General features: G+C 58.0%; 53 protein-coding genes (2 of these 53 cut by a window edge). 33 read left to right on the top strand and 20 right to left on the bottom strand.

Features of this window, described 5'->3' with window-relative positions; translation table 11 throughout:
* Both FVV99_RS14500 and FVV99_RS14495 read right to left on the bottom strand, forming a co-directional pair.
* Positions 1-1,226, bottom strand: partial view of a nucleotide disphospho-sugar-binding domain-containing protein gene (locus FVV99_RS14500; protein ID WP_148254792.1) — the 5' portion only. 61 nt of this gene lie to the left of the window's left edge; only the first 1,226 of its 1,287 coding nucleotides appear in the window; it begins with the start codon at positions 1,224-1,226; the stop codon falls past the left edge of the window.
* Complete coding sequence (locus FVV99_RS14495; protein ID WP_148254791.1) at positions 1,223-2,155, bottom strand: GntR family transcriptional regulator; 933 nt, start codon at positions 2,153-2,155, stop codon at positions 1,223-1,225. The genes FVV99_RS14500 and FVV99_RS14495 overlap by 4 nt, the downstream gene beginning before the upstream one ends.
* Positions 2,156-2,348: 193 nt before the next feature.
* On the opposite strand from FVV99_RS14495, the gene FVV99_RS14490 reads away from it, so the two are divergent.
* From FVV99_RS14490 to FVV99_RS14445, 10 genes are all read left to right on the top strand, one after another.
* A complete protein-coding gene (locus FVV99_RS14490) occupies positions 2,349-3,398 on the top strand; it encodes a polyamine ABC transporter substrate-binding protein (RefSeq protein WP_148254790.1) in 1,050 nt (349 codons plus the stop codon).
* A 102-nt stretch (positions 3,399-3,500) separates the two neighbouring features.
* A complete protein-coding gene (locus FVV99_RS14485) occupies positions 3,501-4,364 on the top strand; it encodes an ABC transporter permease (RefSeq protein WP_201745110.1) in 864 nt (287 codons plus the stop codon).
* The gene (locus FVV99_RS14480) at positions 4,357-5,148 is read left to right on the top strand and encodes an ABC transporter permease (protein ID WP_148254789.1); all 792 of its coding nucleotides are present in this window, start codon (positions 4,357-4,359) and stop codon (positions 5,146-5,148) included. The genes FVV99_RS14485 and FVV99_RS14480 overlap by 8 nt, the downstream gene beginning before the upstream one ends.
* The gene (locus FVV99_RS14475) at positions 5,145-6,209 is read left to right on the top strand and encodes an ABC transporter ATP-binding protein (protein WP_148254788.1); all 1,065 of its coding nucleotides are present in this window, start codon (positions 5,145-5,147) and stop codon (positions 6,207-6,209) included. Before FVV99_RS14480 ends, FVV99_RS14475 begins: the two co-directional genes overlap by 4 nt.
* Positions 6,210-6,310: 101 nt before the next feature.
* Positions 6,311-7,597 carry a nucleotide disphospho-sugar-binding domain-containing protein gene (locus tag FVV99_RS14470; protein ID WP_148254787.1) on the top strand — a complete coding sequence of 429 codons (1,287 nt, stop codon included), beginning with the start codon at positions 6,311-6,313 and terminating at the stop codon, positions 7,595-7,597.
* An 87-nt stretch (positions 7,598-7,684) separates the two neighbouring features.
* A complete protein-coding gene (locus FVV99_RS14465; RefSeq protein ID WP_148254786.1) occupies positions 7,685-8,029 on the top strand; it encodes a cupin domain-containing protein in 345 nt (114 codons plus the stop codon).
* Positions 7,984-9,081, top strand: a complete 1,098-nt coding sequence (locus FVV99_RS14460; protein WP_201745109.1) for an aminoglycoside phosphotransferase family protein — start codon at positions 7,984-7,986, stop codon at positions 9,079-9,081. The genes FVV99_RS14465 and FVV99_RS14460 overlap by 46 nt, the downstream gene beginning before the upstream one ends.
* Positions 9,074-10,579, top strand: a complete 1,506-nt coding sequence (locus tag FVV99_RS14455; RefSeq protein ID WP_148254784.1) for an aldehyde dehydrogenase family protein — start codon at positions 9,074-9,076, stop codon at positions 10,577-10,579. The genes FVV99_RS14460 and FVV99_RS14455 overlap by 8 nt, the downstream gene beginning before the upstream one ends.
* A 27-nt stretch (positions 10,580-10,606) precedes the next feature.
* On the top strand, positions 10,607-12,085 hold the full coding sequence (locus FVV99_RS14450; protein ID WP_148254783.1) for an aldehyde dehydrogenase family protein: 1,479 nt from the start codon (positions 10,607-10,609) through the stop codon (positions 12,083-12,085).
* Positions 12,086-12,128: 43 nt separating this feature from the next.
* On the top strand, positions 12,129-13,517 hold the full coding sequence (locus FVV99_RS14445; RefSeq protein ID WP_148254782.1) for an NAD(P)/FAD-dependent oxidoreductase: 1,389 nt from the start codon (positions 12,129-12,131) through the stop codon (positions 13,515-13,517).
* Positions 13,518-13,536: 19 nt separating this feature from the next.
* On the opposite strand, the gene FVV99_RS14440 is transcribed toward FVV99_RS14445, so the two are convergent.
* Positions 13,537-13,854, bottom strand: a complete 318-nt coding sequence (locus tag FVV99_RS14440; protein ID WP_092567464.1) for an antibiotic biosynthesis monooxygenase — start codon at positions 13,852-13,854, stop codon at positions 13,537-13,539.
* Between the two features lie 23 nt (positions 13,855-13,877).
* Positions 13,878-14,774: a helix-turn-helix domain-containing protein gene (locus FVV99_RS14435; RefSeq protein WP_148254781.1), complete on the bottom strand. Its 897-nt coding sequence runs from the start codon at positions 14,772-14,774 to the stop codon at positions 13,878-13,880.
* 129 nt (positions 14,775-14,903) lie between these two features.
* Here FVV99_RS14435 and FVV99_RS14430 point away from each other — a divergent pair, with 129 nt between their 5' ends.
* Positions 14,904-15,533 (top strand): glutathione S-transferase family protein, encoded by a 630-nt coding sequence (locus FVV99_RS14430; RefSeq protein ID WP_148254780.1) that lies wholly within the window; start codon positions 14,904-14,906, stop codon positions 15,531-15,533.
* Between the two features lie 513 nt (positions 15,534-16,046).
* On the opposite strand, the gene FVV99_RS14425 is transcribed toward FVV99_RS14430, so the two are convergent.
* Positions 16,047-16,934 (bottom strand): LysR substrate-binding domain-containing protein, encoded by an 888-nt coding sequence (locus FVV99_RS14425; RefSeq protein WP_161599007.1) that lies wholly within the window; start codon positions 16,932-16,934, stop codon positions 16,047-16,049.
* A 104-nt stretch (positions 16,935-17,038) separates the two neighbouring features.
* Here FVV99_RS14425 and FVV99_RS14420 point away from each other — a divergent pair, with 104 nt between their 5' ends.
* A complete protein-coding gene (locus FVV99_RS14420) occupies positions 17,039-18,286 on the top strand; it encodes an MFS transporter (RefSeq protein WP_161599006.1) in 1,248 nt (415 codons plus the stop codon).
* A gap of 238 nt (positions 18,287-18,524) precedes the next feature.
* Here the strand turns inward: FVV99_RS14420 and FVV99_RS14415 are convergent, their stop codons facing one another.
* A complete protein-coding gene (locus FVV99_RS14415; protein ID WP_148254777.1) occupies positions 18,525-19,328 on the bottom strand; it encodes an inositol monophosphatase family protein in 804 nt (267 codons plus the stop codon).
* A gap of 747 nt (positions 19,329-20,075) precedes the next feature.
* The gene (locus FVV99_RS14405) at positions 20,076-20,678 is read right to left on the bottom strand and encodes a helix-turn-helix domain-containing protein (RefSeq protein ID WP_148254776.1); all 603 of its coding nucleotides are present in this window, start codon (positions 20,676-20,678) and stop codon (positions 20,076-20,078) included.
* A 301-nt stretch (positions 20,679-20,979) separates the two neighbouring features.
* Here FVV99_RS14405 and FVV99_RS14400 point away from each other — a divergent pair, with 301 nt between their 5' ends.
* The 3 genes from FVV99_RS14400 to FVV99_RS14390 all read left to right on the top strand — a co-directional run bounded on the left by FVV99_RS14400 (position 20,980) and on the right by FVV99_RS14390 (position 23,109).
* Entirely contained in the window at positions 20,980-21,600 is a 621-nt protein-coding gene (locus tag FVV99_RS14400; protein WP_148254775.1) for a LysE family translocator, read from the top strand.
* Positions 21,601-21,669: 69 nt separating this feature from the next.
* Positions 21,670-22,563: a dihydrodipicolinate synthase family protein gene (locus tag FVV99_RS14395; protein ID WP_148254774.1), complete on the top strand. Its 894-nt coding sequence runs from the start codon at positions 21,670-21,672 to the stop codon at positions 22,561-22,563.
* 18 nt (positions 22,564-22,581) lie between these two features.
* A complete protein-coding gene (locus FVV99_RS14390; RefSeq protein ID WP_148254773.1) occupies positions 22,582-23,109 on the top strand; it encodes a YgjV family protein in 528 nt (175 codons plus the stop codon).
* Positions 23,110-23,506: 397 nt separating this feature from the next.
* Here FVV99_RS14390 and FVV99_RS18830 read toward each other — a convergent pair whose 3' ends face one another.
* Complete coding sequence (locus tag FVV99_RS18830; RefSeq protein WP_236645419.1) at positions 23,507-23,713, bottom strand: Rossmann-fold NAD(P)-binding domain-containing protein; 207 nt, start codon at positions 23,711-23,713, stop codon at positions 23,507-23,509.
* 144 nt (positions 23,714-23,857) lie between these two features.
* On the opposite strand from FVV99_RS18830, the gene FVV99_RS14380 reads away from it, so the two are divergent.
* The 7 genes from FVV99_RS14380 (at position 23,858) to FVV99_RS14350 (ending at position 30,759) form a co-directional block, all read left to right on the top strand.
* Positions 23,858-24,778 (top strand): LysR family transcriptional regulator, encoded by a 921-nt coding sequence (locus tag FVV99_RS14380; protein WP_148254772.1) that lies wholly within the window; start codon positions 23,858-23,860, stop codon positions 24,776-24,778.
* A gap of 649 nt (positions 24,779-25,427) precedes the next feature.
* A complete protein-coding gene (locus FVV99_RS14375; protein WP_148254771.1) occupies positions 25,428-26,165 on the top strand; it encodes an HpcH/HpaI aldolase family protein in 738 nt (245 codons plus the stop codon).
* A 3-nt stretch (positions 26,166-26,168) separates the two neighbouring features.
* Entirely contained in the window at positions 26,169-26,966 is a 798-nt protein-coding gene (locus FVV99_RS14370; protein WP_148254770.1) for a carbon-nitrogen hydrolase family protein, read from the top strand.
* Between the two features lie 43 nt (positions 26,967-27,009).
* Positions 27,010-28,074 carry a TRAP transporter substrate-binding protein DctP gene (gene dctP / locus FVV99_RS14365; RefSeq protein ID WP_201745108.1) on the top strand — a complete coding sequence of 355 codons (1,065 nt, stop codon included), beginning with the start codon at positions 27,010-27,012 and terminating at the stop codon, positions 28,072-28,074.
* Between the two features lie 4 nt (positions 28,075-28,078).
* Positions 28,079-28,591: a TRAP transporter small permease subunit gene (locus tag FVV99_RS19080; protein ID WP_148254769.1), complete on the top strand. Its 513-nt coding sequence runs from the start codon at positions 28,079-28,081 to the stop codon at positions 28,589-28,591.
* A gap of 78 nt (positions 28,592-28,669) precedes the next feature.
* Entirely contained in the window at positions 28,670-30,016 is a 1,347-nt protein-coding gene (locus FVV99_RS14355; protein WP_148254768.1) for a TRAP transporter large permease, read from the top strand.
* An 80-nt stretch (positions 30,017-30,096) separates the two neighbouring features.
* Positions 30,097-30,759 carry a GntR family transcriptional regulator gene (locus FVV99_RS14350; protein WP_148254767.1) on the top strand — a complete coding sequence of 221 codons (663 nt, stop codon included), beginning with the start codon at positions 30,097-30,099 and terminating at the stop codon, positions 30,757-30,759.
* Positions 30,760-31,006: 247 nt separating this feature from the next.
* Here the strand turns inward: FVV99_RS14350 and FVV99_RS14345 are convergent, their stop codons facing one another.
* Genes FVV99_RS14345 through FVV99_RS14335 form a run of 3 tightly spaced genes read right to left on the bottom strand, consistent with a single transcriptional unit; the run spans position 31,007 to position 32,778 of the window.
* Positions 31,007-31,288 (bottom strand): DUF503 domain-containing protein, encoded by a 282-nt coding sequence (locus tag FVV99_RS14345; protein WP_148254766.1) that lies wholly within the window; start codon positions 31,286-31,288, stop codon positions 31,007-31,009.
* Positions 31,289-31,301: 13 nt separating this feature from the next.
* Complete coding sequence (locus FVV99_RS14340; RefSeq protein WP_148254765.1) at positions 31,302-32,030, bottom strand: aspartate racemase/maleate isomerase family protein; 729 nt, start codon at positions 32,028-32,030, stop codon at positions 31,302-31,304.
* A 1-nt stretch (position 32,031) separates the two neighbouring features.
* Positions 32,032-32,778 (bottom strand): SDR family oxidoreductase, encoded by a 747-nt coding sequence (locus tag FVV99_RS14335; protein ID WP_148254764.1) that lies wholly within the window; start codon positions 32,776-32,778, stop codon positions 32,032-32,034.
* Between the two features lie 123 nt (positions 32,779-32,901).
* On the opposite strand from FVV99_RS14335, the gene FVV99_RS14330 reads away from it, so the two are divergent.
* Positions 32,902-33,807: a cation diffusion facilitator family transporter gene (locus FVV99_RS14330; RefSeq protein ID WP_148254763.1), complete on the top strand. Its 906-nt coding sequence runs from the start codon at positions 32,902-32,904 to the stop codon at positions 33,805-33,807.
* A gap of 12 nt (positions 33,808-33,819) precedes the next feature.
* Here the strand turns inward: FVV99_RS14330 and FVV99_RS14325 are convergent, their stop codons facing one another.
* From FVV99_RS14325 to FVV99_RS14310, 4 genes are read right to left on the bottom strand one after another with little or no spacing between them, the layout of a single operon-like run.
* Positions 33,820-34,413 carry a nucleotidyltransferase family protein gene (locus FVV99_RS14325; RefSeq protein ID WP_201745106.1) on the bottom strand — a complete coding sequence of 198 codons (594 nt, stop codon included), beginning with the start codon at positions 34,411-34,413 and terminating at the stop codon, positions 33,820-33,822.
* Entirely contained in the window at positions 34,403-35,380 is a 978-nt protein-coding gene (locus tag FVV99_RS14320; RefSeq protein ID WP_148254762.1) for an XdhC family protein, read from the bottom strand. Before FVV99_RS14320 ends, FVV99_RS14325 begins: the two co-directional genes overlap by 11 nt.
* A 2-nt stretch (positions 35,381-35,382) precedes the next feature.
* Entirely contained in the window at positions 35,383-37,725 is a 2,343-nt protein-coding gene (locus tag FVV99_RS14315; RefSeq protein ID WP_148254761.1) for a xanthine dehydrogenase family protein molybdopterin-binding subunit, read from the bottom strand.
* Positions 37,722-38,189: a (2Fe-2S)-binding protein gene (locus FVV99_RS14310; protein WP_148254760.1), complete on the bottom strand. Its 468-nt coding sequence runs from the start codon at positions 38,187-38,189 to the stop codon at positions 37,722-37,724. The genes FVV99_RS14315 and FVV99_RS14310 overlap by 4 nt, the downstream gene beginning before the upstream one ends.
* A 191-nt stretch (positions 38,190-38,380) precedes the next feature.
* Between FVV99_RS14310 and FVV99_RS14305 the strand changes: the two genes are divergently transcribed.
* Positions 38,381-39,154, top strand: a complete 774-nt coding sequence (locus FVV99_RS14305) for an HpcH/HpaI aldolase family protein (protein ID WP_148254759.1) — start codon at positions 38,381-38,383, stop codon at positions 39,152-39,154.
* 12 nt (positions 39,155-39,166) lie between these two features.
* Here the strand turns inward: FVV99_RS14305 and FVV99_RS14300 are convergent, their stop codons facing one another.
* Complete coding sequence (locus FVV99_RS14300) at positions 39,167-40,723, bottom strand: alkaline phosphatase D family protein (RefSeq protein WP_148254758.1); 1,557 nt, start codon at positions 40,721-40,723, stop codon at positions 39,167-39,169.
* A 211-nt stretch (positions 40,724-40,934) separates the two neighbouring features.
* On the opposite strand from FVV99_RS14300, the gene FVV99_RS14295 reads away from it, so the two are divergent.
* The 3 genes from FVV99_RS14295 (at position 40,935) to FVV99_RS14285 (ending at position 43,251) form a co-directional block, all read left to right on the top strand.
* Complete coding sequence (locus tag FVV99_RS14295; RefSeq protein WP_148254757.1) at positions 40,935-41,726, top strand: GGDEF domain-containing protein; 792 nt, start codon at positions 40,935-40,937, stop codon at positions 41,724-41,726.
* Positions 41,727-41,851: 125 nt separating this feature from the next.
* On the top strand, positions 41,852-42,502 hold the full coding sequence (locus tag FVV99_RS14290) for a hypothetical protein (RefSeq protein WP_148254756.1): 651 nt from the start codon (positions 41,852-41,854) through the stop codon (positions 42,500-42,502).
* The gene (locus FVV99_RS14285) at positions 42,499-43,251 is read left to right on the top strand and encodes a DUF3307 domain-containing protein (protein ID WP_148254755.1); all 753 of its coding nucleotides are present in this window, start codon (positions 42,499-42,501) and stop codon (positions 43,249-43,251) included. The genes FVV99_RS14290 and FVV99_RS14285 overlap by 4 nt, the downstream gene beginning before the upstream one ends.
* Positions 43,252-43,256: 5 nt before the next feature.
* Here FVV99_RS14285 and FVV99_RS14280 read toward each other — a convergent pair whose 3' ends face one another.
* Positions 43,257-44,273 carry a 1-aminocyclopropane-1-carboxylate deaminase gene (locus tag FVV99_RS14280; protein WP_148254754.1) on the bottom strand — a complete coding sequence of 339 codons (1,017 nt, stop codon included), beginning with the start codon at positions 44,271-44,273 and terminating at the stop codon, positions 43,257-43,259.
* A 169-nt stretch (positions 44,274-44,442) separates the two neighbouring features.
* Here FVV99_RS14280 and FVV99_RS14275 point away from each other — a divergent pair, with 169 nt between their 5' ends.
* The 4 genes from FVV99_RS14275 to FVV99_RS14260 all read left to right on the top strand — a co-directional run bounded on the left by FVV99_RS14275 (position 44,443) and on the right by FVV99_RS14260 (position 49,650).
* Positions 44,443-44,919: an Lrp/AsnC family transcriptional regulator gene (locus tag FVV99_RS14275; RefSeq protein ID WP_148254753.1), complete on the top strand. Its 477-nt coding sequence runs from the start codon at positions 44,443-44,445 to the stop codon at positions 44,917-44,919.
* A gap of 101 nt (positions 44,920-45,020) precedes the next feature.
* Complete coding sequence (locus FVV99_RS14270) at positions 45,021-45,623, top strand: GNAT family N-acetyltransferase (RefSeq protein WP_148254752.1); 603 nt, start codon at positions 45,021-45,023, stop codon at positions 45,621-45,623.
* A 132-nt stretch (positions 45,624-45,755) separates the two neighbouring features.
* Positions 45,756-47,477 (top strand): proline--tRNA ligase, encoded by a 1,722-nt coding sequence (locus tag FVV99_RS14265; RefSeq protein ID WP_148254751.1) that lies wholly within the window; start codon positions 45,756-45,758, stop codon positions 47,475-47,477.
* Between the two features lie 157 nt (positions 47,478-47,634).
* Entirely contained in the window at positions 47,635-49,650 is a 2,016-nt protein-coding gene (locus tag FVV99_RS14260; RefSeq protein ID WP_161599005.1) for a putative bifunctional diguanylate cyclase/phosphodiesterase, read from the top strand.
* A gap of 175 nt (positions 49,651-49,825) precedes the next feature.
* Here FVV99_RS14260 and rfaH read toward each other — a convergent pair whose 3' ends face one another.
* The gene (rfaH, locus tag FVV99_RS14255; protein WP_148254749.1) at positions 49,826-50,359 is read right to left on the bottom strand and encodes a transcription/translation regulatory transformer protein RfaH; all 534 of its coding nucleotides are present in this window, start codon (positions 50,357-50,359) and stop codon (positions 49,826-49,828) included.
* Positions 50,360-50,512: 153 nt separating this feature from the next.
* Here rfaH and FVV99_RS14250 point away from each other — a divergent pair, with 153 nt between their 5' ends.
* The gene (locus FVV99_RS14250; protein WP_148254748.1) at positions 50,513-51,883 is read left to right on the top strand and encodes an AmpG family muropeptide MFS transporter; all 1,371 of its coding nucleotides are present in this window, start codon (positions 50,513-50,515) and stop codon (positions 51,881-51,883) included.
* A 1-nt stretch (position 51,884) separates the two neighbouring features.
* Here the strand turns inward: FVV99_RS14250 and FVV99_RS14245 are convergent, their stop codons facing one another.
* Positions 51,885-53,708 (bottom strand): tetratricopeptide repeat protein, encoded by a 1,824-nt coding sequence (locus FVV99_RS14245; RefSeq protein ID WP_148254822.1) that lies wholly within the window; start codon positions 53,706-53,708, stop codon positions 51,885-51,887.
* 69 nt (positions 53,709-53,777) lie between these two features.
* Complete coding sequence (locus FVV99_RS14240; RefSeq protein WP_148254747.1) at positions 53,778-55,028, bottom strand: ABC1 kinase family protein; 1,251 nt, start codon at positions 55,026-55,028, stop codon at positions 53,778-53,780.
* Positions 55,029-55,146: 118 nt separating this feature from the next.
* Between FVV99_RS14240 and FVV99_RS14235 the strand changes: the two genes are divergently transcribed.
* A protein-coding gene (locus FVV99_RS14235; RefSeq protein ID WP_148254746.1) for a DNA topoisomerase III crosses the window boundary here: on the top strand, positions 55,147-57,052 show its 5' portion. The gene runs 26 nt beyond the window's last position; 1,906 of the gene's 1,932 nt are visible here — the first part of the coding sequence; it begins with the start codon at positions 55,147-55,149; its stop codon lies off the right edge, out of view.

Raw genomic sequence — 57,052 nt, 5'->3', positions numbered from 1 at the left:
GCCTGCATCTCGCGCGAGATTCGTTGGAGCCTGGCGGCCATCGGCGTATCGTTCAGCAGCGCCAGGATGGCCTCGCGGAGGGTGTCAGGCGACCAGGTCGTCCGGTCGAGGCGACGCCCCGTGCCTGTCGCCTGGGCCCGTTGCGCATTATCGTGTCCATCCCAGCAGTAGGGTATGACCAGCGAGGGTACGCCGTGGAACAGGGCCTCGCAGAAGCTGTTGTTGCCCCCGTGGTGGATGAAGAGCGCACTCTGTTCCACGACGGAAGGTTGCGGAAACCAACTGCCGAGATACACATTGTCCGGCACATGCTGATACGCCTCGAGGAACCCGCCGACGTTGACCATGAAGCGTGCCGGCAACGTTGCAAACGTGTCGATCATCTTGCCGATCAGGTCGGTGTCGATCGCTCCCAGACTACCGAAACTCATGTAGATCAGCGGCCCGTCGTCGGCCGGCAGTTGTGGCGGATCAAAGCGTGACTCCTCCCTGACACAACCTTCCAGAAAGACGAAACGCTCCCGCGGCAGGGGGCGCGCTCGTGAATAACGCACGGCACTTGGGGCCAGCAGCAAGTTCAGCCGGTCCGAATTCTCCAGGAAGTTGCCGGGAGCCAGCGGCCGCAAACCCCGGGACTTCCGAAACGCGTTATAGCGACGATGCGCCGATTCCGTCGCATTCAAATAGGTTTGCTCGAAACGCGTCACCGCAGCGTCATCTTCCGGCGCCAACCCGGATAGATAAGGAGGTACATTGGGGTCCGGGATCTCGGTTTCGGCGCATGACACGATGCGTATCCAGGGATAGCCGGAACGGACGATGGCGGGGAACATGATGACATTGTCGAGCAGTATGGCATCGGGACGAATCTGGTCCAGCAGGCTTTCGACCCCGGCTTCGGCATCAATCGCCGTATCCACTATCGCTTCCCAGGTAGGCGCGACGTAGGTCGGCAACTGCTCTTCGGCGTCGAGGTTGAAATGCGGAAGGTGCGTATTGATGAAGGCCTGCCAATAGTCTTCGTTCTTCTGCGCCTGCACCTGGGAGGGAGCAGGCAGGTGGTACTCCTTGAATCCATATTCGGCAAACATACCGGTAAAACCGGGGTGACACAGGAATACCGGTATGGCGCCCATATGGCGCAACTGCTGTGCGATACCGACACAGTTCAACGCAGCACCAAAGCTTGCCTCGGGAAACAGCGCGATCACTCGTGGATGACTCATTGACGCGCTCCTCGCATCAGTGGCGGTATGCCGCGGTTGGCCGCTTCCGGGCGCCGGATTCGCGAGCGGCGAAGGTGAAGCACCATTTGGTCTGCCGCAAGCTCGAATTGGTGCCGCTCGAGGCTGTCGAGAATTTCAAGATGTTCATCCAGCGATTGCCGCAACCGGAAATCGGGAATGGAAATATCCTTCTGGGTCGCACGACGTAACCGATGGTGAGCCAGGAGCGCACCACGGGCGAAACGATTGCCTGAACACTCGGCAATGAAACTGTGGAATTCGGTATCGAGCCGCAAGAAGCCGGTACTGGTAATGTGCCCCTCTTGCGTATCAAGCAGCTCCTGCATCCGCATCTTGAGCAACCCCGCTTTCTTGATATCCATGACGAATCCCGGTGCGAGGATGGCCTGGGGCTCGATCGTGAGGCGGAACGCCAGACTTTCATCGACGGCTTTTGGCGTATCGAACATCGGCTGGAATGCCCATGACCGGCCCGGCAATTGAGTGACCACACCATCACGAGACAGTATTTTTAACGCATTTAATACTGAGTTTCTCGTCACATTATAGCGCCGTACCAATGCGCTGATGGACTGAATATCACCGATACGACGATCGGCTCGATCGGACAGGATTCTCTGGGCCAGAGAATCCTCCATATCCTCGAGCCGATGAGCCGCCTCGGTCAGCCCGTCGGCCTGACCGATCTCCAGGAAGTACCCCTCCTCCTCTTTCCAGGCGAGAATTTCCTTCTCTTCCAATATCTTGAATGCTGCACGAATGGGCGTCCGGGAAACTCCACAGGCTTCGGAAAAGACCTGTTCGGGGAGGTGATCGCCCGGATTCATCCCCCGCTCCAACACGACACCGATCACCTGCTGCGCCAGGGCAATATGATTCTGTCGACTGTTCCGGCGACTGTCAGCCATGCAAGCACTCCCATGAAAAGGCTGAAGATCGCACGACAGCCGGTAGTGAAAAAGAACAGCGAATACACATTGACGTATCTTTGTTTTGATTAATACTAGCATACAGGGTGGACGACAGGTATTGACCACCGACTCACTTCCGGCACGAATGCATGGCCGGAGAGCGACACAAGAACAACATTGAGGAATCGACATGCAGCGTTTTCGATCCAGCGTTGGACTGCTACTGGGTACCGGCCTTGCTTGCAGTGCCGGCATGGCCGCCGCCGACGAGCTCGTCATCTCCAACTGGGATGGCTACATGGCACCCGAGGCCCTCGATAGCTTCACGGAAGCCACCGGCAACGACGCCGAACTCGTCTTGCACGGTACCAATGAAGAGATCATGGGCAAGCTCATCGCCTCCGATGGCAGAGGCTATGATGTCGTCTTCGTGTCATCGCCTTTCGCGGAAGTCCTGCAAAACATGGGGTTGGCAGAGCAGCTGGATCACGAACGGCTCCCGAATCTCGCCAACCTGTACCCTGAAGCCACCGAACTGGCACATGATCCCGGAAATCAATACTCGGTTCCCTATACCTGGGGCACCACCGGCTTATGCTACCGATCCGATCTGGTCGAAGGGCAGCCCGACTCCTGGCAAGACCTGCTGAACCCCAGTGACGAACTGCAGGGTAAAACCACGATGCTGGCTACCGACCGCTGGCTCCTCGGAGCGGGGTTTCTCGCCAAGGGGTACTCCGTCAACGAAACCGATCCCGATAAACTCGCCGAAGTTCGCGATCTTTTGATAGAGGCGAAGGAAAGCCTGCTGGCCTACGACGATACGACGTTTTACGCCAAGCTGGTGTCCGGTGAAGCCGAACTGGTCCATGCCTGGGATGGTTGGTGCAACTACGGCATTGCCGAAAACGCTGACATCGAATACGTGGTCCCCCAGGAAGGCTCCGACCTGTGGGTGGATACGATGGTGATTCTCAAGGGGTCGGAGAACAAGGAAGCGGCCTACGAGTTCGTCAATTACGTGCTCGACGCCGACAATCACCGTTGGGCAAGCGAGAACATCCTCTACAAGGTTCCCAACCAAGCGGCGATGGAAGCACTCGATCCCGCGCTGATCGAGCAGTTCCCCAATCTAGGCATGACACCGAACGAGATGATGGCGTACGAGCAGCTACGCAACGTCGGTGATGCTCAGCGTGCCTACTCGCGTGTGGTCTCCGAGATCAAAGCGGCCGACTAAATCCTCTGCAAGCCCGGAACGTGACGTTCCGGGCGCCATGACGGCCGTCAGCAATACGCCATGAGCTCCCGCACTCCCGGGAGGATAGCAATCGAGTGCCCAATGACTGACCGCAAGCCCGTTTACCTGATGACACCCGCGCTGGCATGGCTGACAGCGTTCATGGTGGTGCCCTGCCTGCTGATCCTGGCGCTGGCCTTCTTTCGGCGAGGCATCTACGGGGGCATCGTTTATGAATTCACCCTGAGCAATATCGCGCTGGTATTCGACCCTCTCTATGCCAGGATCTTCCTCAAGTCGGCCGGCATCGCCGGGCTCGCTGCAACCATCGCCGTCGTCATCGGCTATGCCGCCGCCTACGCCATCGCCTCCATGCCCAGAAAGCGCCAGCCGATTCTGCTCTTCTTCGCGGTATTGCCCTTCTGGTCGAACTATCTCGTGCGTACCTATGCCTGGATCGTGCTGCTGAATCGTGAGGGGCTGATTGTCTCCCTGGCTCGGGCCGTCGGTTTCGAAGGTGAACTGCCACAGATGCTTTATACGGAAACCGCCGTGGTCATTGGCCTGGTCTACAATTATCTGCCCTTCGTCATCCTTGCCTGCTACGCACCGCTCTCCCGGCTCAATCCGGAAATCCACGAAGCATCGCGCGATCTTGGCGCCTCCGAATGGACGACATTCCGTCGAGTCACGCTCCCCATGACCGTACCCGGCATCGCCACCGGTTTTGTCTTCGTGTTCGTGCTGTCGATCGGCAACTTCGTGACGCCGGCCCTTTTGGGGGGCGGTCAATTCCAGATGATCGGCAATCTGATTTATGACCAGTTCCTGACCGCCAACGACTGGCCATTCGGTGCCGCGCTGTCGATGTTCCTGATTGCCATCATGATGGGGCTGTTGACGCTACAAACCTTTGCGAGCGAAAAGGCATCGGGTCAGCAACGAGCGGAGGTCTGCGATGACTAACCGCGGCAGTCTACGGCTCATGTTGCTGATCCTCTCGGCGACGTTCGCCTTTCTCTACATTCCCATATCAGTGCTTTTTGCCCTGTCTTTCAATGCGAGCGGCCTGCCGACTGCCTGGACCGGGTTTTCGACTCACTGGTACGCAGAGCTGATGGCCAATAGCGACATCATCGGCGCGGCGTTGAATACGTTGATCGTGGCGGTCGTCTCGACCCTTTCCGCCACATTGCTGGGTACCCTGCTGGCCATTGGCGTGGAAATACGCCGCCGCAAGGGGCGTTTGCTCGAGACAGTGATCTTTGCCCCGATGATCATTCCCGACATCGTGCTTGCCATCGCCTTGCTCAGTTTCTTTTCCATGCTCGATTTCCGCATGGGTCTGCATACGATCATCATCAGCCACACGGTCTTCAATCTCGCCTTTGTCTGTGCGGTCGTGCGGGCCCGGCTGAAGAGTTTCGACTGGTCGATTGTCGAAGCCTCTACCGATCTTGGTGCGACGACCCCCGTCACCTTGCGTCGCGTCATCCTCCCCGTGCTGACACCCGCGGTGGTCGCTGGCGCGCTGCTTGCTTTCACCCTGTCCATCGACGAATTCATCATCGCCTATTTCACGGCGGGCTCCGGGCGCGACTCCATCACGCTGCCCATGCAGATCTTCTCGATGATCCGTTTTGGCGTGACGCCAGAAATCAACGCGCTGGCAGTGCTGGTGATGACACTTTCCGTCGTCGCCCTGGCCATATCGCAGCGCCTTAACCGTGGAAGGCTTCCGGGACAATGACTAGCACTCTCCTGTCGCTTGCGAACATAGAGAAACGCTTTGGCGAGCTTCGCGCCGTCAATGGGGTCTCCCTCGATATCCGCGAGAACGAGTTTTTCGCCCTGCTCGGCGCGTCCGGCAGCGGCAAGACGACCCTGCTGCGCATGCTCGCCGGTTTCGACATGCCGTCGTCGGGGCACATCCTGCTCGACGGGCACGATATCTCTCAGGTGCCACCCAATCATCGCCCGGTCAACCTGATGTTCCAATCCTACGCGCTGTTCCCGCATATGACCGTGGCGCAGAACATCGCCTATGGACTGGAGATGGAAAAGCTGCCCCGCACCGAGATCAACGAGCGCGTCGACGAGATGCTCAGCACCATCCAACTGACCCACCTCGCCGAGCGTAAACCCGAGCAACTGTCCGGCGGACAGCGACAGCGCGTTGCGCTGGGCCGAGCGCTCGTCAAACGGCCTCGCCTGCTGTTATTGGATGAGCCGCTCGGCGCGCTGGACAAGAAGTTGCGGGGGGAAATGCAGCTGGAGCTCAAACATATCCAGAACAAGTTCGGCATTACTTTCATCGTGGTCACGCATGACCAGGAAGAGGCGCTCGTGATGGCCGACCGCATCGCGATCTTGAAAGACGGGGAACTACTGCAATGCGGTTCTCCGCACGAGATCTACGAGTATCCCGTCAATCGCTTTGCGGCCGATTTCATCGGGGTCATGAACTTCCTGCCCGCGCGTGTCGATGCGGGCGCGCTCTGCACCGCCAATGGCAGCCGGATATCCGCCTCGCTGCCGGCCGATCTCAAACCCGGGGATAACGCCCTGGCGGCCGTGCGCCCCGAGCGACTGCGCCTGGGGGCAGCGGATGCCGACAATTGCCTGAATGGGCGGATAAGTGCCATGGCCTATCACGGTCTCGACCTGCATCTGCATCTCGAGACCCCCGTTTCGCCGCACCCACTGATGGTGCGGCTGACCGCCGATGTGGCGGAAGGGCATCCGTTTGCCGTTGGCGAGGAGGTCTCCGTCGGCTGGTCGGCCCGCGACACCCGCGTCTTCACTGCCTAGGCGCGGCAACTCCACCGTACTCCGTACACAACAAGATACTCCGTACACAACAAGAGAAGGGCAGCGTGACATGCGCAAGCCCCAACGACAGAGGAAACGACATGACAACGAAAACTTTCGCTTTCTTCCCCGAAGCCGCTTACGGCCCGGCACTCAACTCGGTCGGCATCGCCCAGGCCGTGGAACGGCTGGGGCACAAAGCCGTCTTTCTCTCCGACCCCGGCTTCATCGAAGTGTACGAGAACTACGGCTTCGAATCGCATCCCGTCAACCTCTCGGAGCCAATGCCTCCGGAGCAGATGGCCAAATTCTGGGATGACTTCATCAATGGACATATCCCGAATTTCCGTAAGTCGCCCATCGACCAGCTCGACAACTATGTCAAGGAGTGCTGGGAAGCCATCGTCGACAGTGCCAAATGGGCGGAAGAGGATCTCCCCTCGATTCTCGCCAGGATCAAGCCGGATGTGATATCGGTCGACAACGTCATTCTCTTCCCGGCCATCAAACAGTATGGCGTTCCCTGGGTCCGCATCATTTCCTGTTCGGAAAACGAAATCGAGGACGAGGCGATCCCGCCCCATCTGTCGGGGATGAGCGAGCATGACACGGCGGGGCACCAGGCCTTCCGTGCCAGGTTCAACGACGTGATCAAGCCGATTCACGATGATTTCAACGACTTCCTCGCGACGACCGGCGAAGCGCCCTACCCGCTCGGCCAGTTCTTTGAGCCCTCCCCCTATCTCAACCTGCTGCTCTATCCCGCACCGGTCACCTATCAGCGTGCCCAACCGCTCGACCCAGTGCGCTTCCAGTATCTCGAAGGCTGTGTGCGCCAGGATGAGCCTTACACGATTCCCGAATTCAAGCAGAACAACGACGGCCCCCTGCTCTACGTCTCCTTCGGTTCACTCGGCTCGGGAGACACCGACCTGCTCAAGCGCTTGATCGCATTGATCGGCAAGACCCGTTATCGCGCGCTGGTGAACGTCGGCGACTACAAGGACGACTATTCCGACATCCCCGACAACGTGATCATCGATAGCTGGTTCCCCCAGCCTTCCGTCATACCGCAAGTCGACGCGGTGATTCATCACGGCGGCAATAACTCGTTCACGGAGTGCCTCTATTTCGGCAAGCCCGCCATCATCATGTCGTATGTCTGGGATGGTCACGACAACGCCATGCGTGTCCAGGAAACCGGACACGGCTTCCGTTCACCGCGCTATGACTGGACCGACGAGGCGATGATCGAAATGATCGAGGCCTGCCTCAGTGACACCGCCATGGCGGCACGGCTCAAGGCAACCTCGGAGCACATGCAATCGCAAAACGGCCAGGCAAAGGCGGCTCGCCTGCTGATCGAACTGGCGGAGTCACACCTGTGACTGACGTTAACGTCACGGCGCCCCATCGCCATGGGGCCATGCATTTCGATCGCCACGTCTACATGCTCAACTGAAACGGAGACTCCCATGCCGACACCCGTCATGCACGAACCGCTCGCGATCACCGATACGGTGGACTGGGGCACGATTCCAACGATGATCGAGGGAGAGTCACGCACGTCCGGGGTGCTGCTGCATAAAGGCCCGGACGGCCAATCCGAATGCGGGCTGTGGATCTGCACACCCGGCCAGTGGGAGTGCCATGTCACGCGTGACGAATTCTGCCACTTCCTCCAGGGGCGCTGCACCTATGTCCATGAGAGCGGTGAAGTGATCGAGATCACGCCGGATACCGCCGCGTTTTTCCCGCAGGACTGGAAAGGGACATGCACGGTTCACGAGACAGTCAAAAAGGTCTACATGATCCGATGAATGCGACGAGTCACGGTATGGCCGCGTTGGCGCCGACCGCTACCAGGTTTCTGGCGCGGCACGGCCATGCACACGCACGCCTCGAGCCCCTGGCCAGCGATGCCTCACCGCGACGCTATTTCCGCTTGCCGGAGGCGGGGCTCTTGCTGATGGAGGACCGCGATGACCCCATCGGTTTCGCGGCTTACCTGAGGCTGTCGCATCATCTCAACGCGCTGGGGCTATCCGCCCCGGTCGTCCACGGCGCCGACCCCGACCATGGGCTCGCGCTGGTGGAGGACTTCGGCCATCGCACGTACACGACCTGCCTGAGCACGGGCGAAGATGAGCGCACGCTGTATGCCCTCGCCGTCGATGCGCTCTTGCACCTGCACCGTCATACGGGCGCAACGCAGGTATCCCAGCCCGTCTATGACATGACGACACTGCTCGATGAACTCGACATCTTTTCTGATTGGTATGCCCCTGCGATCGCTCCGGACATGGATCACCCGACGTTCGCTCGACAGTTCCGCACGCTATGGGCGCAAGCGCTGGCGCCCATGGCACGCCAGGTCGAAACGCTCGTGTTGCGCGATTTTCACGTCGACAATCTGATGCTGCTGCCGCAGCGCAAGGGCGTGGCCCGTTGTGGGCTACTGGATTTCCAGGACGCCGTTCTGGGTCCCTGCGAATACGATCTGGTCTCCTTGCTCCAGGATGCCCGGCGGGATCTGGCTCCGGGGCTGGAGGAACGCATGCTGGCGCGCTACATCAACGGCGCTCCCGCACGGCTGGGCGATGCGACGGCGATACGTCACCGTTATGCACTGCTGGGGGCACAGCGCCACGCCCGTATCGCCGGTGTCTTCCTGCGCCTGAATCGACTCCATGGCAAGTCGCGCTATCTCACGTACCTGCCCCGCGTTCTCGGGCAGTTGGAAAGCAGCCTGGCGGGGGCCGGCCTTACCGATATCACGAATTTCCTGAACACCCACTTGCCCGGCTGGCAGGCCAAAGGCACCGCCCTGGGCGACGGGTCTCACGACACTCAAGGAGCGCCCCATGACTGACACGGCAACCCCTCGGTACTACCTCGTGCCGAACTACCACATCAGCGAGAGTCCGACTCGGCCGGTGATCGATCCTGCCACCCTCGAAGAGGTCGGGGTGCGGGCCGAAGTGAGCGCCGAAGAACTCGACAGAGTCCTCACGCGCGTCAACACCGCTCAGGCAGCCTGGAAACGTCTGGATGCCAAGACCCGCGCCCAGCACCTGCACCAACTCGCCAACCGGATCGAAGCCACCGATGTCAGCCGGTGCGCCGTCCTGATGAGCCGCGAAATGGGCAAACCCTACCCCGAGGCCATCGGCGAGGTGGCCAACTGCGCCCCGGTCTTTCGCTACTATGCGGAAATGGCGCGTGACGAGGCGGGCAAGGTTGCGGGCACGACGCAGACCGGCTCGCTCCAGTATGCCCGCTATGAGCCCTATGGCGTCTCAGCTCATATCATGCCCTTCAATTTCCCCATCCTGTTGATGTGCTGGACGGTCGCTGCCTCGCTGGCTGCCGGCAACGGTTGCGTCATCAAACCCGCCGCCGCCACCACGCTCTCGACGCTGGAATTCATGCAGGTATTCGATGAATTGCCCGATGGGCTCGTGGCCTGCGTGCCCGGCGATGCGACGACAGGCGAAGCCTTGGTCGAGAGCGAACGGACGCATGCCATCGCCTTTACCGGTTCGGTCGCCGCCGCTCAAAACGTCGCTGCCGCCGCCGCCCGACGCATGAAGCCGGCAGTGATCGAGGCGGGCGGCTCCGACCCGATGATCATCACCGCCCACGCGCCTCTGGAGGTCGCGGCTGCCGGAGCGGTCACCGGTGCCTTCCACATGTCGGGACAGGTCTGCACGTCCACCGAGCGTCTCTACGTCGTCGACAGTATCCATGACGATTTCATCAACGCCTTCGTCGCCGAGACACAGCGTCTGCGCATCGGCAACGGGCTGGAGAAGTCCGAGATCGGCCCGCTGGCCAACCAGGCCGCACGGGAGAAAGTCCAGCGCCTCGTGAACGACGCCGTCGCCAAGGGCGCCAAGGTCGCTTGTGGCGGCCGCGTCCCTCCCGGGCTCGACACGGGGTGGTTCTATGAACCGACCATTCTTACCGACTGTACGCCGGCAATGGATATCCTCAATGAAGAGCTCTTCGGCCCGGTCGTGGCCGTCGTGCGCGTGGCCGATTTCGATGCCGCCCTGCAGGCCGCCAATGACAGCCGCTTCGGTCTGGGCGCTTCCATCTTCACCACCGACCTGGCGGAGGCACACAAGGCATCGGAACGGCTCGAGGCCGGCATGGTCTGGATCAACAATCCGATGATCGACAATGACGCCCTGCCCTTCGGTGGCTGGAAAGCGTCCGGCCTGGGCCGGGAGCTCGGCCGTCAGGGCCTGGATGCCTTCCGCCGTACCAAGATGGTCGTTCTCGATCACCAGCCGGTCCGACACGACTGGTGGTATCCCTATCCCGACGACTGGTTTTACCACGAAGGCGGACGCAAGCATGTCTGAACCGACCCCTACAGGAGACCATGCGCGATGACGACACAACTCTACATCGATGGGGCCTTTGTGGCGCCCGTTTCGGGCAGAAGCTTCCCAGCGGTGGATCCGGCGACCGAGACAGCCTTCGCCACCGTCGCCGCCGGTGACGCCGTGGATGCAGATCTCGCCGTACGTGCCGCTCGCCGTGCCTTTGATGACGGCCGTTGGTCCGAGTTGCCTGTCGCCGAACGAACGGCAACGCTACGACGCATCGCGGCAGGCATTCGCGCCCATCTGGAAGCGCTCGCCGCGCTGGAAACACGCGACAACGGCAAGCCACTGCCAGAAGCACAATGGGATATCGAGGATGCGGCCTTTTGCTTCAACTATTATGCCGACCTGGCCGATGCAGCCGAGGCGCGAGGTGACACGGCAGTCGACGTGGGCGATCAGCGTTTCGACAGCCGTATCCGCCGCGAACCCGTGGGGGTCGTGACGGCGATCACACCGTGGAACTTCCCGTTGCTCATGGCGGTATGGAAAGTGGCTCCGGCGCTGGCGGCAGGCTGTACGGTGGTCCTAAAACCCTCTGAGCTGTGCTCCATGTCCTGCGTGGAACTGGCGAAGATCATCGATGCCGCCGGCGTTCCCGCCGGCGTGTTCAACCTGATCACGGGCACCGGCCCAGAGGCGGGAGCGCCCCTGACAGCACATGCACTGGTGGACAAGGTCGCCTTTACCGGATCGGTTCCCACTGGCCGCAAGGTGATGCAGGCGGCGTCTGCGGGAATCCGCACCGTTTCGCTGGAACTGGGAGGCAAGTCACCCTTTGTCGTCTTTGCCGATTGCGATATCGACAAGGCTGTCGAGTGGATTCTGTTCGGTATCTTCTGGAACAAGGGGGAGGTCTGCTCGGCCACGTCGCGTGTGCTGATCGAACGTCGGCTCTACCCGCGCCTGCTGGAGCGACTGAAGGAAGCGGCCGAGAACATCGTCATCGGCCCCGGGACGAAAACCGGAGTCAAACTCGGCCCGATCGTGTCCCAAAGCCAATACGACAAGATCATGGGCTTTCTCGAGCGTGCTCGCGACAGCGGTGCACGGCGACTGACCGGTGGCGGCCGGCCTGCCGGCATGCAGACAGGCTATTACATCGCCCCCACCATCTATATGGACGTGCCATTGGATGCCGAGATCTGGCGTGAAGAAGTCTTCGGTCCAGTGGTCTGCATCAATCCATTCGATACGGAAACCGAGGCCATCGCTATGGCCAACGACGGCCCCTATGGCCTGGCAGGAGCCGTCATGTCCGATGATCTCGAGCGCTGCGACCGGGTCGCGGCCAAGCTGCGTGCCGGCATCATTTGGGTCAACTGCTCACAGCCCACCTTCGTGCAAGCACCCTGGGGCGGCTACAAGAGCTCCGGCATCGGCCGTGAGTTGGGCGAAGCCGGCTTCGAAGCCTATCGCGAACTCAAACAGATCACGCGATTCGACCACCATGAGACCTGGGGGTGGTATCTCGACGAATAAGATGCGCCGAACCTGGCTTCCGCCCACAATCAGGAGGTTCAACATGCCGACCAGCTCTCGCTTCGATACCGCCGTCCAGGCGCCATTCTGGGCGGAAACGGTACCGCCACAGCCGGCCTGCCCGGCACTCAGCGCCGAGACCTCCTGTGACCTCGCAGTGATCGGCGGCGGGTTCACTGGGCTATGGTGCGCACTCAAGGCGCGTGAACGTCATCCCGATGCACGCATCGTCGTACTGGAAGCCTCCCATTGCGGCAACGCCGCCAGCGGTCGCAATGGGGGATTCTGTGCGCCGAGCATTTCACACGGGGTGTCCAACGCGCTGGCACGCTGGCCCAAGCAGGCGGCAACGCTGGTACGCCTGGGACTGGACAATCTCGACGGGCTGCAGGAAGACCTGGCGCATTATGGCATCGATGCGGAATTCGAGCGCCAGGGGAAACTCAATGTCGCTGCCACACCGTGGCAGGCCGAAGGGCTCGAATCGATGCAGGTCGCTTATGCGAGGTTCGGGATCGAGACGACCCTGCTGGAAGGTGACGCCCTACGTGAACGTTTCGCCAGTCCGAAATACGCCACGGGACTTTTCGAACCGAATTACGCGCTGGTCAATCCTGGCAAGCTGGTGGCGGGGTTGCGTCAGGCATGCCTGGCGCAAGGCATCGACATTCACGAGCATACGCCCGTTACCGCGCTGGACCGCACTCCCCAAGGGGTGCGTCTTACCACCCCACAAGCGGAACTTGGCGCATCACGCGTAGCGATGGCCACCAATGCCGCCGTTCCACTTTTGAAGCGCCTGAAGATGGCGGTGATCCCGATTTTCGATTACACGCTGGTCACCGAGCCTCTGAGTGACGCCCAACTATCTGCCATCGGCTGGCAAGACCGACACGGCATCTCCGATACCGGCAATCAATTCCACTATTTCCGCAAAACCGCCGACAACCGCATCTTGTGGGGAGGTTTCGACGCCATCTACCACTACGGCAGCCGCCAGGACGAGGCGCTATTGCACCGCCCGGAAAGTTACGCCCGCCTGGAGGCCAACTTTAGCGACGCCTTCCCCAGCTTGGCGGATGTCGACTTTAGCCATGCGTGGGGCGGGATCATCGACACCTCGGCGCGCACGACCTTCTTCGCAGGCACCGCGCTCAAGGGGCGGCTGGCCTACGCGATGGGATTCACCGGCCAGGGGGTGTCGGCCAGCCGCTTCGCTGCACTCGCCATGCTCGACATGCTCGATGGCCAGCAAACCGAACGCACGCGCCTTGGCATGCTGCGCCGCTTTCCGGTGCCTTTTCCCCCCGAGCCGATACGTAGCGGCGCCGTGCGCCTCGCGCAACGTCATCTGGCGCTGGAGGACCGCACCGGGCATCGTTCGCTTTTCCTGAAAACGCTGGATCGGTTCGGCATCGGTTTCGATTCATGACGCGTGAACACGGTTCCAGCTATCCACGATCCTCGACGACCTCATAATGTCTGGACTGCGTATCGTGATGAGCCAAGACGCGTTGAGCCTCCTCCGGTACGTAGGCTATCCAGTAGTCCTCCCCGGCAAACCGTTTAACAGCCTCCAGGGAATCGAATTCCATCAAGGTGACGAATTCGGTCTCTCGCGCCTCACTGTCCATCCTCAGCAAACGAATGCGGCGAAAGCCTTCAACATTTTTCGCTTCGATGCGCGGGAATACGGTATTTTTCAGGAGTTGTTCATAGGTATCGGCATCCTGCTGGTGAGTCCAGCCGCGCCACAGTCTCAGGATCATGACTCTCTCCGTTCCAATGCGCTCTATCTGACGGAGTCATCGTAATCAGGACGCAGGTAGACCGTATTGTAAAAATGCGCAGGCCGATTGAAGTGGCAACCGAGTGCACTCGCCCTGCGTAATGCCTGGAGAGCGGTGGGTGTCACGCCCACGAGTCGCCGAGACGCATGGATGAAATGGGATTGATCGTAGTACGTGTCCTGATAGCTGGCGCTATCCGCTAACGCAGACTGAAAACGGACGATCGACGAAAAGCCTTTCGGCGTCAGTCCGACACCCGCGCGGAACCGTTGCTGAAATTGGCGGAGCCCCAGTCCCAGGCGCTCGGACAAATGGCCAATACGAAGCGTGCCCTCGGCTTCCACAATGTGGTGGATCGCACTTCTGGCCACCGGGTCCAGGCGTGCGTTATAGGTCCGGAGCAAGGTCAGGAGGAAGCCCTCGACGAGTGCGATTCGCGCACTATCGAAGTCAGCCTGTAGCAGCGCATCGCCCAGACGGTCGACAAGATCCTTATCCACCAGGGTCGCCAGATCAACGTTCAGATCCTCCAGCTCGTGCAGCGGTTGCGGGAGAAAGGCAGCGGCCGCCCAGGGCTTGAAGCGAACGATGAGCAATCCCGTCGTGCCGGTTGCCCGGTATTCCTTGAATCGGGTTTTCTGGCCATTGAACGTACTGCGCGGCATCGCTCCCATGCCCAGCTCCCACATTGGATCCCCAAACTGGAACGTCATCTCGGCGACACCCGTAGGCACGACACGCGTGGGGGTGTTGTCTGCATGAGACGCGACAACCCCGGCCTGTTGAATCCAAATCCCGGCAATGTAATCAGCCAGCGGAGGCTGAGGGACGACGGTGAGGTAGCTGGTATTCATCACGGTGTCTGACGTCGACATGGAAAGAAGCGGCATGCCACGCATGAACGGTCGATCCTTACGCTACAGCATGAACGGATCATATGCGGTATCTTGGCATCTAGCCTATGCTGCACGACTGGCCCAAGCAACGGCGCTATATGAATGGAGCTTGACCACCCACAGGAGATACCGATGATCGATTTCTGGACCTGGAGCACGCCCAACGGCCGCAAGGTGTCGATTCTGCTGGAAGAGCTGGAACTGCCCTACCGCACCCAGGCCGTGGATATCACCCAGGGTGAGCAGCACGACCCCTCGTTCCTGGCCGTGGGCCCCAACAACAAGATTCCGGCGATCCGCGATAACGAGACCGGAATGACGCTGATGGAGTCCGGCGCGATCATGATCTACCTCGCCGAGAAGACCGGCCGTTTCCTGCCTGAGGACAGCGAGGGGCGTCATCGCGTGTTCGAATGGCTGATGTGGCAGATGGGGGGCTTCGGACCGATGCTGGGCCAGGCGCACCATTTCCTGCGCTTCAATGCCGGCAAGGCGCCCTACGCCGAGGAGCGCTTTCACCAGGAAGCCCAGCGCCTCTACCGGGTGCTCGATACCCGCCTCGCCGACCGGGACTTCGTTGTCGATGATTACAGCATCGCCGACATGGCCATCTGGCCCTGGGCATCACGCTTCGAGTGGCAGCGCATCGACCTCAACGACTATCCGAACGTGAAACGCTGGTACAAGACGATCGCCGAACGCCCAGCCGTACAGCGCGGTTATCACAGCCCGAAAAAGGTCAATGACATCCCGCTGCCCTAGGCATTGTCTGAACCAGACTGGGGGATTGGGTCACAGCAGTATCACGGCATCTGACCTGCCGCGGCTGGTATCTCAAGAGCCCGCATGCAGGGCTATCGTTCGTCATTCCTGATATCAACCTCGGTGATCCATTCATCGACACTGATCGAATCGCCTCGATAGGTACCGATGCCCTCCGACCGATAACGATAGCGAAAATAGTGCTTAACTACAGGAACCCCACAGAGGATGTATCAGGTGATTACTGCCCCTCTACAAGAACATAAACTTCTAGTTAACCTGGTGTTTCATTGCTATATGGTTAAAAAGGCAACTCTCTGAAAAATAAAGCGATCAAATACACTCCGACATCCGTTTATTCATTTTATTTCCATTCGGTAAGTGGAAATTTTGGTTGATGGGTACATTCCTCCAACCAACTCTGATGCCACTCACCGTTGGTTGATAGAGCGACGCCGTAGCTTTTCTCAGAACATGGGATCAGAGGGCTCGTCTTGAAACTGAGGGTCACGCTCAAAGGGGTTCTACAAACTGTCGGCCTATCCAGTCAGTTACATGCTGGCGGACCTCCGGGTGTACGGATTGATCGTTGGAGACGACCTCGTAGATAGCACCAGTAGAATAATGTGTCCCAAACGGCGCAATTAAACGTCCCGATGCTAGGAGGCCATTAGTCAGTGGCGTCCGTCCCATGGCCACAGCATAGCCCTGCGCTGCGGCTTCCAGGGTTAGGGTGGAGTCGGCCAGTCGCTGGGTTCGCCGGGACAGTATAACCGGCTCGCGCAAAGAGCGTTGCCAGATGTCCCACTCCTCGTAATGAGCGTCGTTAATTAGACGTCGCACTTCCGCCAAGGTCTCCGGACGCTTTTGCAGCCGCGTGGCCAATGAGGGTGAACAAACGGGGAAGGCATACTCCGGTAACGTCAGCATGGCCCGCGAATCAGATTGGCCATCAGCACGGTAACGAATTGACAAATCGATTCCATCGCGGCTCAGGTCTAACGTCCTATTGGTAGTGACCAGACGAAGCGAGATGTCTGGCAGAGCTTCCTCGAAATCTGTAATGGCTGGCACAAGCCACAGCGTGGCCAGCGTTGGTGGTAACGTCAGCACAACGTGGCGTGGTTCCGGTGCAATAAATAACTCCGCCGTTGCTTGGCCGATATGCTGAAATGGCTCGCGAAGCCGGCTCACATAACGCAGTGCTAGTGGGGTCAGCTCGATACCACGCCCCTTACGTTCCAGCAGAGTCTGGCCCAAACGCCGCTCGAGGTCCTTGAGCTGATGGCTGACAGCGGATTCTGAGCGCCCAATGTGGCTTGCAGCGGCTCGGATACTGCCATATTCCCCCACGGTGACCAGGACGTGCAGGGCGTGATAGGGAGGAACACTTCGCTTCATTGTGATACATGAGTAATTTGCAAGTTTTATCGGCATATTATGCGATCGTCGCCTCTAGGGATAGCCCTTACTCTGCCAGCAAAATCCATTGGCGACGAGGTTCTGTGAAAACTTGCAATAACTTCATCTCAAATAGGGCCCGTATTCTATTGGTCTTCACCCCCTTCATGCTGGCCTACTTGATCTCAGAGCTCTATCGCAACATCAATGGCGTGATTGCCCCGGCACTACGCCACAGCCTCGATATAGGCCCCGAGCAACTGGGGCTACTATCAAGTGTCTTTCTGCTGGCTCTGGCACTAGTGCAGATCCCTGTGGGCCTGCTACTGGACCGCTTCGGATCTCGTCGAGTCGTTCCATCCTTCATGGTCGTGGCGGCATTGGGTGCTTGGCTATTCACCTTTCCGAGCTATGGGGCCGCTTTGACTGGTCGGTTGCTGCTTGGACTGGGGTTAGGGGCCTGCTGGGCGGGAGCCTACCGGGCTAATGTGCTTTGGTGGCCCGCCGAGCGACTGGCGCTGGCCAACGGCGCACTATTAGGCCTATCGGGGCTAGGGGCGTTGCTAGCGACTCTGCCCACCGAGATGTTGCTGCAGTCTCTCAGATGGCAGACTCTGTTTCACGGACTTGCAGGTATTACGCTGATATTGGCGCTCCTTATTTGGCTTTTGGTACCGACGCATCCCGCCGAACGCGAGAACAGTGGCTCTGCACTTGGAGGGCTGCTGTCCGTGATCCGCCACCCTCTGTTTATGCGCATTTGGCCGATGACGCTGATGTGCGAAGGTAGCTGGTTGGCTTGGCAAGGGCTTTGGGCAGGCGGCTGGATGCGTGAGGTCGTCGGGCTGCACGAACGTATTACTGCTTTTTATCTCCTGGGATTGGCAGTGGCTATTGTGGTGGGGCAACTGATAATCAGTGCGCTTACCGATTGGCTGATGCAGCGTGGCGTACCGCTAATCCGGGTAATGAGAATCATGCTGGTTGGCTTTGTTACAGTTCAGGGAGTAATCGTCTGGCTACCGCTTCCCGGAACTAGCCTGCTGTGGATCGTTTTCGGTCTGCTCACCGTCGGCCCGATTCTAGCCTACGCTTGGCTGGCCACTGAACTACCGTCACATCTATCCGGGCGGATGATCAGCCTGCTTAATATGGCTGCAACCCTGGGTGGCTTTATACTCCAGTATGCTGTGGGCTGGATGATTGAGTTGTGGCCACAGACGTACGGCCACTACCCGGACGCCGCTTGGCGCTGGACCCTTTCGCTAATGATTATGCTACAGGTCTTTGCTATGGCGCGTCTATTATACCTGCCATATGAGTCTTCGTGCACTGAAGCTTCACGAAGTTAGTGTGGGAGTACAAAAAAAACAATAGGTGATTGATATGGAGAAAGGCTACCTATCAAGAGAGATCCACTGTTGAAAGGAGGAGACCATGGAAGTTAACGAAGATGCAGGACCGCTCATCGGACACCCAGATGGCGCTGTTCAGAAAGATCGAGAAAGTAGGCGCCACAAGTCGGGGAGATTATCGGCTGGCACCATCCGCTGGAAGGCGGATATCAACCAAATGTTCCGTATACCCTTTCTATTTATCGGAATGTAGACACTGCAGTAATTCATCATGCCGCTGCGGATGAGCTACTAACAAACTCGACCAATGAGCGGGAGCAGGATCACCAGTCAAGTCCGTTACTGTGCAACCCGCTTCTCGGGCGATGACTATCGCTGCAGCGATGTCCCAGTAATCAAGCCGCGCGCCTTCCGACCAGAAGGCGTCATAGCGCCCGAGGCTAGTATAGGCAATCTCCAGTGCTGCGGAGCCCGGACTACGAATACCGGCAACCTGTGGCATCATAACGGAAAGCTGGTTGAGCGAGATTTCGCAATTGCCCTTTTCATGATAAGGCAGACAGGTGCTTACCAGCATTTCGTGGAAAGGACGGGCACTCGGCATGTTGAGGGGGGTATCATTGAGATATGCTCCAACGCCCTTCCCTGCCCAAAGCATTTCGTCAAGAAGAGGATGATAGACCGAGCCGAGCAGAAGTTCATCGTGCCTGGTGACAGCGATCGACACCGAAAAGTGAGGCACGCCATGGAGAAAATTATTGGTACCATCAAGCGGGTCTATGATCACGGTGTAGTCGTTATCGGTTCCTGTCGTGACCCCACCCTCCTCGCCAATGAATCCAATTCCTGGAAATGAATCATTTACACACCTGATGATTGCGTTTTCTGCATCTTTATCATAAATAGTAACGAAATCCGATGCACCCTTGGATTCAAAATTGGCCAACCCATCCGACCGATAGCCTTCTTTCAACAGCTCCCCCGCCTCTTTAGCGGCAGCCTTAATTGTTTCCAAAAGTTCTCTCTCAGTCTCAATCATTATATATTTCCTCAATGAAGAATCCTGAACCAATTAGCTGATATCAAGCTTCGACAGCTTCTTTTTACAACTCCATATCTACGATATTTTAAATTAAATAAATCTCTTTCTCACCCTCTGTGACACCATGTCCAACAGCGTCACAGCAACGATGATAACCAGGATGATTATAGCGGTCTCGGTATACTGGAAACCACGCATAGTTTCCCATAACGCTGCATCAATGCCACCACCGCCCACCATACCGAGCCAGGTTGCGCTCATCCTTTCAGACAGCCTAGTATATTTCCATAACTTTGGCTGAAAGTAATGACGATCACTTGGCAATGTGATTAAAATATGGTGACAACAACATGTCACAACCTCCTCACTTTTACTTAAACCTTCCCGTATTCAACGGCAATTTATTGAATATTCACAACATATAGAATGATTCAAAAAATCAGAAGTCGCCTTACCTTTAAGATGGCCTGCCCCCTAAAAGCGATCTTCTTTGCATCCCATTATCACGAAACGACTGACGAACAACGTGTGTCACCACAATATAAAAACCATATATACTCATCCCACCAAGAGAAAAGGAAGCCCTTGAAAACAAAGACTTCCCCAGGAACGGTTGAGTAAAAAGATGAAAATCTAGATGTCTAGCAATGTATAAACCGGCTATGTCTGATGACCGGATATATGATTACCCGGACAAAAAATCATAGCGTAATATGATAGTTAATGGGTCATATGAATAGTCAACTATTGGTGAAGCTCGACAACGGTCATCGTAAATACAAGCTTGGATTCGCCATCATTAGCGTATAGATGAGGTACGTCCGTCCTTGCTACGGCTGAAGAGCCCGCAGAAACGACCAGCTCGGTTTCACCGACGGCTATCCTCAACTCCCCTTGCTCTACATGAAACAGCTCATGCGTGCCATTTGGATGGCTCAGTGCCTTGAATACCTCCCCTGGCTGCATCTCCCAGCGCCACATCTCAATCATGTCGGGGCCGCTCGTACCCGCAAGCAGTCGGGCGGTCCCTCCCTTGGGGCCGGTCCATAGCGTCGGGATGTCCTTTTGCTCGATCAAGTGCACTGCCGGAGGACTGGCGACATTCACGATATCCGCTACCGATACGCCGAGCGCTGCCGCCACCTTACACAGGATGGCGATACTCGGATTGGCGAGTCCCTTCTCCATCTCGACCAGCATCCCCTTGCTGATACCCGCACGCCGGGACAGCTCGTCGAGGGAAAACTTCTGTTCCTTTCTATGCGCTTTGAGCTTGATGGCGACGGCCTGGCTGACGGACTGTGCATCGGCACCAGGATCGGTCGATATATTGACTTTTTTGGTCATTGGTCACTATCATGGAATGAATTGGTCATTAGAGGATTCTCCGGTGCATCCGTCTCGCCGTCAATCGATCCGGGGATAGCCTGTATCGCACCTGCCGGTCGCTGGGCAGGGAAGATTCGACTGAGATCCGATGCATCCCATATGTGATTCATTCTGGAGAGTCTGCCCGTCATGCCGCTGGAAGTGCCGCTTGAGTCCGGTGGCCGACTCGTTCAAGGACTGCACCGTATGATGCCGGAGGCAGTCATCGACTACCTGGCTGTTCAGTGTAGCCCCCGGCAACACACCCTAGGAGGATGTCATGCTTCCCACGATCAGCTTTCTGCTGGCAGCCACGCTGCTGGCCGTCATTCCCGGCCCCGGTGTCGCTTATGTGGTAGCACGCACCATCGCCGGAGGCAGAGCGGAAGGCATCACGTCGACACTAGGCTTGACTTTGGGCGGTGTGGTACATGTCCTGGCCGCGGCCCTCGGCCTGTCATTGCTGATTGCCCAGTCAGCGATGGCGTTCGCTGTCGTAAAGTACCTGGGGGCGGCTTATCTGGTCTTCCTCGGTATCAAGTTGATCTTTTCCAGGCCGGCGGCCTCAGAGTCACCTACCGTCAAGCGCTCCGGCCCTGCAAAGGCCCTTAGAGATGGGATCATTGTCGAGACGCTGAACGTGAAGACCGCCATGTTCTTTCTGGCTTTTATTCCCCAGTTCGTATCGGCACAGCAAGCCATGGCCCCTCAATTTATCTTGCTCGGGAGCATCTGCGTCCTGTTGAACAGTACGGTGGATCTGATTGCCGTCTTCGCCGCGAGCCGAATCGTCGGGTCGGGGGTCGCCAAGGCTGCTAGAGAGCGCCTGCTGTCCCGGTTGTCAGGAGCCACCCTGATGACCTTGGGACTACTAATGGCGGTTGCCAACCGCGAGGCCTGATCGGGATGCTTACGAGTCTTTCATCCTGGGCCATCGTCTTATGATCCATTCACTGAGGAGAGCCGAACCATGTTTTCCGGTCTGAGTGCCTTTCCCTTGACCCCCATGCAGCATGGCGTAGTCGACGAGGTGGCCTTTATACGACTGATCGAGCGCTTGGCCGATGCTGGCGTCGACTCCATCGGTACACTGGGGTCGACAGGGAATTACGCCTATCTCACTCGAGAGGAGCGGGCACGCATCGCGCAGCTTGCGGTGAAACATGCCGGCGATATCCCAGTGATCATTGGCATCAGTGCCTTGAGTACTCGAGAAGTATTGGCCCTGGCCGAAGATGCGCAGGAGGCGGGAGCGAGCGCTGTGCTGCTGGCCCCCATGTCGTATCAGCCACTATCCGAGGAAGAAGTCTTCGGCCTGTATGAAACCGTGGCACACAACCTGTCAGTGCCGCTATGCGTCTACGACAACCCTCGCACCACCCATTTCGAATTTAGTGACGAATTGCACGGACATATTGCTCAACTGCCCAACGTCGGCTCCATCAAGATGACTGGCGTTCCGGCAGCGCCTGATGCCGCCAGTGTGCGTATCGAGCGCCTGCGAACGCTCATCCCGTCTCATATCACGATCGGGATCAGCGGTGATCCCTTGGCAGCCATAGGCATGAATGCCGGATGTGAGGCCTGGTACTCAGTGATTGGCGGCCTGTTTCCACAAACAGCACTGGCCATCACCCGTGCTTCCCAGGCCGGCGATACCCAGAAAGCCCTGCGCCTTTCCGAAAGATTGAACCCGCTATGGGCACTGTTCAGCCAACATGGTGGCAGTCTACGTGTGATCGCCACAGCGGCTGAGCTTCAGGGTTTGGCCGCGTCGCCCTGCTTGCCGCTGCCACTCCAAGGATTGGATAAGAAAGGTCGACAGAACCTTGCCAGGGTATTGGATGAGTTATCGCTGACCTGATGAGGAGTATGCAGCTCTATGTTCGAAAGCTATAGCACTCTGGCCGGTCAATTTTTTGGCCTGGTGTCGCTGGTACTCTGTGTCTGGGCCTTTTCCAGCAAGCAGGACGATCGGCTTTTGATGCTGCTGCTCTCCGCGAACGTGGCCTTCGCTCTACAGTTCATGGTTTTTGAGAGCTGGACTGCCGCCGCGTTGACGCTGCTGGTGATTGTTCGCATTGCACTCGCACGACGCTATCCGGGCAGCAAAGCGGCAATGGCCATTATGTTGACTGCAAGTGGTGTGGCTTCTGTGCTTACCTGGCAGGGTTGGGCAGACCTGCCCGCCATCGTGGCGATGATACTGGGTACGGTGGGCATGTTCATGCTGCGAGGTATCCCCATGCGTGTCTTTCTGGGGCTGGCAGCACTGGCATGGACACTCAGTCATCTCCTGGTTGGATCCGTGGGCGGAACGCTCGCCGAAGCCCTCGTGCTCTTCACCAATGCAATTACCATTTATCGTCTCTACCGAGCTAAACAGCGCTATCCGGAAGTCATCGATTAGCACCTTTCGCGTGAATTGGGAGCGCGTGCCCTGAACAATCACCTCACCGAGTCGCTTCCGTCGATAACCTCATGGTGTCCGGTGACATAGTTTGAGGCATCATATCGCCCCCTTTTTTTCGCTGTAGCCACACCGATCAAGCTGGTATAGCCGACAGAACGGGAGTTGGCAGCGATCATGATGATCGACCCACGTCTTTGTTTGGTCATTGGCATAAACCACCTGGCTTGCAAAGGCCACTGATACGCCGTTCATGAACGCGGCTCCACATCAGAAACAGCGATCTGCGGCCAGCTCGCCGCGACCTCTTGAGTTGTTGCAGCCTGAATCGCGCGCAGATTTCGAGGATAGTCCACACCCTCGGCCTCCACGGCCCGGGTGGCATGGAACTGCCCATTCACGGCGCGGAGTATCCAACCGCCTTCGGTGATGTTGACACCGCGAGCCTCGCTACCTGTGGATCGGCTCCGTTACCATCGGAATCGGCACCGATATCCTGGATCAGAACCGTTGCCCCGAGCTGCCCCATGCATCGGGCATACGAGAAACCGAGCCCGCGACCGGCCCCGGTGATGAGTACGACCCGGCCGTTGAAATCCACCATGCCATTGCCTCCGTTTGCCAGAAATGGTTGAGGAAACAGCGTAGAGTCGGGCCATTGATATAAAAAATACCGTTTTTAGTGCCCTATAATATAATAATGATATTGTAAGCGTGATGAATAGCCGGAGATGTGAGGGAGCAGGACATGGCGCCAGGAGCCCAAGCACGTATTACGTTGCGTGCGATGGAGCAATTCATTGCCGTAGCGGAGGAATTACATTTCCATCGCGCGGCCGAACGACTGAATATGTCCCAGCCGCCTCTTACCAGCGCCATCCGCAAGCTGGAGGACGATCTCGGCATCACCCTGATCGAGCGTGGCAACCGTGTACTCGGCTTGAGCCCTGCGGGAGAGCAGTTTCTGGATGAGGCGCGTGACGTTCTTCGCCGTGCGGAACAGGCCATCACCGCCACGGTGGATGTGGCCGCGGGTCGCACAGGTGTAGTGCGTCTGGGCTATGTGGGGAGCGCACTGTATGGTCGCTTACCGGATGTGATTCGCGACTTCAGGGCCAGCCATCCGGAGGTGCGGCTGGAGCTGCGTGAGGCAACCACGGCCGCACAGATTGCCGCCCTACGCGAAGGTAGGTTGGACGTCGGTGTGGTGATCCCACCTCTTGAGAACGCTGAAGACGTTGAACGGACACCCTTTGATAGGGATCGCCTGTGCATGGCCATCCCGCAAGATCACCCTCTCGGTGAGCGGCCGGACCTGACGCTGTCCGACCTCTCGGCTGAACCATTCATTTTGTGGCCGATGGTTGAAGGGCGCGGTTTTCATCTACAGGTTATCCGCCTTTGCGCGAATGCAGGCTTTGTACCCAGGATTACGCAGGAGGCGTACGGAATGCACGCGGTGCTGTCTCTGGTAGCAGTCGGAGGAGGCGTCTCCGTTGTTCCAGAAAGCATGAGTGGCTTTCGTGGAGACCGGATCAGCTATCGTCCGTTACCGGGTTCTGACCCTGGCTTCGATCTCGTCTTGGGGTACCGCCATTTATCACCCTCGGCACAGGCCTTCGTTCATTCGGCCGAAGCGACGGTATCCGGCACTTCACCCTCTACATAGACAACCTGGCTCCGAAAGAATTACGGATTAATTTTGAGAGAGGTTATCAACATCAGTGAAGGGGGTCGCCCTCCTCTACGGACTTATGGCTCTGATACCGACATCGCGTCCATCGTGGGGATACAATGGCGGGTATCGGCCTCCTAGCATGGCGACAGCGTGAAAATCAGCGGCCATTCATGTCGGTCACAGACCCGAAGGATCTTGGTGGTTAAGTCATCTCGGCTACAGTCAGATCGCGCCATTTGACCCTCAAGCACAGGGTCCAGCAGAAAGACCTGGCGATCATCCTGCCTTGCCGGTCTATCGCTTGAGGCAACGAGACGAGGTCTTTAATCAGCGACCCGCCCTGCTCGGATAGCTCGTAGCATCCTGCCATACCTCGCCTACGTTGCTGCAGCATAGGCAAAATGAGTAGAAATCACTTTCCTTACAAAAACCTAACACTGCCATGTCCATGGCACCGAACGTCACGAAGCCTTCGGTAGTGAAGATGACTAGGTATGGAAGCCCCAATCCAATCGTTGCCCCATATCATACCAAAGTTTAATAAAACTCTAATGAATGAAAGGCTACCATAATAAAGTATTCATCATGTATACACAAAGTACACAAAAAAGTTACAGGCAAAAAGAAAAGGTGAAAGTGCATGACCCCTTCTACAAGTGTATGGCTCTCGGAGCCTTCAACAGCTGCGGTAGAGATTGCCAAGATTATTGGTTATGACACAGTTGTGCTTGACGTCGAACACGGTTTATTCGATCTCTCTTCACTCGATTGGCTAATCCCAGCAATTAGGGCGCGGGAGATGCGGGTTATCGTAAAAGTTCTAGGTCCCGAACGGGAAGCAATTCAGCAGGCATTAGATTTTGGCGCAAATGCTGTGGCGGTACCGCATATTGAGTCAGCGGAGCATGCAAAAAAAGTTTGTGGTTACGCAAAGTTTCCGCCCTTGGGTGATCGCAGCTTTGCCGGAGGAAGAACTTCGAACTATAGAGGATTTACAGATGAGTGGGTAAAGGAACAGGATACACTATTCCATTGCTACCCGATGATCGAGGATGCTTCTGCATTTGAATCAGTAGAAGATATCCTGGCATTGGATTGTGTGGATGGCATCTTTATTGGCCCGTCTGATCTCAGTCTACGTAGAGGCCGCGGCGCATACAGCGTTACAGATGAAGACTTGGAGGATATTAGGCATCTTGCTCATGCAGCAAATAAAGCTAATAAGCCATGGATCATTCCGGCATGGAGTGAAGCGGAACAAAAAGTAGCCATTGCAGAAGGAGCATCAGTGACCATCTTGAATATGCAATATGGTGCTCTCCTATCTGGATTTACCCAAGCTTTCGAAAAATTCAAAACCCTCTCAAAAGAGAGTTAACTCATGGATTTAACTGCAGCTATAGTACAGTATTCACCGAATGAAGATAAAGAGCATAATCTTGGAATTATCGAGTCTCTCACTCGTGAGGCTGTGAGCAAGGGCGCTCGTCTCGTTGTATTGCCCGAATATGCCATTTACACAGTGCCAACAATGGATGATCGCTTTGTTGAAAATGCTGAAACTCTCGAAGGGCCTTGTGTAGAGCGAATTTCCCGACTTTCTGCCGAGCTTAAGGTAGCAGTCATTTTCGGCATCAATGAGATTGCAGGAAACGGGCGTATTCATAATACGCTAATCGGGATGGATTCCGGAAAAATACTCTCGACGTATAGAAAAGTGCATCTCTATGATGCTTTTGGTTATAAAGAATCAGCTAGGGTTGTTGCGGCAGAACCTAACAACGGAGCACTATTTGATGTTGAAGGGCATAGTATTGGCATGCAAACATGCTACGATTTACGGTTCCCCGAGACTACAAGGGCTCTAGTTGATGAAGGTGCTACTATAATTGCTCTTCCGGCTGAGTGGATACCTGGCCCGCTCAAAGAATACCATTGGAACACCCTAATTCGTTCGAGGGCCATTGAAAACACAGTTTTCGTTGTTGCCTCGGATCAGTGCGCCCCAACAGGTTCAGGACATAGTGCGATTATTGATCCTATGGGTATTCCGCTAGCGTCAGTTGGGGAGGCACAAGGCGTTGCTGTTGCGAGCATTTCGTCTCAACGGATACAAGATGTAAGAAAGGTCAATCCAGCAATCAATCTTCGTCGTTATAAAGTCATTCCAAAAGCATAATAGGTGGCCCATGATAAAGCACAATTATAGGAACTCCAAAAGTATGAAGAGGCAAGCTGCCATCGTCACCTTACTTACATCAGCGGGAATGATCGCTGCATGTAGTAGCGATGGGGAAGATAATTACACTCTCCAATACACCACTTATTCTAACTCAACGTCCGATCAGTCTAAGACGGTACAACGGTGGGCTCAAGAAGTGGAAGAACTCACTGATGGAGGTGTTAAGGTGGAGTTCCACTATAGCCAAAGCCTAGTCGGCGCAAATGAAGCCCTAGAAGCGACTGTGGACGGACGTGCTGATCTAGCCCAGGTTGGTTCACTTTATGCCGCATCAGACCTTCCTATGTTTACGGTTGTCGAGCTTCCATTCGAGACACAGAATCCGGAAGCCCAGATGAGAGCCATTAAGCGCCTTTATGAGAACAAGGGAGCCTTTAGGGAGAACTTTGATAGCGAAGGCGTGAAACTTCTTTACCCTCTTCCTCTAGGTTCATTGGTTATGGGGCTTAATGAACCAGCTAAAAGCCCCGATGAACTAGATGGGCGCTCAATTCGCTCTAATGGTCTGACTTCAGAGGCACTCCTGACAGTTGGAGCTAACCCTACAGCAATGACTGCAAATGATATTTATGAATCCATGGAGCGTGGGATTATAGATGGCTACTCAGCTCTTTCGGTTGCAAATTTATCAACATTCGGGGTAAGCAGCATTACGCCCTACCTTATCAATCCAGGAATCGGGGTCTACGCAAGTTCTATAGTCGTAGTTAATAAAGAACTCTTTGAATCAATGCCTCCCGGGTACCAGGAAGCAATTGAGGAAGCCTCTGTTAAGGCAATATCCATAGGCCTAGAAGAGTTAGACAGTGCTGCCCAAGTAGCATGCAGTGAATTGAAAGAAAATGACACACAACTTTCATCTTTTCCACAGGCAGAAGCTTCTGATTGGCAGAAAAGAACTGACCTTGCGTCCTGGTGGGTTAATGAGAACGAAGATAAAGGTTATAATGCTGAATCAGTATTAAGAAATTATAGAAGTTTTATTAAAGAGGAAGAGGAAAGTTCTAGCTACGAAGATCCTTTCAACCAATGTATGAATAGCTAAATAGGTGGTAATCGTGAGCCCCCTACCTAGACCGGTATACTTAATATCTTCATCACTTAGCATTGCTTCAGGTGTGCTTATACTGTTTGTTGCTGGCTTGACTGTTGCTGATGTTATTCAGAGAAGCGTTTTCGGAAAGTCCATTTTGGGAACGATGGAGATATCCACACTCGTCCTTGTTGCAATCGCCTTTCTCGGACTAGCATCTGCTGAGATAGACGGTCGACATGTCTCCGTCAATCTATTGGAGTCAACGCTCCGCCCGTCTATTAGGCAAGTCCTATGTGTGATAAGATTACTCTTAATATTGGGTATTGGTGCCACTCTAGTATGGGGGCTGGTTCACTCACTCACTGCATCTATTGCGAGAAGCGAGACTACTAATGGCATTCTCAAGATCAGTATTTGGCCTGCTAAACTTACTTTGCTGACCTCCTTTTCGCTTTACTTCTTTGTGGCTGCGTTCAAGTCCTACAACGAGTTTAACTTCTTACGATTACAGAAAGTCAAGGAATGAAAAAATCATAATAGCGAGCAGTCACATACGTTAAATGACCAAGACTTAATTATTAAAAAGAAAATGGAGTATTCTAGTATGCCATTAGAAGACAGTATAGCTTTATTTGTGGTTATTTTCACTTTCTTAGGACTGCTGTCAATCAGACTCCATGTGGGCTTATCGTTGATGCTCTCCGGCTTTATAGGTATAGCATTAATCAGATCTCAGGGTGCTGCTATTTCTACCATTACAAATTCTCCATTTTCTGCATCATATAGCTATTCTCTCATTATTATACCTTTGTTTATACTCATGGGCATACTTGCCGTTAGGTCGGGGCTAGCACAAGCTGGGTTCGATATTTCGTCGAGGGTACTTCGTAAATTACCTGGTGGCCCGGCTCTTTCATCCCTAGCAGGGTCCGGACTTTTCGCAGCGGTAACTGGATCGAGCATTGCCACAGTAGCTACTTTGGCAAAAGTTTCTACGACTGCAATTCTAAATGCTGGCCTCAGCCTTCGACTTGCTGCTGGTGTTGTATGTGCTGGTGGAACGCTTGGCGTGCTAATCCCGCCTTCAATCGTTCTTGTCCTATACGGGGTTGTTACGGACGAGTCTATTGGGAAACTTCTCTTAGCGGGTATTGGCCCAGGCATACTAACTATTATTGCTTATGTCATAACAGTTGTAGCCTTAGTCTATTTTTCTAAGGGAAATGAAACCGAAGCTAATGATAAAACAGGTAACGAACCCGCAGGAGTAGTAAATCCACCTCATCAAGAGCTCGACGTTGCTGGAGGTTTTTATCTATGCATCATCTTTATGGTTTCCATTGGATCTATCTATCTTGGCATCGCAACGCCGACTGAAGCAGCTTCTTTCGGTGCAATCACTGCATTAATTATCTTCATACTAAGGTCCAAGGCTGGCATGCTTTTATCAGATCTTAGGAGGTCGCTCGATGAAGCTGTTGGGCTCACATCAATGACTTTTCTGCTAATAGCGGGAGCAGGCGTATTCACCTATTTCCTTTCCCTATCCGGAACAACAACCTATCTAGTTAGTATGGTTACGTCTTTGGAAATTAATCCATACTTGGTTTTAGTCCTTTGTCTCCTTATTCTCTTGCCCCTGGGGATGTTCTTAGATGGAGTATCCATGATACTAATTGCGGCCCCGGTGCTCCATCAGATCCTCACAGGGTATGGATTTGATGGGATCTGGTTAGCGGTTGTTGTTGTTAAAGTAGCTGAAATGGCACTGATCACCCCCCCTGTAGGAATGAATGCCTTCGTTTATTCGGGAACAGTCAAGGAGGCAAGTATCAGCACCGCCTTCAGAGGGATTATACCTTTTATTGTCGCAGACTTTGTCGTGGTTGCAGTATTAATTGCCATACCCAGCATAGTTACGTATCTTCCTAACATATCGGGGGTGAAATAACCCTATGTTCATACCATCCGAATATATGCATACATGCTGTGAAAGTAATGCCAAACAATTTTTAGATATGGAGACAAAGAATGAATATTTCAACTTCAAAATCAACTAAGAGACCTGTTAAACAACAAGTTTACTCGTTTATACGGGACAAGATAATTATAGGTGATATGGAAGGAGGTGAATTTATAGAGGAGGAAGCTGTCTCCGCTATGCTTGGCGTTTCAAGAACTCCTGTAAGGGAGGCATTCTTAAAGCTCGAAGCGGAAAGATTCATAGATCTTATACCACGTAAAGGTGCTCGTGTTAGACAGATAACAGGGCAAGAAGTAGCCAATATATATGAAACCAGGAGACTCATAGAAACCTATGCTGCGCGTAAGATATGCGAGGAATCAATAGAGATTCCTGACGATATGATTGAGAGTCATGAAAGGATGAGTTCCTTGTATTCACACGACTTTGATATTTATAAACATATAATAAATGACGATCGTTTCCACCTGTCTATGGTGGAAGCGATAGACAATCCTGTTCTTGTAGATATTTATAAATCAATACAAGACAGAAAAATGCGAGTAGCATTTACCGCTGTATCGCTCAAGCCCGAAAGGATTGGTATCATCATAAGCCAACACCAAAACATTGTAGATGCGCTCTTCCAAAGAGATATGGCAGCCGTAGAGAGTGTTCTTACTGAGCATCTACGACCGATTGACGAGGTAATTAATAGCCTTCCGCAGTAAACCAAATCCGGCTTATTCATCAGGCTGCCAGATTGGTCTTTCCGGTTTGTTGGTGGCCAGCACTATCCCCTGGGGTGTGACCGAGCAGCCTGATGATCGCCAGTCCTATTCCATCTCGGCCCGACTGGATCGCTATCTACAAATTTCCAAGCAAGTCCTGGGCAAAAGCGTATCCGCCGCGCCCTGGCGTCTCGTCCATTATGCAGAGCACGGCATGGCAGCGTGTCGGGTCATTCGCCCCCCCGATTCACAATGTCTCGCGTGTCGCCTCGATAAGACGCCCATCCACGGTACGCTGGATCTTGTCTTCGATCTCGCTGACGATCGCCTCGACGTTGCGACGCTCGTTGCCCGTCACCACGAAGGTCCACTCGCTAAGATCCAGCCGGTCATGGCCGCCGCTTTCGCACACGGCCACGGCCGGGTTGCGTCCGAAACGTTCGTGCAACCCGCCCATGCGCTGCCGTTTCTCCTTGAGCGAGCGACAGCCTGGCATGGAAATCGTCAGGGTCAGGACGGTGAGGTGCATGGCATGGCACTCCCTATCGCAAGGCGCGACAGAAGCGTTCCGGGATCGTCGGCCAGTTCATGCGTTTCAGTCCGGCCCAGAGCGTGACCTGGTTGGCGGTAAGAACCTGTCGGCCGGCGCACTCGTTCAAGGTATCCAATCGCAGCAGGGTGTTGACCGCCGTGTCCGGTACCAGCAGTGGCCGTGTCGTCTCGGGATACTGGCGGGCGAAATCACTGACCGCACCGACGATATCGGCCTGGTGAGAATCGGCGGCATAGGTGCAGTCGAGCGCTTCCACATGCTCAACCGCCACACCGCCTTCCTCGAGGAAACGCATCAATTGTCGGGTTACCTCATCCGGATAAGGGCTGAGCAGATCCACTTCTCGGCACCCCAGTGCGGCCAACGCTTCGTGGAAGGCCAAGGCGGTGCTGATCACGGGCACACCGAGTACGCTTTCGAGTTGTACGGACTGAGCCCGTGCCCAGTCGAGTCCGCCGATGAAACTGGCGCTGGTACAGGCCCAGACGACGGCATCCACGCCATGCCGATTGACCAGCCTTTCGCCCACCGGCGTCAATCGTTCAGTGGCGCCGAGTGCCAGCAGGGCCCCTGGCGCATGAAGACCATCACTGGGAATCTGACCGACCTCGATGGTGGGTAACTCATCGGCCTCGGCGCTAGCGTTCAAGGTGTACCATTCGTAGTCCGTCGGGCCATCCTCGGGCAACAGGATGCCCAGGCAGGATTGTGGCGACATGTTACCGACCTCCCGAAATATCGATGAACGTTCCCGTCGAGTACGAGGCGTCGTCCGAGAGCAACCACAGGATCGCCTTGGCAACTTCTTCCGGCTGGCCGCCACGCTTCATCGGTACGGAGTCCTTCAGGCGTTCGATTCGCCCTGGCTCGCCGCCGCTGGCGTGAATATCGGTGTCGATGATGCCCGGGCGCACGGCATTGACCCGAATGCCCTCGCCGGCAACTTCCTTGGCAAGGCCGATCGTGAACGCATCGATGGCGCCCTTGGCGGCAGCATAATCGACATATTCGTTCGGTGCACCGAGACGCGCGGCCATCGAGGAGACATTGACGATGGCCCCACCCGTACCACCTCGTTGCGTCGACATGCGCCGCACCGCTTCGCGGGCACAGAGGAAGCTGCCGGTCACATTGACACCCAGGACACGGGCGAGCCGTTCGGCATCGAACGATTCGACCCGGCCCTGTCGTTCGAGAATGCCGGCATTGTTGACCAGCGCAGTGATCGGCCCCAACTGCCGTTCGGTGGTATCGAACAGGTGCATGACATCCGCCTCGACACTGACATCACCGGCTACCGCCACCGCTACGCCACCGGCCGACACGATATCCTCGACGACAGCGTCGGCCGCACGGCTGTGAACCCGATAGTTGACGCATACCGCGTATCCTCGTGAGGCCGCCAGCCTTGCCGTCGCGGCGCCGATGCCCCGACTGCCGCCAGTAATGATCATGACCTGATTCATGAGATCGCTCTCCAATATCACTGCAATGTGCCGATCTTGGCACCACTGGCCTGTCCCTTGCCACTGGTTTACCTGCCTGAACTGCCATAATATTAGCGGTTTCGGCAACTCTCCGGTTTTCTCATGCAAGCACGGCTCGAACAGCACGCCTTGACCCTGTCGATCTTCATGACGCTGGCCGTTGCCAGCCTGGGTGTCGTCTTCGGTCTGATGTCAGGATCGCAGTCGATCCTGTTCGACGGCGTATTCTCCTCGATCGATGCCGCCATGTCGGGCTTGGCCTTGCTGGTGTCGCGCCTGGTCGTACGCGAGACCAGCCAACGCTTCCAGCATGGCTACTGGCATTTCGAGCCGATGGTCGCGGCACTCAACGGGGCGATTCTGACCTTGCTGTGTTTCTACGCCTTTCTCAATGCCGTGCAGGGATTGATGGAGGGTGGCCGGGAACTGGCCTTCGATGTGGCGATCGTCTATGCCGTGGTCGTGGCCGTGACCTGTTTCGCCATGGCCGCCTACCAGAAACGCCTCAACCAACGTGCCGGTTCCGAGTTCGTGCGCATCGATATGCAGGGGTGGCTGATGGCGGCACTGATCACTTCCGCCCTGTTGCTTGCCTTCGTGATCGCTTTGCTGCTGGATGGTACGGCCTTCGCGCACTGGACGCCCTATGTGGATTCGCTGCTGTTGGCGCTGCTGACGCTATGTTTCCTGCCCGTTCCCCTCGGTATCGTTCGACGCGCCATGCGGGAAGTGTTCCTGATTGCCCCCGATCACATCGACCGGGAAGTCCACGAGGCCATGGGCTCCGTCATGCAGCGCGACGGGCTGCTCGATTATCATAGCCATGTCGCCAAGACCGGGCGCGGTCATTTCATCGAAATCCATATCGTCACCGCGCCCGATTTCGCGGCCGGCGAAGGCATGGCGCTGCTCGACACGATTCGAGCCGAGATCGCAGGCGGATTGAGTATCCCGCCGGAGCGGCGCTGGTTCACGGTCGCCTTCACGGCCGACCCCCGCTGGGCCTGATCCTCTCGCCCGTCACGACCTCACGATGTCGGCCGGGGTGTCGATATCGGCATGAATCCCGGGATCGTCGACTGAGACCTCACGATATCGAGACGAATGGCGGTGGATGAGGCTGCGTCCGCCCTGGTCGCCATCCAGTGTCGAGAGCTCGGGCCAGACGTCGCGGCCGAAGCATACCGGGTGCCCGATATGCTCTCCATGACGCGGCCGGACGATGCGCGAGGAGCTGGCCTCACGCTGCAGGGCTTGCATGGTTTCAGGCCGCACGAAGGGCATATCCGCCAGTACCACCGCTGCCACCCGGCAATCCGCCAGTTCGGGATCATGCATCAGCGCTGCAAAGGCATCGGCGAGACTGGCTCCCAGCCCGTTGTCGGCTCGCCTGGCGCGAATAATTGGCGTATCACACGCTACCCCCAGCGCAGCCGGATCATCGCCTGCCCGCAACACGACTCGCACTCGCGAAACGGCCGCTGCGGTATGCGCCAGCGTCGCGGCCAGCAACGTGTCGCCGTCAGGCAAGGTAGCCAGACGTTTGTCCCCGCGCCCGAAGCGTTGCGAACGACCGGCCGCCATGATGACCGCCACCATGGGGTCAGAGCGCATCGCGCGATTTGCCCCGCTGCACGCGCACGATATCGGCCATGACCGCCAGGGCGATCTCGGCGGGGGTCTTGCTGCCCAGCGCCAGACCGATCGGCATGCGAATGCGCGCGATGTCGTCGTCGCTCAACTCACCGGAACGCTGCAGGCGTGCGGCACGGGTATCGGAGGTTCGCTGCGAGCCCATCACGCCGATATAGAAGGCCGGTGTGCGCACCGCCTCGATCATTGCCAGGTCATCGATACGCGGATCATGCGTCAGGGCGACGACCGCCGTGGCGGCATGACAGGCACCGGACGCGATGAAGACCGAGGGCAGCACCGACTGCACTTCGATACCCGGCAGGACGAAACCGGCACGCACCTCGTCGCGGGGATCGCAGGCGATGACTTCGAAACCGAGCGTGCGGGCGAATTCCGCACAGGCCGCCGACACCGGCGACAGCCCGGCGATGATCAAGCGCGCGGCCGGCCCCATGCGAATCTGCACACAATCGCGCGCGGTATCGTGGCTCACCCGCGGCCCGTTACCCGCGTCCTGAACGAAATGTTTCCTGCCGTTCGTCAGGTCGATGCAGCGTAGCAGCGCTCGCCGCCCCAGCAGCGTGGCGTGCAGCACTTCCAGGTGGACGAGATTGGCTGACTCCGGTGTCAGCCGCTCGACCAACACATCGAGTATGCCGCCACACGGCAGCGCCATCCCCGCGCCATCGATACCGCCGTCACCGTAGCGCAGCGTGGTCACCGCCGCCTCGAATTCGCCCTGGCGCAGCCGATCCAGGAAATCCTCCTCGACACAACCACCGGACAGCGAACCGACATGGCGACCATCACGGTGCGCCACCAGCAGTGACCCCGGTTCGCGGGGCGACGACCCGAACGTCGACAGCACCGTACATAGCCAGACCGTCTCGCCATCGCGCGCCCAGGCCAGCGCCTGCTCGATGACCTGCAAGTCGAGATGCTGCATGGTCAACTCGCCAGCTGATCCGCGATCGGCAGGCGCCGAATACGCTTGCCGGTTGCCGCGTAGACGGCATTGCACAGTGCCGGCGCAACCGGCGGCAGCCCCGGCTCGCCAACGCCGCCCATCGCCACGTCAGGATCGTCGTTGATCAGGTGCACGCGCATGGCACGCGGTGCATGCGGCATGCGGGGAATCTCGAACTGGTGGAAGTTGTTCTGCTCGATCTTTCCTTCACTGGCAGTAATCTCGCTGTGCAGTGCGATACCGATCCCCATCACACAGGACCCTTCCAGTTGCGCACGAATACGTTCAGGGTTGACTTGAGGCCCACAATCGAACGCCATATCCGCGTTATGCACGATGAGATTGCCGTCATCCTCGACCTCGACATCGAGCACCACAGCGGTATAGGACGCAAAACTGTGATGGAACGCCAGGCCGAGGCCACGCCCCTCGGGCAGCTCGCGCCCCCAGCCAGCTTCCTCGGTCGCCTTCTCGATCACCGCTCGCATCCGGCCGATATCGATAGGATAGCGCTCCGGGTTCTCGCCATAGTTCCAGCGTTCATCGATCTCGCGTGGATCGATCCGACGTGCCGGTCCCAGCAGTTCCAGCAGATAGTCGCGATGATCGCGACCGGCCTGCGCCGCCATTTCCGCCGCAAAGCTCTGGATGGCATAAGCGTGCGGCAGATTGTAGACGGAACGAAACCAGCCGATGCGGACATGTGCCGAAGCCTCCGGGTTTTCCAGACGAATGGCAGGGATATCGAACGGCATGGTGTTGAAGCCCATACCGAGTTCGAAGTCGCCCTTATGCTCGGGGTCCGGCGCGAACAACGAACCGATGCTCGGCGACAAGGTTCGATGACGCCAGCCCTGCGCCCTGCCTTCACTATCCAGGGCCGCCTCCAGACGATCGACCGAGACGGCATGGAAATAGGCATGGTGAAGATCGTCTTCCCGGGTCCACTGGACACGCACGGGGCGACCGTCGAACTCGCCGGTCAGGCTGGCTGCCTCGAGCACGAAGTCCGGCTTGGATTTGCGACCGAAGCCACCGCCCAGCAACGTGACATTGACGGTGACGTCCGCAAAATCGAGTCCTAGCCGCTCGGCCACCCCCTCGCGCGTGGCCTGGGGATTCTGGACCGGCGCCCAGACCTCCGCCTTGCCGTCCACCAGCCGAACGATGGCGACCGGCGGTTCCATCGGCGCCTGCGCCATGTGCGGCATGTAGTAGGTCGCCGTCAGGTTCGTCTCGGCATCGGCCAGAGCCGTCTCGATATCCCCTTCGTCGCGAATCACCTTGCCGGCCGATTCGGCGGCAGCTTCCAGCGCCTCGCGGTAACTCTCGGAGTCGTAGGCAGCGTTGTCACCGGCCGGTTCATTGTCCCACTCGATCGACAAGGCATCGCGCCCCTGGATGGCGGCCCAGGTATTCTCAGCCACCACGGCGACACCGCCCAACGGCTCGAACGCAGCCGGCTGGCCGGTCCCTTCGATTTGCACCACTCTGACCACGCCCGGCACACCCATGGCCTCACTGTCATCGACACTGGCCACCGTCGCGCCGTAGACGGGCGGCCTGGCCACCACCGCATAGAGCATGTCATCGAAGTGGACGTCCGCCCCGTAGACGGCTGTGCCCGTAACGATGTCCTCGCCATCGATGGCCAGTGGCCGCTCGACCTCATCCCCTTCCGCATGCTGGGACGGGCCGGTTTCCTGGCCGATATAGCGCCACTCCTCGCGTGGTTTGAGGGACAGGCTATCGCGCTCGGGAACCGCACGTTGACTGGCTGCCGCCGCGAGTTCACCGAAGCCCGACTCACGGCCGCTCGGTTCATGAACCACCACATGCACACCGGCGCGGCACTCCGACACCGGAACCTCCCACTGCTCGGCGGCCGCCTGCTCGAGCATGGTTCTGGCAGCGGCGGCGGCGCGCCGCATGGGGTCGAACCAGTGACGCATGCTGCGCGAGCCGTCGGTATTCTGATTACCGTATTTCTCTTCATCGCCCGGCGCCTGGTCGACGCGCACCCTGTCCCAGTCGGCGCCGAGTTCATCGGCGGCCACCATCACCAGGCTGGTGCGGATGCCCTGCCCCATTTCGGCACGATGATTGGTAACGGTAACCGTGCCGTCTTCATCGATCCGGATGAAGACATTCGGATCATCGACCCAGCCGTGAGGCATCGCCTCCGCACCGTAGGCCGCTTCCTCGTCGGCCAGCGCCCAGTCCCAGCGTGCGGCAATGACCAGGGCACCGCTGGCGGCCAATCCCTTGAGAACGTGGCGACGGCTGACATTGGCCAGCATCAGATCATCTCGCAAACGATTCATGCCTGATCCTCCCCTTGCTCCGCCGCACGATGAATCGCCTGACGAATGCGGTTGTAGGTACCGCAACGGCAAAGGTTGCCGCCCATGGCATCCATGATCTGCTCGTCATCGGGAGTTTCATGTTCCTTGAGCAGTGCCGTGGCGCTCATGATCTGACCGCCCTGGCAGTAGCCGCACTGTGCCACACCGAGATCCAGCCAGGCCTGCTGAACTCGCCGGCCTACCTCGTCATCGCTCATCGCTTCAATCGTCGTGACCGATTTGCCCTCGGCTTGCGAGACGGGCGTAACACACGAACGAATCGCTTCACCATCCAGATGCACCGTGCAGGCACCACACAACGACATACCGCAACCGAATTTAGTGCCGGTCAACTGGACGACGTCCCGTATCGCCCACAGCAACGGCATCTGATCCGGCACATCGAGCTCGTGCTCCTGCCCATTGATTGTCAGGGTTACCATTCGGTCTCTCCTCGATTTCATTGTTCTGGCCCCGGCCACAGCCAGCCATGATCGGCCTCCGGCCAAGGGCATCTTTCCAATGTAGCAGTCACGTTCCAATGCGGAGGAAGGATATCCACCATGGCATGATGGTCAACGCACTCCCGTTCAGACACCATCATTCCCATACCCGACAACCACGAGGTAACCCGATGGACCTTCCGCGTAACCGTTTCAAACAACGACTCGCCGATGAGACGACGCAATTCGGCTGCTGGGCCGGGTTCGGCAACGCCTATGCAACCGAGGTGCTGGCAACGACCGGTTTCGACTGGTTGCTGATCGATGGAGAACACGCGCCCAATACCGTGCCTTCCGTGCTGGCGCAGCTACAGGCAGTGGCCGCGTATGACCCGGCTCCGGTCGTGCGGCTGGTGAATCACGATCCCGCGTTGATCAAACAAGTGCTTGATATCGGGGCTCAGACGCTGATGGTACCGATGGTCGATGAGGCGAGACAGGCCGAGGCACTGGTACGGGCCATGCAGTATCCGCCCCGTGGAGACCGTGGCATCGGCGGCGGCTTGATTCGGGCCACACGCTGGGGAAGCTGCGCCGACTATCTGTCACGGGCGCAAGACGATCTCTGCCTGATCGCCCAGGTGGAATCCCGCCAGTCGCTGGACAACCTGGCGGCGATTGCGGCCGTCGAGGGGGTCGATGCGTTGTTCATCGGCCCTTATGACCTGTCTGCCGGACTCGGTCATCCCGGCAACCCCGGCCACCCCGAAGTCCAGGCCGCCATCGACGATGCCATACGGACCATTCAGGCGGCCGGCAAAGCGGTGGGGATTCTTGCCACCGATCCCGACGACGCCCGACGCTACCGCAATATGGGCTGTCACTTCGTCGCCGTCGGCATCGATGTCATGCTGCTCAAGCAGGCGGCAGCGTCGCTGCTCACCCGCTGTCGCAGTGCGGACTGACGACCTGATGCATCAAGACGTGGCACTGCGTGGAGATAGGGTCTTGCTGTAGAGCGCTTGACCCGCTGTGTCCATCAACGTCACGGTCAGGTCATCGCTGTCGCCATCGAGATCCACCTGACCGAAGAACTGGTAGCCCGCTGAGGGAGGCAAGTTGGACTGCCCCTCCGGGGGTGCCTTTTGATAGACCACTTCCGGCCCGAAGGTGCTGTCCAGTTCTCCCGGCCCGAAGGTACCGGCATGCAGCGGACCACTGACGAATTCCCAGAACGGCTCGAACTCCTTGAAGCTCGCGCGCTCGGGCGAGTAATGATGCGCCGCGGTATAGTGAACGTCCGCCGTCAGCCAGACCACATTGTGGATGCCTTCATCGCGAATCGCCTTGAGCAATCGTGCAATCTGCATTTCACGACCGGCCGGTTCACCCCCCTCGGCATTGGCGATCGCTTCGAAATTATCGCCATCGGAAACGACGAGGCCGATCGGCATGTCGGACGCAATGACCTTCCAGGTCGCCCGCGAATTGCGCAGTGACGCCAACAGCCAGTCGAACTGATTCTGGCCGAGGAATTCAGTCTCGTCGGACGCTGAGGTCTGACGGTTGGTGGTATTGCGGCCACGATAGCTGCGCATGTCGAGCATGAAGACTTCGAGCCCCGGCCCGTACGGGAAACGACGATAGATACGATCTGGCGATGATGGCATCTGACGCAGCGGCATGAATTCCAGAAAAGCCCGTTTCGCCCGCGCCGCCAACAGGGAGACTTGTGTCTCGCTGTAACGTTCATCCTCCAGGATTTCTCCCGGATACCAGTTGTTGGTCGTTTCGTGATCGTCCCATTGCGCCAGCATCGGTACGTCGGCATTGAAACGGCGCAGGTTGTCGTCGAGCAGATTATAGGCGTGCTGACCGCGAAACTCATCGAGCGTTTCCGCCACCTTGACCTTGGCAGGGGTCAAGCGGTTGCGCCAGGTGCTGCCATCGTCGAGCGCGACCGTTTCCTCCAGTGGGCCATCGGCATAGACGGTATCCCCGGAGTGAATGAAGAAATCCGGTTGCTGACCGCTCATGGTCGCGTAGATCGACATACCTCCGCGGGATTCGTCGATTCCCCAGCCTTGCCCAGCGGTATCGCCGGACCACACGAAACGCACGTCGCGGCGGGTGGTGGGAGGCATGCGGCAGCGGCCGATCACCGGCTCACTCTCCGCTCCACGGTCATCCAGCGAGGCGAAACGCACTCGATAGTGCAGTTCGTCGACGTTTTCCAGCCTCGTAACGTCCAACTTGGTCGCCATACCGTTGGCCGGAAGGGCATCCGGGCCTCGCAGACGGGTGGCATTCCTGAATGCCGGATTATCGGCCCATTCGATCCACATCCTGGCAGGACGGTCTGCACGGCTCCAGAGCATGACTCGATCCGCCAGGGGATCGCCGCTCATGACACCTCCGACCACGGATGGCCGGCGTGATTCAGCCAGCACGATCGATGGCGCCGCCGTTACACTTCCGGCAACGACGCTCCCCTGTACACCCAATTTCAGTAGTTGACGGCGCGACAGCGACATCCTGTTTCTCCTCTTTGCAGTCATCGGTACCGACAAGTATGCGGTTCACCGAGTGACATCCCCTTGGCATCCAGATGACAGATCCGTGGCATCCCCATGACCACCATCGACAGCACGCTTAATTAAAGTTTGCTGTATTGCCGTCGATAACTCGAGATACCCCCTCAACGAACGCGGTTCTCAACGGCGGTAAGGAGCCTGAATCCAGCCAATGCCATCGATCCATATCGCCGCTGCTGTTCTCGCGTCACTCGCTACGGCTGGAGTAGCATTACTGGCAGTTCATTCGTTTTACCGACGTCCGTTGAAGCGGCTGTTGGACTGGCTGGATGAAGACGCCTGTTCGCTTCATGAAGCGAGTGTGACGCAACCGCCAAGCTCTCGGGTAAGCGCTCCCTCGATCGTCCGGATAAGCCGTCGTCTCCAGCAGTTGCGTGCCTCCAACCTGCTGCTTCATCAACAGGCCATCAAGGATCCCTTGACCGGTCTCGGTAATCGACGGCTTCTCGAGCAGCGTCTGGAGATCGTCCTGCCGTTGAGTCGCCGCTGGATGCGCCCCGTCTCCCTGCTCATGATCGATGTCGATCACTTCAAGGAGTACAACGATCTGTACGGTCATCAGGCTGGAGACGATTGCCTGTTGGAAATCGCCAATGTGCTGCGTGATATCTTCCGACGGGAAACCGATATCGTGATAAGGCTGGGCGGTGAGGAGTTTCTCGTCGTACTGCTCGATGCCGATAAGGAGAAGGCCACTGAACTTGCCGAGGCCATGCGCGACATGCTGGAAGCTGTGGGCGTCCCCCACGAGGGCTCCGATGTGTCGAATGTCGTGACGGTCAGTATCGGCGTTACCACCACGGCACCTGGCCGCCCTATCGAACTCGACCGCATGATCGCCAGTGCCGACGCCGCCCTTTATCAGTGCAAGGCGCAAGGCAGGAATTGCGTAACCAGTGATACCGTCCCACCGAGCTGGCGGGAGGATTCCCATTCCGCGTGACGCCGCGTCACCAATAACTCTATTTGGTTATCATTAATATATATAACCCTTAAAAGGAATATTATTGCATAATAACTTTTTTGGGCTATGATGAAGGCATCCATGAATAGCGGTGTCCTCACGCCATGACAAGACCGATTGCCGTATTGACCGGTGATGTCATTCAATCGCGCAAGATACGCGACTCGACGCGCTTGTTCGCGGTACTCGATGCGATTCTCGAAGGACTTGCCGATCGTTATGGCGGTCAGGGGGAACGTTATCGGGGCGACGGCTTCCAATTGGCAGTCCCCCAACCGGCACAAGGATTGCACGCCGCCATCATGCTGCGTGCGGCCCTGATCCAGCATTCGGATGAGACGCAGCGCTGGGATGCCAGGGTGGCGATAGCGGTCGGCCGAAGCCAATGGAGTGGCAAACAGCCTGTCTCGGAAGCCCATGACGATCCCTTCATCCGTTCCGGTCAGACTCTGGATGGCATGAACGCTCACCTTGCGCTGAGCTTGCCGACGGGCCGGGATGACGCCTGTCTCGCACTGCTGACCCGTTTCGCCGATGACATGATCGACGACTGGTCGGCCCACTCTGCGGAAACGGTCCTGCTGACTTTACAACATCAAGAGTCGCAACAGGCGCTGGCGGAACGCATCGGGATCAGCCAACCCGGCGTACACAAGCGGCTGCGGCGAGCACGCTGGCCGCTGCTGTCGGATTACCTGGCCTTCATGGAACAGCGACTCGCACTTGATATCGTCACGGAGGACGACGAGCCATGACCAGCCTGGATCTTTCCGTGCTGCTGGGCCTGGTGCTGGCCCACCTCATCGGTGATTTTCCCTTGCAACCCAGACACTGGGTCGATGCCAGACGGGAGCGTGGTGCTCAAGCGCCGGAACTCTATCTGCACGCTCTCGTGCATGTCGCCCTGTCCACCGTCGTGCTCACGCTAGCCACGCTGTCGGCCGCCGACGGGCCATCTCCTGGCGTCGTCGCAGTACTAGTGATCGTTATCGGTGTCAGCCATGCCCTGATCGATCTCGGCAAGGCCCGCCTGACACCCGATCGGCTACGCTGGTTCCTTCTCGACCAGGGGCTGCATGGGCTGGTGCTGGTAGGGGTCTGGTTTGCCTGGCTGAACAGTTGGCAGCCCCTGGCGCTCACCTGGCACTGGCTGGCTTCGCCGGATATCCTGATGGTCGTCATTGCCTATATGCTGATCCTGCAGCCGATGTCGATCGTCATCACCTTGGCGATGCAGCGCTGGAGTGCCGAGATCAGCAACCCGGGCACGCTGGTGGCGGCCGGTGCCCGAATCGGCATGCTGGAGCGCTTCCTGATCCTGACCCTGGTGCTCGCCGATCAGATGACCGCCATCGGCTTTCTACTGGCGGCCAAATCCGTACTGCGCTTCGGTGAACTGCGCGACACGCAGGAGCGAAAACTGACCGAGTACGTCCTGCTCGGTACGCTGCTCAGTTTTTCCGTCACCATCGGCCTGGGCCTGGTGGTGACACTGGCCCTGTAGGTCGTTCATCCGTTCTTGAACAACGCCGCATAGGCACTGAGCGCCGGAGCGCCACCCAGATGCGCATACAGCACGCGCGCGCCGTCAGGAAATTCTCCATGACGGATCTTGTCGATCAAACCATGCATCGACTTCCCTTCGTAGACGGGATCGGTCAGTACGCCTTCCAGCCTGCCGCACAGACGTATCGCTTCCAGGGTCCCCTCGTTCGGCACACCGTATTCGGGGCCACCATAACGGGTATCCAGCACCACGTCATCGTCGGCGATGGAGCGATCCAGTTCGACGAGCGACGCCGTATTACGAGCGATCCGTGTGATCTGCTCGCGGGTCTGCCCGGGCTTGGCGGAGGCATCGATACCGATCACTCGATCGGCCCGGCCATCGGCCGCAAACCCGACGACCATCCCAGCCTGGGTACTACCGGTCACGGAACATACCACGACATAATCGAACACGAAGCCCAGTTCACGCTCCTGCTGACGCACCTCCTCGGCAAAGCCGACGAAGCCCAAGCCTCCCAATGGGTGCTCGGAGCAGCCGGCGGGAATCGCGAACGGCTTGCCGCCTCGACGCTCCACATCTTCCAACGCACTTTGCCAGCTCGGTCGAATGCCGATATCGAAACCGGCGTCTTCCAGACGCACATCCGCTCCCATGATGCGAGAGAGTTCGATGTTACCGACGCGGTCATAGATCGAATCGTGGTAGTTGACCCAATCTTCCTGCACGAGGACGCACTTCATCCCCAGGTGCGCCGCCACGGCCGCTACCTGGCGGGTCTGGTTGGACTGCAAGCCACCGACAGATACCAGCGTATCGCACCCCTCTTCAATGGCCTGAGGAATCAGGTATTCGAGCTTGCGTGTCTTGTTACCGCCGAAGGCGAGTCCACTGTTGCAATCCTCACGCTTGGCATAGATCTCGACGTTTCCGCCCAGATGATCCGTCAGCCGGTTCAACCGCGTGATCGGCGAGGGACCGAAAGTCAAAGGATGACGGGGAAACTGCGCCAGATTCATATCACTGCTCTCCTTGAATGGGACTCCCCTCATGTTATCCAAAGGTCGAACTAACAGGATTGCGTTTTTCCTACGAATCATTATCTAATGACGCATTAAGTGGGAAAATCACGATCTTTTTTTACGCAGAACAGCCGCTTCGAGAAATGAAACATCTTACGGTTTTGACATGACATCCCTGACCACCCAGGATCTCGACCGTATCGACAAGGCCATTCTCCGCGAACTGCAACGAGATGCCTCGATCTCGAATGTGGCATTGGCGGAAGCGGTCAATTTGAGCCCCCCGGCCTGTTCGAGACGCGTCGACCGACTCAAGCAATACGGATTGATCGATGGCATCGTGGCCCATCTCAACCCCGACAGGCTGAATGCCGGGATGGTCGTACTGATCGGCGTGGTACTCGATCGCTCGACCCCGACCTCGTTCTCGGATTTCGAAACGGCGGCACAGCGAGTCTCCGGCTGCATGGAGTGCCATGTGGTCACCGGTGAATTCGACTATTTCATGCTGGTCAGGACGCGCGACAATCAGAGCTTCAACAAGCTGCACGCGGAGCAGCTGCTCTACCTGCCCGGCGTGCGCCAGATTCGCTCGTTCATCGGTCTGCGTCAGGTCGTTTCGAGCCATCAAATTCCGTTATGAGTCGCCCCCACCAACGCGGCTGTCGTGCCTGTGCTTGGCGCGTTCCGGCAACATTGCTAGGGTGCCGATAATCGTCACCGGCGTTGCGGGGAGTCACACTCATGTCCATTCGTCTCACGACTTGCCAGGGGCAAGCCATTACCCCCTATCTCGATGATCTGGCACGGCTGCGTATCGATGTGTTTCGCGATTTCCCCTATCTCTACGACGGCGATTTCGAGTATGAAGCGGACTATCTGAATCGTTATGCGACCTGCCCCGACAGCCTGTTCGTCCTGGCACTGGATGCGGACCGCGTGGTGGGGGCCGCCACCGGCATGCCGTTACGCGAGGATATCGAGGAATTCCGCGCACCTTTCGAACAGGCGGGCTACGATATTTCACGCATTTTCTACTACGGTGAGTCGGTACTGCGCTCCCGATATCGTGGCCAGGGCATCGGCAAGGCCTTCATGCGCGAGCGCGAGACACATGCACGAGCACACGGTTTCGATACCGTCGCCTTCTGTGCCGTGGAGCGACCTGCCGATCATCCGCTACGCCCTGCCGACTACCAGCCATTGAATGGCTTCTGGGAAGCCCAGGGCTACCGCCAGGTGCCCGAACTGCATACGACCTTCCACTGGAAGGACATCGGCGAGGATCACGAAACCGACAAGCCCATGGTGTTCTGGCTAAAGCGACTGGCCCCACAGTCACCGTGACAAGGAAGCTTACCCTGGGCGTTTTCCACGACGAGGGGTTGCCGTACAATCGAGGGCAAGTACCATGCGTCGGCGCCCATGGAGGCGCTTGCGTCTAACGTCGACCGAATTCAGGAAGGAAACGCCGGACCCATGCGCGCCAGTCAATTGCTGATAGCCACCTTGAAGGAAACGCCTGCTGACGCCGATATCGTCAGCCACCAGCTCATGTTGCGTTCAGGCATGATTCGCCGCCTGACAGCAGGCTTGTATACCTGGTTGCCACTGGGACTACGCACCCTCCGTAAGGTCGAAACCATCGTCCGCGAAGAGATGGATCGTGCCGGGGCCCAGGAAGTCCTGATGCCGGCGATTCAGCCCGCCGAGCTGTGGCAGGAGTCCGGCCGTTGGGACCAGTACGGTAACTTGCTGCTGCGAATCCGCGACCGTCACGATCGTGACTTCTGCTATGGGCCAACCCACGAAGAAGTGATCACCGATCTGGTCCGTAACGAGATCCGTTCCTACCGGCAACTGCCGACCAACTTCTATCAGATTCAGACCAAGTTTCGTGATGAAACGCGCCCCCGTTTCGGCGTGATGCGTGCCCGTGAGTTCATCATGAAGGACGCCTACTCCTTCGACGTCGACCAGGCCGGCCTCCAGCGTTCCTACGAAGCGATGTACGATGCGTATGTCCGCATCTTCACACGCCTGGGTCTGGATTTCCGGGCCGTCGAGGCCGATAACGGGGACATTGGCGGTACCGGCTCCCACGAATTTCAGGTGCTCGCCGATTCCGGCGAGGACGAAGTGGTCTTCTCCACCGAGTCCGGCTATGCCGCCAATATCGAAAAGGCGGAAGCATTGCCGGCGCCGCTGAGTGAAACGCCCGAACGGCCAACGCCTCAAGAGGCGCTTCGGTTGGTCGATACACCCAATGCCAGAACGATCGCGACGCTGGTCGAGCAACACGGCCTGCCCATCGAGAAAACCATCAAGACCCTGATTGCCCACGGCAGCGACGAGAATCTCGTCGCCTTGCTGGTGCGTGGCGATCATGAACTCAATGAGGTCAAGGCCGAGAACCTTCCCGAGGTCGCGGCACCACTGACCATGGCCAGCGAGGAAGAGATTCGCGCCGCCGTGGGTGCCGGCCCGGGCTCACTGGGCCCGGTCGGGCTGAACCTGCCGATCATCATCGACCGCAGTGTGGCATTGATGAGCGATTTCGGTGCCGGCGCCAACACCGACGGCAAGCACTATTTTGGTATCAACTGGGAGCGTGATGTCGACCTGCCCAAGGTGGCCGACCTGCGCAACGTCATCGAAGGCGACCCCTCGCCCGACGGCAAGGGCACACTGGCCATCGCCCGCGGCATCGAAGTCGGCCACGTTTTCCAGTTGGGTACAAAGTACTCGACGGCCATGAACGCGACCGTGCTCGACGACAACGGCAAGGCCGTGCCGCTGTTGATGGGCTGCTACGGTATCGGCGTGACCCGTGTGGTCGCCGCTGCCATCGAGCAGAGTCACGACGAGAAAGGGATCATCTGGCCCGACGCCATCGCGCCTTTCGAAGTGATGCTGGTACCGATGAATGCCCACAAATCCGAACGTGTTCGCGAGACTGCGGAACGTCTCTACGAGGAATTGCAGGCCCAGGGAATCGATGTCCTGCTCGATGATCGCGATACCCGTCCCGGCGTCAAATTTGCCGACCAGGAATTGATCGGTATTCCCCACCGCCTCGTGATAGGAGAGCGCAGTCTCGACAAGGGTGAGCTCGAGTACAAGGGACGTCGCGATAGCGATGCCACCATGGTTCCGGCTGACTCCATCGTCGAATTCCTGCGTAACGCGTTGAAGCGCTGACGGCCACGCGAAGGTACCCTCGACTCTCCTGGCTCGCAGCGTTGATACGCACGCAATTTTGCCCATGACTGATGGTGTCCGCCCGGCTAGAATGATCGATACTGCACAATGCCGTATTCCATTCAGGGACTAACAGCCGGACATGAGTCGCTCGGTCATGGACAAGTGGCGCTCGATGAGCCATCGCTATCGGCGCCACGGATATTGGTGGTATGGCATATCATCGGTCGCTATTGTACTGATCCTCGTCGCCTTGTGGACACGATGGCCGTGGCTGCTACTCATCCCCCTACTCCTGATCGGTGGGTTAAGCGCATGGTCCTTTAAGCGTTTCTCCCGTCAGTCACAAGCTGGACTAGCCATCATCAACGAGATGCTGGATACCCAGCAACGTCTGGCGGACCAGCAGCAAGCCTGGCGAGAATTACGCGAACTGCATCAACAAAACGTCAGCGAAACCCACTTTTTCAATGTTCTCCTGCAATCGACCTCACAGCTCGTCGATGCCGAATCCCTCAGCATCTGGCTGCTCGATGAAGGCAGTAACGTCATGAGCTGTCATGCCAGCCTGACCCCGAAACTGATTGGCGAGTCTCTCGATACACGCCAGATTTCCGACTACATGCAGGCGTTGCAGAATGCGCCAAGCCTGACAGCCGACGATGCTCCCAAGGATCCCAGACTGCAGGAACTCTCGCACTACCTACAGACATTCGGCATCGCTTCCATGCTCGACGTGGGCATTTTCGTCGGCGGCGAGTTACGCGGCATCCTCTGCTGTGAGTCCCAGCAGCCAAGGCAATGGCGTGCCGAGGATGTCAGCTGCTTGATGGCGGTGTCCGGTCTACTGTCCCAATTTTCCGAATCACTGCGCCGTCAGGCGGCGGAACGCGACCTGTATCGCCAGATACACTACGACGAAGTCACCCATTTACCGACATTGCGAGGCCTCGATGCCAGTCTGGAACATTACCTGTCGAAGGGCAGTTTCCATCTTGGCGTGCTCCGCATTGGCGGTCTCAGCCATGTCAACGAGACCCTTGGTCAACCAGCGGGCGACGAAGCATTGTATCAAGTCGCGACCGAGCTCCGCCGGTGGGTCCATCAGTGTGGCTCGTCTCTCGAAATGGCGCGGCTGCCATCCAACCGCATCGTCATCCTGATACCGGCTAAATCCCGTAGTCATCTACAGACATCGGGCATCGACCTTCTCACCACACTCAATGCCCACAGTTGGGTCGGCGATAGGCATCCTGTCAGCCTGCAGTTCGCCATGGGCATTGCCAGTTATCCCGACGACTCACGCAATACCGACCAGTTACTGCAACGTGCCGAATTGGCGCTCAAGAAAGCACGTGCCGACACACGCCATTTTCTGGCGTTCTACAATAGCGAGTTGAGCGAATGGCAACGCGAACACAATCGTCTCGAACGGGAGTTACGCGATGCGCTCAACGACGCTCAATTTCGCCTTTATCTGCAACCGCAGTTCAATGTGCACGGCGAGCTGAGAGGCGCCGAGGCGCTGATACGCTGGCAGCATCCACGACAAGGCTTGTTGTCTCCCGGGGACTTCATCGGTGTTGCAGAGCGCTCCGGCCTGATTCGACCCATCGGCTATTGGGTGCTGGAACAAGCCGCCATATTACTAGCCGGTCCTCTCAAGCACAGTGCAATGCGGCTTTCCGTCAATGTGTCGGTCCATCAACTCCGCGACGATGATTTCGCGGCCCGCACCGCCTCACTACTGCAGGAGTATCAATTGGCCCCTCAACGTCTCGTGCTCGAGGTGGTCGAATCACTTCTGGTGACACCAGGAGTCGCCAATAAACTCCAGGCCCTACGTCGTCTGGGGATCAAGCTTTCGCTCGACGATTTCGGCACGGGGTATTCATCACTTCGCTATTTGCAGGAGTTTCAAGTCGATGAGATCAAGCTCGACAAGGTCTTCATCGACCCGCTGCAACAACAGGATGACGTTCCCCTGGCGCGCTCGATTATCGCCATGGGCAAGGCACTAGGGCTACACCTCGTCGCCGAGGGCGTGGAAAAACCGTGTCAGTTGGAATTTCTCGAGACATACCATGTCGATCTCATTCAAGGCTACTACCTGGCCCGGCCCGAATCGATCGCTGCCTTTCAGGAACGATTGACCAACCGCCTGACAGAGTAGCTCCCCGTGCCATCTCCCGGACACGAAAAAACCGGCCCCGAAAGGCCGGCGAAACGGGGCATTGCCCCCTCCCCTGACAACACTGGACACATTAGGCTATGTCCAGTTCGCACTCTACGACACGACGGAAGACGCCGCGTTGATCTGCATCAAGAGTGCGAGAAGTCGTACTCCTTCATCGTCGCCGTAACTGAGAAATGGGCATTTCCAGGCGCTGCTGCTTGTGGAGCATGTTGAGTAGCACGATCGCGCGCTCTTCCCCCTTCTGCGACTGAAACACCGCCTGCAGATCCCGGAATGGCCCTTCCGTGATTTCCACGGCATCACCGGCACGGAAATAGACGTTGGCATCTTCGCCCCAGGTTCCCGCCGGATGTTCGCGTAGCATGTCGACCAAGGCATCATCCACCGCTAGCGGCTCGTCACCGAACGTCAAGAGTTTCAACACGCCGCGCGTGGAACGAATCGGTCGCCAATTGCTGGCCAATCTGTCCAGGCGGATGAACAGGTAGTACGGAAACAGCGGCTCGGCAATCCATGTCAGTTTCTGTCGGCGTTTCTTCTGCACTTCCAATACCGGATGGAAAACGTCATACCCCTGATTATCGAGGTGCTCCGTGGCACGGAAGGATTCTCCACCTTTGCATTGAATGACATACCAACGGGGGCGTGCATCGGCTTCGGACACACTCGTTTCAGGGTCGTGCATGATGCCGTTTCTCCACTGTCGATCCATGGGCCCCGGCACAGATGGGGCAAGAGATTGATGTTGCAGACAAGCTATCAAGCGCTATCTGGCTAGTTTACCATTGCCTCGCGCCGGTGTGCGCTTGCCTCCGTCTTCAGACTCGGGAGTTTCTTTATGAGGCCTACTGCCCAACGAAGTTGGCGTGAAGCATTGGTCATCTACTTGCGCCCCCCCGTCATCACCATGCTCTTTCTGGGATTCTCGGCCGGTCTTCCCTTCCTGTTGGTATTCTCCACCCTATCGGCCTGGCTGCGCAGCAGCGATGTAGAAGTCGCCGCCATCGGTTTTTTCTCCTGGATCGGCATTCTCTACTCGATCAAGTTTTTCTGGGCCCCCGTGGTCGACCGTCTGGCGCTACCGATCATGACCCGCGTTTTCGGGCAAAGGCGCGGCTGGATGCTGTGCGCCCAGGCCATGATCGCTGCCGGCCTGATCGGCCTCTCGAGTCTCGAGGCCCACTTGAATCTGACGCTGGTCGCTATCTTCGCCTTGCTGGTCGCCTTCGGCTCTGCGACACAAGACATCACCATCGATGCCTTCCGGATCGAGTCGGCGGAAGACGATGTCCAGGCTGCCATGGCATCGACCTATATCATTGGCTACCGTAGCGGGCTGTTGGCCGCCGGAGCCGGGGCACTCTACATCGCGGACCTGGTCTCGTGGGAGGTAGCCTATCTAAGCATGGCGGCCCTGGTCGGAGTCGGGGCGCTCACGGCTCTGGTGCGGCCGGAACCGCAACGCTCATCGTTGACGGTCCAACTCATCCACGAACCGCGTGTGCGTTCTTTCATCCGCAATAGCCGGGACAGACCGAAGCCTCTGCGCCGCCTGCAGGCCTGGGCCATCGGGGCCATCATCTGCCCTTTCACGGATTTCTTCACGCGTCATCGGCACAAGGCACTGTGGCTTCTCGTGTTCGTGGCCGTCTTTCGTATCAGTGACCTGTCGATGGCCGCCATGGCCAATCCACTCTACATCGACCTGGGCTTCTCGCTATCCACCATCGCCAATGTGACCAATGTCTTCGGCATCGCCATGAGCATCGGCGGCGGTATACTCGGCGGCCTGCTGGTCGCGCGCTATGGGATTGGTCCGATACTGATTCTGGGCGCCGGGATCGTGGCCGTAACCAATCTGCTGTTCGCGCTTCTGGCCGTCAGCGGTGCCAATACGCCCATGCTGGTGATGACCATCGTCGGTGACAATCTCTCCAATGGTCTGGCCAGTACCGTTTTCATCGCTTTTCTGTCCAGCCTGACGTCACGCGCCTACACCGCCACGCAGTATGCGCTGTTTTCGTCGCTGATGACGTTGCCCGGCAAGTTCATCGGCGGCTTTTCAGGCATAGTGGTAGATACTCAGGGATACGTCGCATTCTTCATACTGGCATCGCTGCTGGGTATTCCGGCCATCATACTGGCATGGCGTGTCCACCGTGACCGGGAATTGCTCCCCGCATCCTCGGCCAAGGCCGGCACTTCATGAGTTAGCGCTTACGCGCGTGACGCTGTGACGACAACCAGTCCAACGCTCCATGGCTATTGGCCCACTGATCCCGCATCAGGGTTCGGTACTGCCATGCCTCCGAGCGGCTGCCGGCGGCCGGCGCCTCACTGGATGTGTGAGGCGCGGGTTTAACGCTCTCGTCACAGAGAATATCCACCACATATGGGTTGATATGCATCGCTTGATCAAGCGCCTCCTTTGCCTCATCGCGCCGCTCGAGCCGAAACAGCGCCAGAACCCGCCCCATGATCACTCCCAACAGGGGCGTGTCGCCGGTTGGCTCACTGACTTCCAGCGCTTGATGATTGCGATCGGCACGCAACAATTGATCGAGCACCAATTCTCTCAGGCCCAGCTGGTCGTGGCGGTCCAGCGTCAGCAAGTGCTCGGCCAGACGACGGGAGTGCTCTCGTGCGCCACGTTCCATGCCAACGACCAGCGCCAGCCCGGCCCGTAGCAAGACCGCATTGTCGGCCGGTTCCCAGGCAAAATCCGTAGCCCCATCGTCGGCTAGTTGGGCAAGCCAGCGTTCGAGACGCAATGCCAGGGGTTCGAACAGGCTCGGCGCCATCCAAGGCAAACTACCGAATCGGCGGGTCATCGCTAATGCCAGATCCTGCAGGACACGCGGTGAGTCCAGCCATTCCGGATGCGTACACAGCTCCCTTAGCCAGGTATCGGCATGTGGCCAGGGGTCCGCCTCGAAACCCAGTGCCGACTCTTCGTCGACCCGTACCTGAAAATGTTCGAACCAGGCGGCATGTAACGACGCTTCTCGCTCACTGGCCTGGTACTCGTATTCACCATCCTTGATGTGGTGGAATCGCAGACGCGGCGCCGTCGGCAGAACCTCCAGCAATGCCTGAAGCGCCGCCAGGGGTTCCGCCAGGTCCTCTTCGGCATTGACCATTTGTTCGGCCAGCGTGGCTTCCGGATTGTCAGCCAAGTCCCCCAGGAACTCGAGCTGCTCCGGATCGAGTTCACCTTGACGCGCCAACCGACGAAACCAGAAACGCGCCCTCTCCTTGGCCTCTTCAACATTACCTTCGTGTAGCAGCAGCATGGCCTCGATATAGGCCAGCGTGGGCGAGTCGGGCAATGCCTGTTGTGCACGCACGAACGCTTGCCTGGCGCCAGCCAGATCATCGTTGTCGAGATGCATCAGGCATAACCGCTCCAGCGCGACGCCACGCAGAAACATTGGGCCGCGTTCGAGAACGGCATCAAGCAGCGCCGTACGCTTTCGGTGAAAGCCACGTTCGTGATAGAGGTCGACCAGCAACTCGAATGCCGGCTCGGACTGTTCGGGCAGTGCCGACCAGTCGCTTTGGTCGAACAGCGCTTCGAGCATCTGTTGTGCGCGGCCACGCTGACCGCTTTCCGCAGCGATCAGGCCGGCCTCGAGCAGCGCCTGGGCTGGTGCACGACCGCTACGGAGCGCCGCCTTGAGCGTTTCTCCCTTCCATTCACGCAGTGACAGCATCCACATCAAGTGGTCGGGAATCGGTCCAGGCAGGGTCACCGTCCCGCAGCAATCTCGGGTCGGCCGGCCGGAGTCGCACCAGCAAGGCTCGTGACTGCCGGGACGTGCCAGCGGTTCACAAGCGAAGTCGAGGCGTTCCAGCGGCGTCTGCGACCAGAGCTCCGGTGCCAGAGCTTGCGCCATGGCCAGATCACCACCGATATACCGCACGCCGTCCTCACGGGCCCAGGCAATCAAGGCCGGATAATATTCGTCGTCGCGGATCGCATCGAGTGCACCCGACGCAAATCCCAACAATTGTTCCACCCATGCTGCCAGCATCGCAATCTCCGCCCAGAAACGGCCCCATCCTACCATGCCGCCGATACCGGCCTCACCCAGCACAGTGATTTACCGTCGTTTTCTTGCCCATGCCAACAACGGCTGCGTACGCGCCTGCATATCCAGCCGTGCCCCCAACCGTACCAGATTCCAGTAATGCCCATTGAGGGTACGAGACAGCAACAAGGTATCGGCAGGTGGTTGTAGCCGATCCAGCGCTGCCCAGACACGCGGACTGAGTTCCCGCAACCGCCGGTGCACCCTGACATCACTAAAATCCTGGACGCCGGGTTGGAACAGTGGCGCCACCGCTTCGGCGGATTCCTGGTAGAGCGCCAGCGGGGCGCCTTCTCCCTGGCGTCCGCCCAACGACACCAACGCAGCCTCCATCGCCATGGGATCGTTGGCCAGCGTGGCGTCGAGCAGTTCGAGCATGACCGCCAACCGAGCTGGCGGTACGGGAATCACCGCCCCCAGGTCATAGACGACCAGCCTGTTCCGTTCATCACAGGCGAAGTTTCCCGCATGCGGATCGGCATGGAGTTCACCATGGGTGAAGAGCTCCTCGGTCAGCCAGTCGGCCAGGGATGCGGCGATGACTTGTCGCCGTACGTCCGGTTCCGACTCCAAATCTCGCAACGGGATGCCGTCGATGTACTGCATGGCCAGTACCCGTGGCGTGCACAAGTCATGGCGTGGAGCCGGTATCACCACCCAGTCGTGGCCGGCATACCGCTGCCGATAGCGTTCCAATGATTGCGCTTCTGCGCGATAGTCCAACTCATTACGCAAACTATCAGCCAGCTCCTCGAACAAGGCATCCAGACGAACCTGCGGCACGCGCAACCAGCGCCCCAAACGCATCATTCGCTTGACCTGCGCCAGATCGCTCTCCAGCACATCCACCAGGCCCGGGTACTGTACCTTGAGCACCAACGTATCGCCGTCAAGGGTGGTTGCCTTGTGAACCTGGCCCATCGAGGCGCTGGCAAACGGCGTGGTCTCGATGTGAGCGAATACTGCATCCAGCGGCCCGTACTCGGCGACGAGTGTCGCGCGAATCCGGGACCATGGCATGGGGGCCGCCTGACGTTGCAGTCGGGCCAGTTCATCGGCGAGGTCCGGTGGCAGCAAGTCGTCCCATTGAGCCATGATCTGCGCCAGTTTCATGGCAGGTCCCTTGAGCTCAGACAACCCCTCGAACAGCGCCTCTCCCAGAGCACGCCAGTTCGTCTCGCCTCCCATGCGAGTCTTGAGCATGGCGCCCCCCGTTCGGGCACCCAACCCGAGTAACCGGCGAGTTCTGCCTCGCTCACGCATGACCATCTCCTTGCTTGGCGTAAAACAGTACATTACCTGTACAGTTTTCGATGAGAGTACACCTGGCCAACGACCTTGGATACTGTAAAGATATCCACCTCAACCCGAGGGAGTGCTCATGCGATTGATCATCGCTGAAAAACCCAGTCTGGCCCGTGCCATTGCCGATGCGCTTCCGGGAAGTGCAACGCGCTCGGAGGGGGCTATCAGCGTCGGCGATACCACCGTGACGTGGTGTCTGGGCCATTTGCTGGAACAGTCCCCGCCGGAAGCCTATGATCCGGCTTACAAGCAGTGGCGTCTCGACCACCTCCCTATTCTTCCCTGCCAGTGGCAACTGACACCTCGCGCCAAGGCACGCGGTCAACTGAAAATCATCCAACGGTGGCTGAAGCAAGCCTCACGCGTCATCCATGCCGGCGATCCTGACCGAGAGGGTCAATTACTGGTCCAGGAAGTCATCGACCATCTGGGCTGGCGTGGTCCGGTCGAACGTTTGTTGATCAGCGACCTCAACCGGCCGGCCGTGGCGAAGGCCCTGTCGGCTCTCCGCGACAATGCCGACTTTCAAGCGTTGCATCGAGCCGCCGAGGCACGCGCTCGCGCCGACTGGTTATACGGTATCAACCTGACACGGGCCTGGACGCTGGTCGGGCGTCAAGCCGGCCATGATGGCGTCTTTTCCGTCGGTCGTGTACAGACCCCGGTACTCGGCTTGGTCGTACGCCGCGACAACGAAATCAATGCCTTCCAACCCTACCCATTCCATGTCCTTTGGGTGGACCTGGCCGTCGAACACGGTCAACTCCGCGCCTGGTGGCAACCCGGGGCTGACCATTCCCTGGATGATCAGGGGCGCTTGCTGAAAAGAGGTCCGGCCGATGCCCTGGCCTCCCGACTCCCGGGGGCCAGCGGTCGGTTGACCGAGCTCGACACGCAGCACCGCCGACAGAATGCCCCCCTGCCATACTCACTGTCGGCCTTGCAGGTCGATGCCGCCCGACGCTATAAACTCTCGGCCAAAGCGGTCCTGGACACATGCCAACGTCTCTACGAGCACCACAAGCTGATTACGTACCCGCGCAGTGATTGCCGTTATTTGCCCGAGCAACATCTCGCTACTGCCCGGACAACGCTACATGGCGCCTGTCAGGGCGACGACACCCTGACTGCCTGGCTTGGCAGCGCAGAGTTTCATCGCCGTTCCCGCGCCTGGAACGACAAGAAAGTCGGTGCGCACCACGCCCTCGCCCCCACCGGTAAACCAGTCGATGCCTGCCGATTGACCACCGTCGAAGCAAACGTCTACCGGTTGATCGTGCGCAATGTCCTGGCTCAGTTCTACCCAGCGCTGGAATTCAATGAGGTCAAGGCTCGCTTCATCCTCCTCGATGAAGCCTTCGACGCTCAAGGACGCGACATCCTCGTCCCAGGCTGGAAGCCCCTGTTCACTACACGTGACGACGCTCCCGCTCTCCCCACACTGACGAAGGGCGAAACGGCCCGTGTGACCGGCCAGGATGTGGAAGATCGCGAAACCCGTCCACCGGACCCATTCACCGATGCCAGTTTGATCAAGGCGATGATGAACATTGCCCGTTACGTCGAGGATCGGGATGTCAAACGCACGCTGCGCGATACCGATGGGTTGGGTACCGAGGCAACGCGTGCCAGTATCCTCGAAACCCTGCTGGAACGTGGCTATCTGGCCCGCCAGGGCAGCGCCCTGCGTGCCACGCGTACCGGTCACGCATTGATTCGTGCACTGCCGGAGGCAGCCAGCCGACCAGAACGTACGGCCATATGGGAGCAACGCCTGACGGGCATTGCCAACCAGGAAGATTCGCCGACCCGGTTTCTGGAGGGACTGATCGAGGACGTGCGTGAACTGCTGGGCACCGCCGATGCGACACGGGTACGCGATGCCTTGGCCAGTGCTCAGGGTGTCGAACCCACCCAACCCCGCAAGGCATCGAAACGACGGCGCGCCCGCCGGTCCAACTCGAATTCGCAGCGCACCAGAC

Source organism: Aidingimonas lacisalsi (assembly GCF_008079445.1).
Taxonomy (GTDB): Bacteria; Pseudomonadota; Gammaproteobacteria; order Pseudomonadales; family Halomonadaceae; genus Aidingimonas; species Aidingimonas lacisalsi.
This window is presented reverse-complemented; position numbering and strand designations above follow the sequence as displayed.

Excerpts from the sequence above, each read along its gene's own strand:
- FVV99_RS14495 (WP_148254791.1), bottom strand. The coding sequence starts at position 2,155 with ATGGCTGACAGTCGCCGGAACAGTCGACAGAATCATATTGCCCTGGCG.
- FVV99_RS14490 (WP_148254790.1), top strand. The coding sequence starts at position 2,349 with ATGCAGCGTTTTCGATCCAGCGTTGGACTGCTACTGGGTACCGGCCTT.
- FVV99_RS14485 (WP_201745110.1), top strand. The coding sequence starts at position 3,501 with ATGACTGACCGCAAGCCCGTTTACCTGATGACACCCGCGCTGGCATGG.
- FVV99_RS14480 (WP_148254789.1), top strand. The coding sequence starts at position 4,357 with ATGACTAACCGCGGCAGTCTACGGCTCATGTTGCTGATCCTCTCGGCG.
- FVV99_RS14475 (WP_148254788.1), top strand. The coding sequence starts at position 5,145 with ATGACTAGCACTCTCCTGTCGCTTGCGAACATAGAGAAACGCTTTGGC.
- FVV99_RS14470 (WP_148254787.1), top strand. The coding sequence starts at position 6,311 with ATGACAACGAAAACTTTCGCTTTCTTCCCCGAAGCCGCTTACGGCCCG.
- FVV99_RS14465 (WP_148254786.1), top strand. The coding sequence starts at position 7,685 with ATGCCGACACCCGTCATGCACGAACCGCTCGCGATCACCGATACGGTG.
- FVV99_RS14460 (WP_201745109.1), top strand. The coding sequence starts at position 7,984 with ATGCACGGTTCACGAGACAGTCAAAAAGGTCTACATGATCCGATGAAT.
- FVV99_RS14455 (WP_148254784.1), top strand. The coding sequence starts at position 9,074 with ATGACTGACACGGCAACCCCTCGGTACTACCTCGTGCCGAACTACCAC.
- FVV99_RS14450 (WP_148254783.1), top strand. The coding sequence starts at position 10,607 with ATGACGACACAACTCTACATCGATGGGGCCTTTGTGGCGCCCGTTTCG.
- FVV99_RS14445 (WP_148254782.1), top strand. The coding sequence starts at position 12,129 with ATGCCGACCAGCTCTCGCTTCGATACCGCCGTCCAGGCGCCATTCTGG.
- FVV99_RS14440 (WP_092567464.1), bottom strand. The coding sequence starts at position 13,854 with ATGATCCTGAGACTGTGGCGCGGCTGGACTCACCAGCAGGATGCCGAT.
- FVV99_RS14435 (WP_148254781.1), bottom strand. The coding sequence starts at position 14,774 with ATGCGTGGCATGCCGCTTCTTTCCATGTCGACGTCAGACACCGTGATG.
- FVV99_RS14430 (WP_148254780.1), top strand. The coding sequence starts at position 14,904 with ATGATCGATTTCTGGACCTGGAGCACGCCCAACGGCCGCAAGGTGTCG.
- FVV99_RS14425 (WP_161599007.1), bottom strand. The coding sequence starts at position 16,934 with ATGAAGCGAAGTGTTCCTCCCTATCACGCCCTGCACGTCCTGGTCACC.
- FVV99_RS14415 (WP_148254777.1), bottom strand. The coding sequence starts at position 19,328 with ATGATTGAGACTGAGAGAGAACTTTTGGAAACAATTAAGGCTGCCGCT.
- FVV99_RS14405 (WP_148254776.1), bottom strand. The coding sequence starts at position 20,678 with ATGACCAAAAAAGTCAATATATCGACCGATCCTGGTGCCGATGCACAG.
- FVV99_RS14400 (WP_148254775.1), top strand. The coding sequence starts at position 20,980 with ATGCTTCCCACGATCAGCTTTCTGCTGGCAGCCACGCTGCTGGCCGTC.
- FVV99_RS14395 (WP_148254774.1), top strand. The coding sequence starts at position 21,670 with ATGTTTTCCGGTCTGAGTGCCTTTCCCTTGACCCCCATGCAGCATGGC.
- FVV99_RS14390 (WP_148254773.1), top strand. The coding sequence starts at position 22,582 with ATGTTCGAAAGCTATAGCACTCTGGCCGGTCAATTTTTTGGCCTGGTG.
- FVV99_RS18830 (WP_236645419.1), bottom strand. The coding sequence starts at position 23,713 with ATGGTGGATTTCAACGGCCGGGTCGTACTCATCACCGGGGCCGGTCGC.
- FVV99_RS14380 (WP_148254772.1), top strand. The coding sequence starts at position 23,858 with ATGGCGCCAGGAGCCCAAGCACGTATTACGTTGCGTGCGATGGAGCAA.
- FVV99_RS14375 (WP_148254771.1), top strand. The coding sequence starts at position 25,428 with ATGACCCCTTCTACAAGTGTATGGCTCTCGGAGCCTTCAACAGCTGCG.
- FVV99_RS14370 (WP_148254770.1), top strand. The coding sequence starts at position 26,169 with ATGGATTTAACTGCAGCTATAGTACAGTATTCACCGAATGAAGATAAA.
- dctP (WP_201745108.1), top strand. The coding sequence starts at position 27,010 with ATGAAGAGGCAAGCTGCCATCGTCACCTTACTTACATCAGCGGGAATG.
- FVV99_RS14355 (WP_148254768.1), top strand. The coding sequence starts at position 28,670 with ATGCCATTAGAAGACAGTATAGCTTTATTTGTGGTTATTTTCACTTTC.
- FVV99_RS14350 (WP_148254767.1), top strand. The coding sequence starts at position 30,097 with ATGAATATTTCAACTTCAAAATCAACTAAGAGACCTGTTAAACAACAA.
- FVV99_RS14345 (WP_148254766.1), bottom strand. The coding sequence starts at position 31,288 with ATGCACCTCACCGTCCTGACCCTGACGATTTCCATGCCAGGCTGTCGC.
- FVV99_RS14340 (WP_148254765.1), bottom strand. The coding sequence starts at position 32,030 with ATGTCGCCACAATCCTGCCTGGGCATCCTGTTGCCCGAGGATGGCCCG.
- FVV99_RS14335 (WP_148254764.1), bottom strand. The coding sequence starts at position 32,778 with ATGAATCAGGTCATGATCATTACTGGCGGCAGTCGGGGCATCGGCGCC.
- FVV99_RS14330 (WP_148254763.1), top strand. The coding sequence starts at position 32,902 with ATGCAAGCACGGCTCGAACAGCACGCCTTGACCCTGTCGATCTTCATG.
- FVV99_RS14325 (WP_201745106.1), bottom strand. The coding sequence starts at position 34,413 with ATGCGCTCTGACCCCATGGTGGCGGTCATCATGGCGGCCGGTCGTTCG.
- FVV99_RS14320 (WP_148254762.1), bottom strand. The coding sequence starts at position 35,380 with ATGCAGCATCTCGACTTGCAGGTCATCGAGCAGGCGCTGGCCTGGGCG.
- FVV99_RS14315 (WP_148254761.1), bottom strand. The coding sequence starts at position 37,725 with ATGAATCGTTTGCGAGATGATCTGATGCTGGCCAATGTCAGCCGTCGC.
- FVV99_RS14310 (WP_148254760.1), bottom strand. The coding sequence starts at position 38,189 with ATGGTAACCCTGACAATCAATGGGCAGGAGCACGAGCTCGATGTGCCG.
- FVV99_RS14305 (WP_148254759.1), top strand. The coding sequence starts at position 38,381 with ATGGACCTTCCGCGTAACCGTTTCAAACAACGACTCGCCGATGAGACG.
- FVV99_RS14300 (WP_148254758.1), bottom strand. The coding sequence starts at position 40,723 with ATGTCGCTGTCGCGCCGTCAACTACTGAAATTGGGTGTACAGGGGAGC.
- FVV99_RS14295 (WP_148254757.1), top strand. The coding sequence starts at position 40,935 with ATGCCATCGATCCATATCGCCGCTGCTGTTCTCGCGTCACTCGCTACG.
- FVV99_RS14290 (WP_148254756.1), top strand. The coding sequence starts at position 41,852 with ATGACAAGACCGATTGCCGTATTGACCGGTGATGTCATTCAATCGCGC.
- FVV99_RS14285 (WP_148254755.1), top strand. The coding sequence starts at position 42,499 with ATGACCAGCCTGGATCTTTCCGTGCTGCTGGGCCTGGTGCTGGCCCAC.
- FVV99_RS14280 (WP_148254754.1), bottom strand. The coding sequence starts at position 44,273 with ATGAATCTGGCGCAGTTTCCCCGTCATCCTTTGACTTTCGGTCCCTCG.
- FVV99_RS14275 (WP_148254753.1), top strand. The coding sequence starts at position 44,443 with ATGACATCCCTGACCACCCAGGATCTCGACCGTATCGACAAGGCCATT.
- FVV99_RS14270 (WP_148254752.1), top strand. The coding sequence starts at position 45,021 with ATGTCCATTCGTCTCACGACTTGCCAGGGGCAAGCCATTACCCCCTAT.
- FVV99_RS14265 (WP_148254751.1), top strand. The coding sequence starts at position 45,756 with ATGCGCGCCAGTCAATTGCTGATAGCCACCTTGAAGGAAACGCCTGCT.
- FVV99_RS14260 (WP_161599005.1), top strand. The coding sequence starts at position 47,635 with ATGGACAAGTGGCGCTCGATGAGCCATCGCTATCGGCGCCACGGATAT.
- rfaH (WP_148254749.1), bottom strand. The coding sequence starts at position 50,359 with ATGCACGACCCTGAAACGAGTGTGTCCGAAGCCGATGCACGCCCCCGT.
- FVV99_RS14250 (WP_148254748.1), top strand. The coding sequence starts at position 50,513 with ATGAGGCCTACTGCCCAACGAAGTTGGCGTGAAGCATTGGTCATCTAC.
- FVV99_RS14245 (WP_148254822.1), bottom strand. The coding sequence starts at position 53,708 with ATGCTGGCAGCATGGGTGGAACAATTGTTGGGATTTGCGTCGGGTGCA.
- FVV99_RS14240 (WP_148254747.1), bottom strand. The coding sequence starts at position 55,028 with ATGCGTGAGCGAGGCAGAACTCGCCGGTTACTCGGGTTGGGTGCCCGA.